Source organism: Stenotrophomonas sp. GbtcB23 (genome assembly GCF_019091045.1).
Classification (GTDB): Bacteria; Pseudomonadota; Gammaproteobacteria; order Xanthomonadales; family Xanthomonadaceae; genus Stenotrophomonas; species Stenotrophomonas rhizophila_A.
Map to the genome: position 1 here is coordinate 57,672 of NZ_JAGXKC010000005.1, position 56,974 is coordinate 114,645.

General features: G+C 67.7%; 47 protein-coding genes and 1 riboswitch (2 of these 48 only partly in view). Of the genes, 31 read left to right on the forward strand and 16 right to left on the reverse strand.

Annotation, left to right across the window (positions count from 1 at the left end; all coding sequences use genetic code 11):
- The 12 genes from KVS69_RS03575 to lpxC form a co-directional block, all read left to right on the forward strand.
- Window positions 1-787, forward strand: partial view of a penicillin-binding transpeptidase domain-containing protein gene (locus KVS69_RS03575; protein WP_068849223.1) — the final stretch only. It extends 1,061 nt beyond the left edge of the window; only the last 787 of its 1,848 coding nucleotides appear in the window; the start codon falls outside the window, past its left edge; it ends in the stop codon at window positions 785-787.
- On the forward strand, window positions 784-2,262 hold the full coding sequence (locus KVS69_RS03580) for a UDP-N-acetylmuramoyl-L-alanyl-D-glutamate--2,6-diaminopimelate ligase (RefSeq protein WP_093536093.1): 1,479 nt from the start codon (window positions 784-786) through the stop codon (window positions 2,260-2,262). Before KVS69_RS03575 ends, KVS69_RS03580 begins: the two co-directional genes overlap by 4 nt.
- Complete coding sequence (murF, locus tag KVS69_RS03585; protein WP_217536976.1) at window positions 2,259-3,653, forward strand: UDP-N-acetylmuramoyl-tripeptide--D-alanyl-D-alanine ligase; 1,395 nt, start codon at window positions 2,259-2,261, stop codon at window positions 3,651-3,653. The genes KVS69_RS03580 and murF overlap by 4 nt, the downstream gene beginning before the upstream one ends.
- Window positions 3,643-4,728 (forward strand): phospho-N-acetylmuramoyl-pentapeptide-transferase, encoded by a 1,086-nt coding sequence (gene mraY, locus KVS69_RS03590; RefSeq protein WP_068849228.1) that lies wholly within the window; start codon window positions 3,643-3,645, stop codon window positions 4,726-4,728. The genes murF and mraY overlap by 11 nt, the downstream gene beginning before the upstream one ends.
- Window positions 4,728-6,053 carry a putative lipid II flippase FtsW gene (ftsW, locus tag KVS69_RS03595; RefSeq protein WP_068849230.1) on the forward strand — a complete coding sequence of 442 codons (1,326 nt, stop codon included), beginning with the start codon at window positions 4,728-4,730 and terminating at the stop codon, window positions 6,051-6,053. Before mraY ends, ftsW begins: the two co-directional genes overlap by 1 nt.
- Window positions 6,050-7,135, forward strand: a complete 1,086-nt coding sequence (gene murG / locus KVS69_RS03600; RefSeq protein WP_217536979.1) for an undecaprenyldiphospho-muramoylpentapeptide beta-N-acetylglucosaminyltransferase — start codon at window positions 6,050-6,052, stop codon at window positions 7,133-7,135. Before ftsW ends, murG begins: the two co-directional genes overlap by 4 nt.
- A gap of 22 nt (window positions 7,136-7,157) precedes the next feature.
- Complete coding sequence (gene murC, locus KVS69_RS03605) at window positions 7,158-8,594, forward strand: UDP-N-acetylmuramate--L-alanine ligase (RefSeq protein ID WP_093536085.1); 1,437 nt, start codon at window positions 7,158-7,160, stop codon at window positions 8,592-8,594.
- On the forward strand, window positions 8,591-9,574 hold the full coding sequence (locus KVS69_RS03610; protein WP_217536981.1) for a D-alanine--D-alanine ligase: 984 nt from the start codon (window positions 8,591-8,593) through the stop codon (window positions 9,572-9,574). The genes murC and KVS69_RS03610 overlap by 4 nt, the downstream gene beginning before the upstream one ends.
- Window positions 9,571-10,317 carry a cell division protein FtsQ/DivIB gene (locus KVS69_RS03615; protein WP_068849238.1) on the forward strand — a complete coding sequence of 249 codons (747 nt, stop codon included), beginning with the start codon at window positions 9,571-9,573 and terminating at the stop codon, window positions 10,315-10,317. The genes KVS69_RS03610 and KVS69_RS03615 overlap by 4 nt, the downstream gene beginning before the upstream one ends.
- Window positions 10,314-11,549: a cell division protein FtsA gene (ftsA, locus tag KVS69_RS03620; protein ID WP_068849240.1), complete on the forward strand. Its 1,236-nt coding sequence runs from the start codon at window positions 10,314-10,316 to the stop codon at window positions 11,547-11,549. Before KVS69_RS03615 ends, ftsA begins: the two co-directional genes overlap by 4 nt.
- A gap of 161 nt (window positions 11,550-11,710) precedes the next feature.
- The gene (ftsZ, locus tag KVS69_RS03625; protein ID WP_068849242.1) at window positions 11,711-12,937 is read left to right on the forward strand and encodes a cell division protein FtsZ; all 1,227 of its coding nucleotides are present in this window, start codon (window positions 11,711-11,713) and stop codon (window positions 12,935-12,937) included.
- 173 nt (window positions 12,938-13,110) lie between these two features.
- Window positions 13,111-14,022 carry a UDP-3-O-acyl-N-acetylglucosamine deacetylase gene (gene lpxC, locus KVS69_RS03630; RefSeq protein ID WP_217536983.1) on the forward strand — a complete coding sequence of 304 codons (912 nt, stop codon included), beginning with the start codon at window positions 13,111-13,113 and terminating at the stop codon, window positions 14,020-14,022.
- Window positions 14,023-14,289: 267 nt separating this feature from the next.
- Here lpxC and KVS69_RS03635 read toward each other — a convergent pair whose 3' ends face one another.
- Complete coding sequence (locus KVS69_RS03635; protein WP_083214065.1) at window positions 14,290-14,730, reverse strand: DUF721 domain-containing protein; 441 nt, start codon at window positions 14,728-14,730, stop codon at window positions 14,290-14,292.
- 12 nt (window positions 14,731-14,742) lie between these two features.
- Between KVS69_RS03635 and KVS69_RS03640 the strand changes: the two genes are divergently transcribed.
- The 4 genes from KVS69_RS03640 (at window position 14,743) to KVS69_RS03655 (ending at window position 23,606) form a co-directional block, all read left to right on the forward strand.
- The gene (locus KVS69_RS03640; protein WP_068849249.1) at window positions 14,743-15,693 is read left to right on the forward strand and encodes a M23 family metallopeptidase; all 951 of its coding nucleotides are present in this window, start codon (window positions 14,743-14,745) and stop codon (window positions 15,691-15,693) included.
- 164 nt (window positions 15,694-15,857) lie between these two features.
- A complete protein-coding gene (gene secA, locus KVS69_RS03645; RefSeq protein WP_217536986.1) occupies window positions 15,858-18,593 on the forward strand; it encodes a preprotein translocase subunit SecA in 2,736 nt (911 codons plus the stop codon).
- Between the two features lie 300 nt (window positions 18,594-18,893).
- Window positions 18,894-22,553, forward strand: coding sequence for an autotransporter domain-containing protein (locus tag KVS69_RS21260; protein ID WP_217536989.1), 3,660 nt, complete (start codon window positions 18,894-18,896; stop codon window positions 22,551-22,553).
- 96 nt (window positions 22,554-22,649) lie between these two features.
- The gene (locus KVS69_RS03655; RefSeq protein WP_217536992.1) at window positions 22,650-23,606 is read left to right on the forward strand and encodes a Nudix family hydrolase; all 957 of its coding nucleotides are present in this window, start codon (window positions 22,650-22,652) and stop codon (window positions 23,604-23,606) included.
- Here KVS69_RS03655 and KVS69_RS03660 read toward each other — a convergent pair.
- Window positions 23,596-24,183, reverse strand: a complete 588-nt coding sequence (locus KVS69_RS03660) for a DUF4124 domain-containing protein (RefSeq protein WP_217536995.1) — start codon at window positions 24,181-24,183, stop codon at window positions 23,596-23,598. The two genes, KVS69_RS03655 and KVS69_RS03660, sit on opposite strands and share 11 nt — an antisense overlap.
- A gap of 53 nt (window positions 24,184-24,236) precedes the next feature.
- A complete protein-coding gene (gene metF, locus KVS69_RS03665) occupies window positions 24,237-25,064 on the reverse strand; it encodes a methylenetetrahydrofolate reductase [NAD(P)H] (protein ID WP_217537088.1) in 828 nt (275 codons plus the stop codon).
- 121 nt (window positions 25,065-25,185) lie between these two features.
- On the opposite strand from metF, the gene KVS69_RS03670 reads away from it, so the two are divergent.
- Together KVS69_RS03670 and KVS69_RS03675 are read left to right on the forward strand one after the other, a co-directional pair.
- Window positions 25,186-26,064: a TIGR01777 family oxidoreductase gene (locus KVS69_RS03670; RefSeq protein WP_217536998.1), complete on the forward strand. Its 879-nt coding sequence runs from the start codon at window positions 25,186-25,188 to the stop codon at window positions 26,062-26,064.
- Between the two features lie 40 nt (window positions 26,065-26,104).
- Window positions 26,105-26,662, forward strand: a complete 558-nt coding sequence (locus KVS69_RS03675; RefSeq protein WP_068849262.1) for a DUF3228 family protein — start codon at window positions 26,105-26,107, stop codon at window positions 26,660-26,662.
- A gap of 2 nt (window positions 26,663-26,664) precedes the next feature.
- Here KVS69_RS03675 and ybaK read toward each other — a convergent pair whose 3' ends face one another.
- The 3 genes from ybaK to ahcY all read right to left on the reverse strand — a co-directional run bounded on the left by ybaK (window position 26,665) and on the right by ahcY (window position 29,424).
- The gene (ybaK, locus tag KVS69_RS03680; protein WP_217537091.1) at window positions 26,665-27,135 is read right to left on the reverse strand and encodes a Cys-tRNA(Pro) deacylase; all 471 of its coding nucleotides are present in this window, start codon (window positions 27,133-27,135) and stop codon (window positions 26,665-26,667) included.
- A 140-nt stretch (window positions 27,136-27,275) separates the two neighbouring features.
- Window positions 27,276-27,803: a hypothetical protein gene (locus KVS69_RS03685; protein WP_217537000.1), complete on the reverse strand. Its 528-nt coding sequence runs from the start codon at window positions 27,801-27,803 to the stop codon at window positions 27,276-27,278.
- 175 nt (window positions 27,804-27,978) lie between these two features.
- Window positions 27,979-29,424, reverse strand: coding sequence for an adenosylhomocysteinase (ahcY, locus tag KVS69_RS03690; protein ID WP_068849268.1), 1,446 nt, complete (start codon window positions 29,422-29,424; stop codon window positions 27,979-27,981).
- 32 nt (window positions 29,425-29,456) lie between these two features.
- Window positions 29,457-29,544, reverse strand: a riboswitch (S-adenosyl-L-homocysteine riboswitch).
- Window positions 29,545-29,670: 126 nt separating this feature from the next.
- Here ahcY and KVS69_RS03695 point away from each other — a divergent pair.
- Together KVS69_RS03695 and ppc are read left to right on the forward strand one after the other, a co-directional pair.
- On the forward strand, window positions 29,671-32,193 hold the full coding sequence (locus KVS69_RS03695) for a prolyl oligopeptidase family serine peptidase (protein WP_217537003.1): 2,523 nt from the start codon (window positions 29,671-29,673) through the stop codon (window positions 32,191-32,193).
- 124 nt (window positions 32,194-32,317) lie between these two features.
- The gene (gene ppc, locus KVS69_RS03700; protein WP_217537006.1) at window positions 32,318-35,026 is read left to right on the forward strand and encodes a phosphoenolpyruvate carboxylase; all 2,709 of its coding nucleotides are present in this window, start codon (window positions 32,318-32,320) and stop codon (window positions 35,024-35,026) included.
- A 28-nt stretch (window positions 35,027-35,054) separates the two neighbouring features.
- Here the strand turns inward: ppc and KVS69_RS03705 are convergent, their stop codons facing one another.
- Together KVS69_RS03705 and metK are read right to left on the reverse strand one after the other, a co-directional pair.
- Complete coding sequence (locus tag KVS69_RS03705; protein WP_217537009.1) at window positions 35,055-35,558, reverse strand: acyl-CoA thioesterase; 504 nt, start codon at window positions 35,556-35,558, stop codon at window positions 35,055-35,057.
- 71 nt (window positions 35,559-35,629) lie between these two features.
- Window positions 35,630-36,841 carry a methionine adenosyltransferase gene (gene metK, locus KVS69_RS03710; protein WP_068849283.1) on the reverse strand — a complete coding sequence of 404 codons (1,212 nt, stop codon included), beginning with the start codon at window positions 36,839-36,841 and terminating at the stop codon, window positions 35,630-35,632.
- A 257-nt stretch (window positions 36,842-37,098) separates the two neighbouring features.
- On the opposite strand from metK, the gene KVS69_RS03715 reads away from it, so the two are divergent.
- The gene (locus KVS69_RS03715; protein WP_217537011.1) at window positions 37,099-38,142 is read left to right on the forward strand and encodes a metal-dependent hydrolase; all 1,044 of its coding nucleotides are present in this window, start codon (window positions 37,099-37,101) and stop codon (window positions 38,140-38,142) included.
- Window positions 38,143-38,243: 101 nt separating this feature from the next.
- On the opposite strand, the gene KVS69_RS03720 is transcribed toward KVS69_RS03715, so the two are convergent.
- The 4 genes from KVS69_RS03720 to KVS69_RS03735 form a co-directional block, all read right to left on the reverse strand.
- A complete protein-coding gene (locus tag KVS69_RS03720) occupies window positions 38,244-39,068 on the reverse strand; it encodes a methyltransferase domain-containing protein (RefSeq protein ID WP_068849287.1) in 825 nt (274 codons plus the stop codon).
- Window positions 39,069-39,108: 40 nt separating this feature from the next.
- Complete coding sequence (dusB, locus tag KVS69_RS03725; protein ID WP_093536202.1) at window positions 39,109-40,101, reverse strand: tRNA dihydrouridine synthase DusB; 993 nt, start codon at window positions 40,099-40,101, stop codon at window positions 39,109-39,111.
- 434 nt (window positions 40,102-40,535) lie between these two features.
- On the reverse strand, window positions 40,536-41,492 hold the full coding sequence (locus KVS69_RS03730; protein WP_068849289.1) for a ribokinase: 957 nt from the start codon (window positions 41,490-41,492) through the stop codon (window positions 40,536-40,538).
- 25 nt (window positions 41,493-41,517) lie between these two features.
- The gene (locus KVS69_RS03735; RefSeq protein ID WP_068849291.1) at window positions 41,518-42,816 is read right to left on the reverse strand and encodes a nucleoside transporter C-terminal domain-containing protein; all 1,299 of its coding nucleotides are present in this window, start codon (window positions 42,814-42,816) and stop codon (window positions 41,518-41,520) included.
- Window positions 42,817-43,019: 203 nt separating this feature from the next.
- Here KVS69_RS03735 and KVS69_RS03740 point away from each other — a divergent pair, with 203 nt between their 5' ends.
- From KVS69_RS03740 to KVS69_RS03760, 5 genes are all read left to right on the forward strand, one after another.
- On the forward strand, window positions 43,020-43,994 hold the full coding sequence (locus KVS69_RS03740; RefSeq protein WP_217537013.1) for an aldo/keto reductase: 975 nt from the start codon (window positions 43,020-43,022) through the stop codon (window positions 43,992-43,994).
- Between the two features lie 163 nt (window positions 43,995-44,157).
- The gene (locus tag KVS69_RS03745) at window positions 44,158-44,355 is read left to right on the forward strand and encodes a hemin uptake protein HemP (protein ID WP_068849295.1); all 198 of its coding nucleotides are present in this window, start codon (window positions 44,158-44,160) and stop codon (window positions 44,353-44,355) included.
- 161 nt (window positions 44,356-44,516) lie between these two features.
- Entirely contained in the window at window positions 44,517-46,718 is a 2,202-nt protein-coding gene (locus KVS69_RS03750; RefSeq protein WP_302675359.1) for a TonB-dependent hemoglobin/transferrin/lactoferrin family receptor, read from the forward strand.
- Window positions 46,719-46,723: 5 nt separating this feature from the next.
- The gene (locus tag KVS69_RS03755) at window positions 46,724-47,281 is read left to right on the forward strand and encodes a Hemin transport protein (RefSeq protein WP_217537016.1); all 558 of its coding nucleotides are present in this window, start codon (window positions 46,724-46,726) and stop codon (window positions 47,279-47,281) included.
- Window positions 47,282-47,406: 125 nt separating this feature from the next.
- Window positions 47,407-48,306 carry a DUF6607 family protein gene (locus KVS69_RS03760; protein WP_254622011.1) on the forward strand — a complete coding sequence of 300 codons (900 nt, stop codon included), beginning with the start codon at window positions 47,407-47,409 and terminating at the stop codon, window positions 48,304-48,306.
- 3 nt (window positions 48,307-48,309) lie between these two features.
- On the opposite strand, the gene KVS69_RS03765 is transcribed toward KVS69_RS03760, so the two are convergent.
- The 3 genes from KVS69_RS03765 to KVS69_RS03775 form a co-directional block, all read right to left on the reverse strand.
- Window positions 48,310-48,663, reverse strand: coding sequence for a DMT family protein (locus tag KVS69_RS03765; protein WP_068849300.1), 354 nt, complete (start codon window positions 48,661-48,663; stop codon window positions 48,310-48,312).
- 71 nt (window positions 48,664-48,734) lie between these two features.
- Window positions 48,735-51,218 carry an FtsX-like permease family protein gene (locus tag KVS69_RS03770; RefSeq protein WP_217537021.1) on the reverse strand — a complete coding sequence of 828 codons (2,484 nt, stop codon included), beginning with the start codon at window positions 51,216-51,218 and terminating at the stop codon, window positions 48,735-48,737.
- Window positions 51,215-51,814 carry an ATP-binding cassette domain-containing protein gene (locus tag KVS69_RS03775; protein WP_093536045.1) on the reverse strand — a complete coding sequence of 200 codons (600 nt, stop codon included), beginning with the start codon at window positions 51,812-51,814 and terminating at the stop codon, window positions 51,215-51,217. The genes KVS69_RS03770 and KVS69_RS03775 overlap by 4 nt, the downstream gene beginning before the upstream one ends.
- Window positions 51,815-51,934: 120 nt before the next feature.
- Between KVS69_RS03775 and KVS69_RS03780 the strand changes: the two genes are divergently transcribed.
- The 3 genes from KVS69_RS03780 to KVS69_RS03790 all read left to right on the forward strand — a co-directional run bounded on the left by KVS69_RS03780 (window position 51,935) and on the right by KVS69_RS03790 (window position 54,807).
- On the forward strand, window positions 51,935-52,600 hold the full coding sequence (locus tag KVS69_RS03780) for an arylesterase (protein WP_217537024.1): 666 nt from the start codon (window positions 51,935-51,937) through the stop codon (window positions 52,598-52,600).
- A gap of 73 nt (window positions 52,601-52,673) precedes the next feature.
- The gene (locus tag KVS69_RS03785) at window positions 52,674-53,387 is read left to right on the forward strand and encodes a response regulator transcription factor (RefSeq protein ID WP_019182442.1); all 714 of its coding nucleotides are present in this window, start codon (window positions 52,674-52,676) and stop codon (window positions 53,385-53,387) included.
- Window positions 53,388-53,535: 148 nt separating this feature from the next.
- Complete coding sequence (locus KVS69_RS03790) at window positions 53,536-54,807, forward strand: HAMP domain-containing sensor histidine kinase (protein ID WP_217537026.1); 1,272 nt, start codon at window positions 53,536-53,538, stop codon at window positions 54,805-54,807.
- 249 nt (window positions 54,808-55,056) lie between these two features.
- Here KVS69_RS03790 and KVS69_RS03795 read toward each other — a convergent pair whose 3' ends face one another.
- Window positions 55,057-55,785, reverse strand: a complete 729-nt coding sequence (locus KVS69_RS03795; RefSeq protein WP_217537029.1) for an SGNH/GDSL hydrolase family protein — start codon at window positions 55,783-55,785, stop codon at window positions 55,057-55,059.
- Window positions 55,786-55,974: 189 nt separating this feature from the next.
- On the opposite strand from KVS69_RS03795, the gene KVS69_RS03800 reads away from it, so the two are divergent.
- Entirely contained in the window at window positions 55,975-56,355 is a 381-nt protein-coding gene (locus KVS69_RS03800) for a diacylglycerol kinase (RefSeq protein WP_093532940.1), read from the forward strand.
- 40 nt (window positions 56,356-56,395) lie between these two features.
- Window positions 56,396-56,974, forward strand: partial view of a TerC family protein gene (locus KVS69_RS03805; protein ID WP_093532939.1) — the 5' portion only. It continues 171 nt past the right edge of the window; the window shows 579 of its 750 coding nt (coding positions 1-579); the start codon lies at window positions 56,396-56,398; its stop codon lies off the right edge, out of view.

Genomic DNA, 56,974 nt, shown 5'->3' on the forward strand with positions numbered 1-56,974 from the left:
CATCGGCGCGGCCAAGATCGCGGCCAAGATGCCCGACCAGGTGTTCTACGACCACGTCCACAGCTTCGGCTATGGCAGCGCTCCGCACAGCGGTTTCCCCGGCGAATCGGCGGGCGTGCTGCCGCGCCCGGCGCGCTGGAGCGGTTCGTCCAAGACCACCATGTCCTACGGCTATGGCCTGAATGTCACCCCGCTGCAGATCGCCACGGCGTACTCGGCGCTGGGCAATGGCGGCAAGCTGATCGCGCCGACCTTCGTCAAGGGCCAGCGCAACGAAGGCAAGCAGATCATCGACGAGAACATCGCCAAAGAGGTCGTGGCGATGATGGAAACGGTGGTCACCCAGGGCGGCGCCAAGCAGGCGGCGGTGCTGGGTTACCACGTGGCCGGCAAGACCGGTACCGCACGCAAGGCCGGCCCGGGCGGCTACGAGCGTGGCCACTACAACGCGCTGTTCGCCGGCGTGGTGCCGGCCAGCAACCCGCGCTTTGCCACGGTGATCGTCATCAACGACCCGCAGGCCGGCAAGTACTACGGCGGCCTGGTGTCCGCGCCGGTGTTCCACAACGTCATGGAAGGCGCGCTGCGCCTGATGGACGTGCCGCCGGACGACATCGATTCCTGGCTGGCGGCCCAGCAGTCCGGAAAGATGGGCCACGCCGCCTCCTCGCTGCCGACCCCGCCGCCGGCCGAGGCGGTGGTTGCGCCCGACGCCGCCGCTGAATTCGATGCCGCGCTGCCCAGCGCGCACGCCACGTTGCCGCCCGCGCAGGGAGGCACGCAATGAGCCAGATGATGTTGCTTTCGCAGTTGCTTCCCGATGTGGTGCTGAGCCACGACCCGTCCATCACCGGCCTGGTGCTGGACAGCCGCGCGGTGCGCCCCGGCAATGCCTTTGTCGCCATTGCCGGCTTCGGCGCGCACGGGCTGGGCTTTGTCGACCAGGCCCGCGCCGCCGGTGCGGCCGCGATCCTGTTCGAACCGCCGGCGCCGGCGGAGCTGCCGGCACCGGCCGATGCCATTGCCGTGCCGGGCCTGCGCACGCGCATGGGCGCCATGGCCGACCAGTTCCATGGCCAGCCCTCGCGCGCGATGACCATGGTCGGCGTGACCGGCACCAACGGAAAAACCTCCACCGTGCAGCTGCTGGCCCAGGCCTGGCACCTGCTCGGCACCGCCAGTGGCAGCATCGGCACCTTGGGCGTGGGTCTGTACGGCGATGTCGTGCCGACCGGCTTCACCACGCCGCTGGTGCTGCAGATGCATGAAGTGCTGGCGCAGCTGCGTGACCAGGGCGCCAGGGCGGTGGCCATGGAAGTGAGCTCGCATGCGCTCGACCAGGGCCGCGTGGATGCCGTGCACTACGACGTGGCGGTGTTCACCAACCTCACCCGCGACCATCTCGATTACCACGGCGACATGGCCCAGTACGGCGCGGCCAAGGCCAAGCTGTTCCACCGCGCCGGCCTGAAGGCCGCGGTGGTGAACCTGGATGACAGCTTCGGCAGCGAACTGCTGCGCACGGTCGATGCCGGCGTCGCCCGGATCGGGGTCAGCTCGCGCGGTGCGCAGCAGGCCACTTTGCGCGCCGACTCGCTCAAGCTCGATGGCCGTGGCATTGCCTTCGATCTGGTGGTCGACGGTGCACGTCACCCGGTGCAGTCGCCGCTGCTGGGCCGCTTCAACGTGGACAACCTGCTGGCCGTGGCCGGCGTGCTGCACGCGCTGGGCCATGCCCCCGAGGCGATCGCCGCGCTGGTGTCGCAGCTGCAGCCGATCGCCGGGCGCATGAACCGCCTCGGCGGCGAACGCGGCCTGCCGACCGTGGTGGTCGATTACGCGCATACCCCCGATGCATTGGAGCAGGCCCTGCAGAGCCTGCAGGGCCACCTGCAGGGCAGGCTGTTCTGCGTGTTCGGCTGCGGCGGCGAACGCGACGCGGGCAAGCGCCCGCAGATGGCGGCCATCGCCGAACGCCTGGCCCAGCAGGTGATCGTCACCGACGACAACCCGCGCGGCGAGGATGGCGACGCCATCGTGGCCGACATCCTGGCTGGTTTCACTGCCCCCGACGCGGTCACCGTGCAGCGCAACCGCGCGCGCGCGATCGGCCTGGCGGTGAAGCTGGCCGGCCCTGGCGACATCGTGCTGCTGGCCGGCAAGGGGCATGAGCCCTATCAGGAAGTGCGCGGGGTCAAGCACGACTTCGACGACACCCTGGTGGCCGCTGCCGCGCTCAGCGCCAAGGAGGCCATCCTGTGAAGCGCACGCCGCTCTCGCTGATCGCCCATTGGGCCGGGGGTGACATCCATGGCGATGACACCGCCATCGACGCCATCAGCAACGACACCCGCACGTTGGCGCCGGGCAGCCTGTACGTGGCACTGCGTGGCGAGCGCTTCGACGGCCATGATTTCGCTGCCGACGCAGTGGCCCGTGGCGCCAGCGCGATGCTGGTCGAACGCCTGCTCGACGTGGCCGTGCCGCAGATCGTGGTCGGCGACAGCGAGCATGCGCTTGGCCGGATCGCGGCAGGCATGCAGCGTGATCGCGCCGCACGCGTGTTCGCCATCACCGGCAGCAACGGCAAGACCAGCGTCAAGAGCCTGCTGCTGGCGATCCTGGAGCAGGTCGCGCGCGAGCAGCGCGCGGTGGTGTACGCCAACCCCGGCAACCGCAACAACGAGATCGGCCTGCCGCTGGCGGTGATCGATGCGCCGGAAGATGCCGATTACGCCATCTACGAGATGGGCGCCGGCAAGCCGGGTGACATCGCCTACCTCACCGACATCGCGCGCCCGCAGTACGCGCTGGTCAACAACATCGCCCCGGCCCACCTGGAGCGGATGGGCAGCCTGCAGGGCGTGGCCAGCACCAAGGGCGCCATCTACGCCGCACTGCCGGCCGATGGCGTAGCGGTGATCAATGCCGATGACGCCTTCGGCATCTGGTTTGAACAGCACATCGTCGGCCAGCCGCCGCGCAGCCGCGTGCTGCGTTATGGCCTGGACCACAGCGCCGATGTGACCGCGCAGCAGATCCGCGCGACCGCAGACGGCAGCCGGTTCCTGCTGGTCAGCCCGGCCGGCAGCGTGGATATCGCCTTGGCGCTGCCGGGCCGCCACAACGTCAGCAACGCCCTGGCCGCCGCATCGCTGGCGCTGGCGGCGGGCATCGGCCTGGATTCGATTGCCGCCGGCCTGGCCCGTGCCGAACCGGTACCCGGCCGCCAGATCGCGCACCGGCTGCCCAATGGCGTCGTGCTGATCGATGACAGCTACAACGCCAACCCCGGTTCGCTGGCCGCTGCCATCGATGCGCTGGCCGCGTCGAAGGACGAGGCCTGGCTGGTGCTGGGTGACATGCGCGAACTCGGCCCGGATGGCGAGGCACTGCATGCGCAGGCCGGGCGCCGTGCCCGCGATGCCGGCCTGAAGCGGCTGTACACGCTGGGCACGCTGAGCGCGGCGGCATCCCAGGCGTTCGGCGACGGTGGCCGTCATTTCCAGAGCCACGACGCGCTGGCTGCCGCGCTGGCCGACGAACTGCATGCTGGCGTGCGCTGCCTGGTCAAGGGCTCGCGCGGCAGCGCCATGGACAAGATTGTAAAAGCGCTGCTGGCGCGAGGAGAGGAAACCCCCCATGTTGCTTGAACTGGCCCGATGGTTGCAGCAGTTGGAGAGCCTGTTCGGGCTGTTCGGCTACCTGACTCTGCGAGGCATCCTGGCCGCGCTTACCGCGCTGTTCCTGTCGCTGTGGCTGGGCCCGGCGATGATCCGCAAGCTGGCCCAGTTCAAGGGCGGCCAGCCGATCCGTACCGACGGCCCGCAGACCCACTTCTCCAAGGCCGGCACGCCGACCATGGGCGGTTCGCTGATCCTGCTCACCATCACCCTGTCGGTGCTGCTGTGGGCCGACCTGCGCAACCGCTACGTGTGGGTGGTGCTTGCGGTGATGCTGTGCTTCGGCGCCATCGGCTGGTACGACGACTGGATCAAGATCGTACGCCGCGACCCGAACGGCCTGAAGTCGCGCTGGAAGTACCTGCTGCAGTCGATCTTCGGCCTGGCCGCCGGCCTGTTCCTGTTCTACACCGCCGACGTGCCGGCCGCGCTGACCTTCTACATCCCGATGTTCAAGTCGGTGGCGCTGCCGCTGGCGGGCATCAGCTTCGTGGCCATCGCCTACTTCTGGATCGTCGGCTTCTCCAACGCGGTCAACCTGACTGACGGCCTGGATGGGTTGGCGATCATGCCGACGGTGCTGGTGGCCTGCGCGCTGGGCGTGTTCGCCTATGCCTCGGGCAACGTGGTGTTCTCCAACTACCTGCAGATCCCGCAGATCCCCGGTGCTGGCGAACTGGTGATCATCTGCGCGGCGATCGCCGGTGCGGGCCTGGGCTTCCTGTGGTTCAACACCTACCCGGCGATGGTGTTCATGGGCGACATCGGCGCGCTGGCGCTGGGCGCGGTGCTGGGCACCATCGCGGTGATCACCCGCCAGGAACTGGTGCTGGTGATCATGGGCGGCGTGTTCGTGATTGAAACGCTGTCGGTGATGATCCAGGTCGCCTCGTTCAAGCTGACCGGCAAGCGCGTGTTCCGCATGGCGCCGATCCACCACCACTTCGAACTCAAGGGCTGGCCGGAGCCGCGCGTGATCGTGCGCTTCTGGATCATCTCGGTGGTGCTGGTGCTGATCGGCCTGGCCACGTTGAAGGTCCGCTGATGAACGACCTGTCGCGCCAGGCAACCCGCCTTGAAGCCATCGGAGGCCACTTCGACAAGTGGCTGCTGGGCGCGATCATCACGCTCACCGGGCTGGGCGTGGTGATGGTCGCGTCGAGCTCGATCGCCCTGATGAGCAGCCCGTTCTACTACCTCAACCGCCATCTGATCTTCCTGGCGGTGGGCATCGTGCTGGCCGGGCTGGCCATGCGCACCGAGCTCAAGAGCATCGAGCAGTACAACCAGATGCTGCTGCTGGGCTGCTTCGCGCTGCTGGTGGTGGTGTTCATTCCCGGCCTGGGCAGCAGCGTCAACGGCGCCCGGCGCTGGATCAATCTGGGTTTCTCCAAGTTCCAGACCGTCGAAGCAGTGAAGGTGCTCTACATCGTGTGGCTGTCCAGCTACCTGGTGCGCTTCCGCGACGAGGTCAACGCGACCTGGCCGGCGATGCTCAAGCCGCTGGGCGTGGCCGGCGCGCTGGTGGTGCTACTGCTGCTTCAGCCCGACTTCGGTTCCTCCACCCTGCTGCTGGCGATCACCGCCGGCATGCTGGTGCTGGGCGGGGTGAACCTGCCGCGCATGTCGATGCCGATCGTGTTTGGCCTGGTGGCGATGAGCGCGCTGGCGATCATCGAACCCTACCGCATGCGCCGCATCACCTCGTTCTGGGACCCGTGGGCCGACCAGCAGGGCGACGGCTACCAGCTGTCCAACGCGCTGATGGCGGTGGGCCGTGGCGAGTGGACCGGCGTGGGCCTGGGCAATTCGGTGCAGAAGCTGTACTACCTGCCCGAAGCACACACCGACTTCATCTTCTCGGTCACCGCCGAAGAACTGGGGTTCGTCGGCACCTGCCTGATCGTGGCGCTGTACGCGCTGCTGGCCGGCCGCGCGTTCTGGATCGGCATGCGCTGCGTGGAAATGAAGCGGCACTTCTCCGGCTACATCGCCTTCGGCATCGGCCTGTGGGTGAGCATGCAGAGTTTCGTCTCGATCGGCGTGAACCTGGGCATCCTGCCGACCAAGGGCCTGACCCTGCCACTGATTTCGTCTGGCGGTTCGAGCATCCTGATGACCTGCGTGGCGATGGGCCTGCTGCTGCGCGTGTCCTACGAACTGGACCGTGCCGAGCGCCGCCAGGCCGTGCGCATGGGCGCGGCAGAACTGGATGATGCCGCGCCGGTCGATGCGCCGGCCCGTGCCAGCGCCGTGGCCGCTGCCATGCAGGAAAGCAACGCACGTGCCTCCGCGCAGCGCGACAGCGCCCCGCGTGGGACCAGCCGCATGCAGCAGCGGATCGAGCCGACCCTGGGGAGGATGGGATGAACGCCCAGCATTCCCCGCGTCCGGTGATGATCATGGCCGGCGGTACCGGTGGCCACATCTTCCCCGGCCTGGCCGTGGCCAAGGTGCTGCGCGAACGCGGCATTCCAGTGACCTGGCTGGGCAGCATCGGCGGCATGGAAACGCGCCTGGTGCCGCAGCACGACATTCATATCGACACGCTGGCGATCAGCGGCCTGCGTGGCAAGGGCAAGCTGGCGCTGCTGACCGCGCCTGGCCGCCTGCTGCGCGCCGTGCGCTCGGCCGGCTTCCTGATCCGCGACCGCCAGCCGCGCGCGGTGATCGCCTTCGGCGGCTTCGCCTCCGGTCCCGGGGGGCTGGCCGCACGCCTGCACGGCCTGCCGTTGCTGGTGCACGAACAGAACCGCGCGCCGGGCCTGACCAACCGCGTGCTCTCGCGTTTCGCACGCCGCGTGCTGACCGGGTTCCCGGGCAGCTTCGCCCAGCGCGAAGAAGCGGTCGGTAACCCGGTGCGGGCCGAGATTGCCGCCATTGCCGGACCCGAACAGCGCCTGGCCGGTCGCGAAGGCCCGCTGCGGGTGCTGGTGCTCGGTGGCAGCCAGGGTGCGCGTGCCCTCAACAACGCCGTGCCGCAGGCACTCGCCGCACTGGCCGGTCGCATCGCGGTCGACGTGCGCCACCAGAGCGGTGAAAAGCTGCACACCGAAGCGCTGCAGGCGTACCAGGATGCCGGTGTCACTGCGCGCGTCGAGCCGTTCATCGCCGACATGGCCGAAGCGTTCGCCTGGGCCGACCTGGTGGTCTGCCGCTCCGGCGCGTCCACCCTGGCCGAGCTGTGCGCGGTCGGCGTGGGCAGTGTGCTGGTGCCGTTCGCGGCGGCCGTCGACGATCACCAGACCCGCAACGCGGAGTACCTGGTCGAACGTGGTGCGGCCGTGTTGCTGAAGCAGGACGAAACGCTGGCCACGCGCCTGCAGGACGTACTGCGCGATCTGTCCGAAAATTCCGCCCGCCGCATGCAGATGGCAACCGCCGCGCGTGCCCTGGCCAAGGTCGATGCCGCCGAGCGCATCGCCGACATCATTCTCGAGGAATCCAAATGAACACCGTTACGCGAGGCCGCGCATGATCCGCCGCCTGCACGACACCAATGATCTGGTGCGCGCCTTCCCGCGCGTGCACTTCGTCGGCATCGGTGGCACCGGCATGAGCGGCATCGCCGAAGTGATGCTGACGCTGGGGTATGAGGTGTCCGGTTCGGACAATGCCGACAACGCCGCCACCCGTCGCCTGGCAGGGCTGGGCGCGCGCGTGATGCGCGGCCATTCGGCCGCCAATGTGCTGGGCACCGACTGCGTGGTGGTGTCCAGCGCGATCCGCGAGGACAACCCCGAACTGATGGAAGCGCGCAGCCAGCGCATTCCGATCATGCCGCGCGCGGCCATGCTGGCCGAGCTGATGCGCTTCCGCCGCGGCATCGCCGTGGCCGGCACGCACGGGAAGACCACCACCACCAGCCTGACCGCGGCGGTGCTGAGCGAAGGCGGGCTGGACCCGACGTTCGTGATCGGTGGCCAGCTGTTGGCCGCCGGTGCCAACGCCAAGCTTGGCAGTGGCCAGTGGCTGGTGGCCGAAGCCGACGAAAGCGATGGCAGCTTCCTGCGCCTGAATCCGCTGGTGTCGGTGATCACCAACATTGATGCGGACCACCTGGAGAACTACGGCAACGACTTCTCCCGCGTGCAGGCCGCCTTTGCCGAATTCCTGCAGCGCCTGCCGTTCTATGGGCTGGCGGTGCTGTGCATCGACGACCCGGAAGTGGCCGCGCTGGCCGCACAGACCCCGCGCCATGTCATGAGCTACGGCATGAGCAGCAATGCGGACGTGCGTGCCGAAGACGTGGTCCAGGATGGGCCGCGCATGCGCTTCACCCTGCGTCTGCCCGAAGGCAGCAGCTACCCGGTGACCCTGGCGCTGCCGGGCGCGCACAACGTGCTCAACGCGCTGGCCGCCGCTGCGGTGGGCTGGCAGCTGGGCGTGGCCCCGGATGCGATCGCCCGCGCGCTGGAAAGCTTCGCCGGCATCGGTCGCCGCTTCAACGACCTGGGCATCGTCACCACCCGCACCGGTGCCAAGGTGCGCGTGATCGACGACTACGGCCATCACCCTCGTGAGCTGGCTGCGGTGTTCGCCGCCGCGCGTGGCGGCTGGCCGTCGCAGCGCCTGGTGGTGGCGTTCCAGCCGCACCGCTACAGCCGTACCCGTGACCAGTTCGACGCGTTCGCCGCGGTGCTGTCCGAAGTGGACGCCCTGGTGCTGAGCGAGGTCTACCCGGCCGGCGAAGCGCCGATTCCCGGTGCCGATTCGCGCTCGCTGGCCCGCGCCATCCGCGCGCGCGGCCGCAGCGAACCGGTCGTGGTCGGCCAGGCGGCCGAACTGCAGCACGTGCTGCCTGACGTGCTGCAGGACGGCGACCTGCTGCTGATGATGGGCGCGGGCGACATCGGCCACGTTGCCCACCTGGTCGCCACCGATGGCTTCAACGAGGCACCCGCCGCATGAGCACGCTGACCTTCCCGCCGCTGCGCACCACCGACCCGGCCGTGTTCGGCCGCGTTGCCGTGCTGCTGGGCGGCACCTCCAGCGAACGCGAAGTGTCGCTGGATTCTGGCCGCAACGTGATCGAGGCGCTGCGCGCGCGCGGTGTCAACGCCATCGCGGTGGACGGCATTCCGGCCCTGGCCCTGGCGCTGGTGGAAAAGCGCTTCGACCGCGTCTTCAACATCCTGCACGGCCACAACGGCGGCGGTGAGGACGGCATCGTGCAGGGGCTGATGGAAGCCTTCGGCGTGCCGTACACCGGTTCGGGCGTGCTCGGTTCGGCGTTGGGCATGGACAAGATCCGCACCAAGCAGGTGTGGCTGTCGCTGGGCCTGCCCACCCCGCAGTACCGGAAGGTGGACAGCACCAATGTCCATGCGCTGGCGGCCGAACTCGGCCTGCCGGTGGTGGTCAAGCCGGCCAACGAAGGCTCCAGCGTCGGCATCAGCCGGGTCACCGACGAGGCTGGTCTGGATGAGGCGGTCGCACTGGCGGCCCGCTACGACGGCCAGCTGCTGATGGAGCAGATGGTGGTCGGCGACGAACTCACTGTGGGCATCCTCGGCGACCAGGCGCTGCCGTCGATCCGCATCGTGCCCAAGGGCCAGTGGTACGACTACAACGCCAAGTACATTGCGGAAGACACCCAGTACCTGTGCCCGGGCCTGGAAGGCGACGACGAAGCGGAGATCCGCCGGATCGCGCTGGCTGCGTTCCGCGCCGCCGGCTGCCGTGGCTGGGGTCGCGTTGACGTGATGCGCGACCGCAACAGCGGCGCGTTCTACCTGCTCGAAGTGAACACGGCGCCGGGCATGACCAGCCATTCGCTGGTGCCCAAGGCGGCTGGTCAGGCCGGCATCGGGTTTGAAGAGCTGGTCTGGCGCGTGCTGGAACAGACGTTGCCGCAAGGCTTCGGCACCTCGGAGGCCGCCTACGCATGAACGCGGTGCTGCGCATCTTCGTCTGGTTGCTGGCCCTGTCGCTGGTAGCGCTGCCCGTGGTGGCGGTGCTCAACGGCTGGGTCGGTGCCGAACGCTGGCCGTTGGCCAAGCTGCGCGTGCACGGTGAATTCAAGCGAGTGCCCGCCGAGCAGCTGCAGCAGGTGGTGCTGCCGTATGCGAAGTCCGGCTTCTTCGCGGTAAAGCTGCAGGACGCGCAGGACGCCATCGAAAAGCTGCCATGGGTGGAAAGCGCGCAGGTGCGCAAGCAGTGGCCCGACGTGCTGGAAATCACCCTGGTCGAGCACAAGCCGTTCGCGCGCTGGGGCAAGGACCGGCTGCTGTCCGAGCAGGGCAAGCTGTTCGCCACCCCGCAGAAGCTGCAGGACCTGGCATTGCCGGACCTGGATGGCCCGGACACGCAGACCGAAGAAGTGGTGGCGCTGTACAACGACGCACGCGCGCTGTTCGCGCCGGCCGGGGTGGATGTCACCCGGGTCAGCATGGATGCGCGCGGCAGCTGGTCGCTGCAGCTGAGCAACGGCACCGAAGTGGTGGTCGGCCGCGATGACGCGCGCTCGCGCCTGCAGCGCTTCGTGCGCGTGCTGCCGCAGCTGGCCAACCAGCAGGCGCCGATCGAACGCGCCGACCTCCGTTATACCAATGGTTTCACGCTGAGCTGGGGTACTCCCCCGGCCCCGGCCGCGCCGGCCAATGTGGCGCAACGCACGCAGGACAGGACATGAATCGCAAGGGTGACAAATCGCTGATCGTCGGGCTCGATATCGGCACCTCCAAGGTGGTGGCGCTGGTCGGCGAGTACTCGCCGGGCAATCCCATCGAGGTGATCGGCATCGGTTCGCATGAGTCGCGCGGCCTCAAGCGCGGCGTGGTGGTGGACATCGAATCGACCGTGCAGTCGATCCAGCGCGCGGTGGAAGAAGCCGAGCTGATGGCCGGCTGCGAGATCCGCTCGGTGTATGCCTCCATCTCCGGCAACCATGTGCAGTGCAAGAACTCGCCGGGGATCGTGCCGATCCGCGACGGTGAGGTGACCTGGGGCGACCTGGACCGCGTGCTGGATGCGGCCAAGGCCGTGGCGATCCCGGCCGACCAGAAGATCCTGCACGCGATCCCGCGCGAATACGTGCTGGACGATTCGCAGGAAGGCATCCGCAACCCGGTCGGCATGACCGGCGTGCGCCTGGAGGTGCATGCGCACCTGGTGGTATGCGCGCAGTCGGCCGCGGCCAACATCAGCAAGTGCGTGCAGCGCTGCGGCCTGCAGGTGGATGACCTGGTCCTGTCCTCGCTGGCCTCCAGCGTGGCCGTGCTGACCGCCGACGAGCGCGAACTGGGCGTGGTGCTGGTCGACATGGGCGCCGGCACCACCGACCTGGCCGTGTTCGTGCAGGGCGCGATCTGCCACACCGCCTCGCTGCCGATCGCCGGCGACCACGTCACCAACGACATCGCGCACATGCTGCGCACGCCGACCCCGGAAGCCGAGCAGATCAAGGTGCGCTACGCGTGCGCGCTGGCCCAGCTGGCCACCGCCGAGGAAAGCATCCAGGTGCCCAGCGTGGGCGACCGTCCGCCGCGCCGCATGCCGCGCCACGCGCTGGCGCAGGCAGTGCAGGGCCGTTACGAGGAAATCTTCGAGATGGTGCAGGCCGAACTGCGCCGTTCCGGCTTCGAGGAACTGGTGCGCGCCGGCATGGTGCTCACCGGCGGTGCCTCGAAGATGGAAGGCGTGGTCGAACTGGCCGAGGAAATGCTGCAGATGCCGGTACGCGTAGGCATTCCGCAGCACGTCACGGGGCTGGGCGAAGTGGTCGGCAACCCGGTGCACGCCACCGGCGTGGGCCTGCTGCTGATGGGCAGCCAGATCGAACACCCGCGCCGCCCGTCGCTGCCCACCGGGCGCGCAGGCAGCATGTTCAACAAATTGAAAACCTGGTTCCGCGGCGAGTTCTGACGCGGCACCTCAACGCGGCGACGCGTGTTTCAAACCGGCCCCCGCCGGCGCAACAGAAAAGCAACACACAACCCACACAGCCGCAACGGCAACATGCAGCGCGAAGGCAGGACGCCAACACGCCCATGCCAACCACAAGCGGATACAACGAGGACACGGACATGGCGCATTTCGAACTGATTGAGAAGATGGCACCCAATGCGGTGATCAAGGTGATCGGCGTGGGCGGCGGCGGCGGCAACGCCGTGGCGCACATGGTCAGCACCAGCGTGGACGGCGTGGAATTCATCACCGCCAACACCGACTCGCAGGCCATCAAGAATTGCGGTGCCAAGCTGCAGCTGCAGCTGGGTACCAACGTCACCAAGGGCCTGGGCGCAGGCGCGAATCCGGAAGTAGGCCGTCAGGCCGCGCTGGAAGACCGCGAGCGCATCATGGACGCCCTGCAGGGTGCGGACATGGTGTTCATCACCGCCGGCATGGGCGGTGGCACCGGCACCGGCGCTGCACCGGTGGTGGCACAGCTGGCCAAGGAGATGGGCATCCTGACCGTCGCCGTGGTCACCAAGCCGTTCCCGTTCGAAGGCCGCCGCCGCATGCAGGTCGCGCTGAAGGGCATCGAGGAACTGAGCCAGCACTGCGACTCGCTGATCACCATCCCGAACGAAAAGCTGATCACCGTGCTGGGCCGCAACGCCACCATGATCCAGGCCTTCCGTGCCGCCAACGACGTCCTCCAGGGCGCCGTGCAGGGCATCGCCGACCTGATCGTGCGCCCGGGCCTGATCAACGTCGACTTCGCCGACGTGCGCACCGTCATGTCCGAAATGGGCCTGGCGATGATGGGTACCGGCACCGCCCGTGGCGATGACCGCGCCCAGGCCGCCGCCGAAGCCGCCATCCAGAACCCGCTGCTGGACGATGTGAACCTGGCCGGTGCCAACGGCATCCTGGTCAACATCACCGCCGGCGCCGACTTCACCATGGCCGAGTTCGACGAGATCGGCCGTACCATCGATGGCTTCGCCTCCGAAGACGCCACCGTGGTGGTGGGTACCGTGCTGGATCCGGACATGCAGGACGAAGTCCGCGTGACCGTGGTTGCGACCGGCCTGAACCGTGCCGTGGCCGCCAAGTCCCAGCGTCCGGGCGAGCGCGCGCCGATCAAGCTGGTCCGCAACGCCACCACCGGCCAGCCGGAGTTCGGCGATTTCGACAACGGCGGCGATGCCGTGTCCAAGGCCGTCGGCGGCATGGGCCTGGGCCTGCGCCGTCCGAGCGCCGACACCGTGGCCCCGTCCGCACCGTCGGCCTCGGGTCCGGCCGCGGCTGAGCTGCCCAACGATTACCTGGACATCCCGGCGTTCCTGCGCCGCCAGGCGGACTGAGGAACGCGGCCGGGGTCTTGTCCTCCCCGGTAAGCGCCTCCATGTCCCTTGCTGCCGGGCCAGGATAGGCCCGGCAGTCTGCCGCCCCCGGTTCAGAAAGGAGCGGTGGTAGTGCGTGTTATTCTTGTTTGTCACTGTCGCGTTGACTGCGCGCTTTCCCCCGGCTGGCCCCCATGATTCCGCAACGCACCCTCAAGAACACGATCCGCGCCACCGGCGTTGGCCTGCACAGCGGTGACAAGGTCTACATGACCCTGCGCCCGGCACCGGTCAACCATGGCATCGTGTTCCGGCGCGTGGACCTGGACCCGGTGGTGGAAGTGCCGGCCCGTGCCGACCTGGTCACCGAAGTAACCCTGTGCACCGGGCTGACCTGCAACGACGCCAAGATCCAGACCGTCGAACACCTGATGTCGGCCCTGGCCGGCCTGGGTGTGGACAACATCATCGTGGAGCTGTCCTCGGCCGAGCTGCCGATCATGGACGGTTCCTCGGGCCCGTTCGTGTTCCTGCTGCAGTCGGCGGGCATCGCCGAACAGGACGCGCCCAAGCGTTTCATCCGCATTCTCAAGACCGTGGAAGTCACCGAAGGCGACAAGGTCGCCCGCTTCGAGCCGTATGAAGGCTACAAGCTCGGTTTCACGATCCAGTTCGACCACCCGATGATCCCGGCCAAGCAGTCCCGCGCCGAGATCGAGTTCTCCACCGCCGCCTACACCAAGGAAATCTCCCGCGCGCGCACCTTCGGGTTCATGCGTGACCTGGAGTACATGCGCGAGCGCAACCTGGGCCTGGGCGGTTCGATGGACAACGCCATCGTGCTCGACGAATTCCGCGTGCTCAACGACGACGGCCTGCGTTACGCCGACGAATTCGTGCGCCACAAGATCCTCGATGCGATCGGTGACCTGTACCTGGCCGGCGGCCAGGTGCTGGGCGCCTACGAGGGCTTCAAGTCCGGCCACGCGCTCAACAACAAGCTGGTGCGGGCCCTGCTGGCCGATGCCACCGCCTGGGAGTGGGTGAGCTATGACGCACCCAGCAGCGCAGTGCCGGTGGTCTACGGCGTCCCCGCATACGCATAACTAGTTGAAATGATTGGAAAAGAACGGCGCCTTGGGCGCCGTTCGTCGTTTTCGACGGTATGCGAGGCGTGACGTTGACGTCAATGAACCGTGTACGTACCTGGGTCACGTTTTTGTGAACCCGATCCGCTTTCGAGCTGAATTTAACGAACTTTTAATAAAAGACTAACGACTGGACGACCCAGCACGGCTACGATGGCCGCCGGCTCCCAACCAGATTCACGTGATCGTGACGACGGTAGGGAAGGGCGGGATGCCCCGATGGCTTCAGGACCTGGTCGAATCCACGTCCTTTAGACAGGCCAACGCGTCGCGTAGCCCTTTGTGCGTGGCGGCTGAAACTGCGTGGGGGCCATTCCTGTTATCGATCGCTGGGGAGCGTGGAGGAGCGGCAGCCGCGGTTTTGACGGTCACCTTGGTGACCTTCAGCCCGATGGACCGGGCCGCGTCGATCAACTGAGCCTCGGCAAGCCGCACTTTGGCGTGCCAGACAGGGGATTCGACGAGAAAAACGAGGTGTTCGCCGTTCACATTCGCCAACCGGCAACGGGTGGCCAGGGTGGGCGGCAAATGGGGGCGCAACTGACGGTCCAGCGCATCGAGCCACAGGGCACGACGCAGCGGATTGCCAGCTTTGTCACCCATGACTGCATCCAGCGCCGGCTTCGGCGTTGACGCAGGACGGGCACTGGATTTCGGCTCAGACATGAAAACTCACTGATGGCATTCAAAAAGATCGTAATCAAAACGCGTGAAGGACAGGCCAAGACGCCGCTGGCGCGTTTGCGTTTCTACTTCGAGGACAGGCCCCGCGCCCTGCTGGGCAGCGTACTCGGGCTGGGCTGCCTGATCGGCTTCGGTGCCGGTCTGGGTGGCAGCATGTTCAACGATTCCCGGCTCCACGCCAAGGTCGCCCAGCAGGAACGCGACCTGGCGCAGGCCCGCAAGGATGCCCAGACCCAGGTCAACGCCCTGGCCGCCCGCATGGGCGAGCTGCAGGCGCAGGCGACCCGGCTCAATGCGCTGGGCGAACGCCTCACCCAGATGGGCAAGCTGGAAGACGGCGAGTTCGACTTCAACGAGACCCCCGGCCTCGGTGAAGGCGAGCCTGGCCCGACCCAGGACATCCCGGTCAGCGCGGTCAACGCCGACTTACAGGTGCTGGAGCAGCGCTTCGCTGCTTCAGGCCGCCAGTTGTCGGTGATGGAATCGCTGATGTTCGACCACCAGCTGGAGCAGGACGCCGTGCCGGGTCGCATGCCGATCCGCAACAGCTACATCACCTCCAGCTTTGGTGGTCGCAACGACCCGTTCGGTCGCGGTCGCGGCAACCACAAGGGCATCGACTTCCATGCCAAGGTCGGTGACCCGGTCATGGCCGTGGCCGATGGCGTGGTCAGCTTCGCCGGCGTGAAGGGCGGCTACGGCAACGTGGTCGACGTGGACCACGGCAACGGCTACGTGACCCGCTATGCGCACAATTCGCGCCTGGTGGTGAAGCCGGGCGACCTGGTGCGGGCCGGCCAGGAAGTGGCCAAGGCCGGTTCCACGGGCCGTTCCACCGGTGCCCACGTGCACTTCGAGGTCTGGGAACGCGGCCAGGTGGTCAACCCGCGCAAGTTCCTGGGCGATGGCGGCAACACCCCGGTCGGGCGGGTTTCCCGCGGCTGAGGGCGCCATCTGGCGGATCGCGGGCGCTTGAAACCAAGTGCCCTCGTCCCAAGCTACAATGGGTGTTGCCATAGACAGGGCGCGATGCGCCCTGTTTCGTTTGCGGCGGGCGGCTCCCGAGGGAGCGTCGCCGTTGGGGCGTCTCATTCCAACCGGTTCCTTCAATGATCAACAGCCTGCTTACCCGCGTCTTTGGCAGTCGTAACGAACGCCAGCTGCGCCAGCTCAACCGCATCGTCGCCAAGATCAATGCGTTGGAGCCGGACATCGAAAAGCTCTCCGACGAGCAGCTCAAGGCCAAGACCCCGGAGTTCAAGCAGCGCATCGCCGACGGTGAAGCCCTGGACAAGGTGCTCCCGGAAGCCTTCGCGGTCTGCCGTGAAGCCAGCCGCCGCGTGCTCGGCATGCGCCACTACGACGTCCAGCTGATCGGCGGCATGGTCCTGCACCTGGGCAAGATCGCCGAAATGCGCACCGGTGAAGGCAAGACCCTGGTGGCGACGCTGCCGGTGTACCTGAACGCGCTGGAAGGCAAGGGCGTCCACGTGGTCACCGTGAACGACTACCTGGCCCGCCGCGACTCGGCGCAGATGGGCAAGCTTTACAACTGGCTGGGCATGAGCGTCGGCGTGGTCTACCCGGGCATGCCGCACAGCGACAAGCGCGAAGCCTACGCCAGCGACATCACCTACGGCACCAACAACGAATTCGGCTTCGACTACCTGCGCGACAACATGGCGCTGTCGCGGGCCGACCGTTACCAGCGTGGCCTGCACTACGCCATCGTCGACGAAGTCGACTCGATCCTGATCGACGAAGCGCGTACCCCGCTGATCATCTCCGGCCCGGCCGACGACTCCCCGGAGCTGTACATCCGCGTCAACCGCGTGGTGCCCAGCCTGATCCGCCAGGAAGCCGAAGAAGGCGAGGGCGATTTCTGGGTCGATGAGAAGGGCAAGCAGGTGCACCTGTCCGAAGCGGGCATGGAGCACGCCGAACAGCTGCTGGTCGAAGCCGGCATCCTCAGCGCCGAAACCGAAGGCCTGTACGCGGCGCAGAACCTCACCGTGGTCCACCACCTCAATGCCGCCCTGCGCGCGCATGCCATCTACCAGCGCGACGTGGATTACATCGTGCGCGATGGCGAAGTGGTGATCGTGGACGAATTCACCGGCCGTACCCTGGCCGGCCGCCGCTGGTCCGATGGCCTGCACCAGGCGGTGGAAGCGAAGGAAGGCGTGCCGGTCCAGCGCGAGAACCAGACGCTGGCGAGCATCACCTTCCAGAACCTGTTCCGCATGTACAAGAAGCTGTCCGGCATGACCGGTACGGCCGACACCGAAGCCTACGAATTCCAGAGCATCTACGGCCTGGAAGTGGTGGTCATCCCGACCAACCGCCCGACCATCCGCAAGGACTCGCCGGACCAGGTGTTCCTCAACCGCAACGGCAAGTTCAACGCCGTGCTGGCCGACATCCAGGAATGCAACAAGCGCGGCCAGCCCGTGCTGGTGGGCACCACCTCGATCGAAACCTCGGAGATGCTGTCCGAGCACCTGCGCAAGGCCGGCGTGCACCACGAAGTGCTCAACGCCAAGCAGCATGACCGCGAAGCGACCATCATCGCCAACGCCGGCATGCCCGGTGCGGTGACCATCGCCACCAACATGGCCGGCCGTGGTACCGACATCGTGCTGGGCGGTTCGCACGAGGCGGAGCTGCACGCGCTGGGCGAAGATGCCACCGCCGAGCAGCGCGCCAAGGTCAAGGCCGACTGGCAGGTCCGCCACGACCAGGTCAAGGCCGCCGGCGGCCTGCACATCGTGGGCACCGAGCGCCACGAATCGCGCCGTATCGACAACCAGCTGCGTGGCCGTTCCGGCCGCCAGGGTGACCCGGGTTCGTCCCGCTTCTACCTGTCGCTGGAAGACAACCTGATGCGCATCTTCGCCTCGGACTGGGTCCAGAAGGCGATGCGCATGATGGGCATGAAGGAAGACGACGTCATCGAAGACCGCCTGGTCAGCCGCCAGATCGAAAAGGCGCAGCGCAAGGTCGAAGCGCACAACTTCGACATCCGCAAGAACCTGCTGGACTTCGACGACGTCAACAACGACCAGCGCAAGGTGATCTACGCCCAGCGCGATGAGCTGCTGGACGCCGAGTCGGTGAAGGACAACGTCGACGGCATCCGTGGCGATGTGATCTACGACATCGTGGCCCGCTTCGTGCCGCCGAACTCGATCGACGAACAGTGGGACCTGCCGGGCCTGGAAGCCACCCTGGCCTCCGACCTGGGCGTGCAGATGGATGTCACCGGCCTGGTCAAGCAACACGAAGAACTCGACGCCGAAGCCATCGCCAACAAGGTGCAGGCCCGCGTGGACGAGCACTTCGAGCAGAAGGAAGCCGGCGTCGGCGAAGAGACCATGCGCGCGCTGGAGAAGCACGTCATGCTCACCGTGCTTGACCAGAGCTGGAAGGAGCACCTGGCCCGCATGGATTACCTGCGCCAGGGCATCTACCTGCGCGGTTACGCACAGAAGCAGCCCAAGCAGGAATACAAGAAGGAAGCCTTCGAGCTGTTCTCGGAAATGCTGGAGAACGTCAAGCGCGAAGTGGTGACCCTGCTGGCGCGCGTGCGCATCCGCAGCGAGGAAGAAGTGGCGGCGCTGGAAGCAGCCGAACGCCAGCAGGCCGAAGCGCGCCTGCTGCAGTCTCAGTTCCAGCACCAGAACGTGGGCGGCTACGGCGCCGACGAAGAGGCGGCGGACGTGGAAGCCCAGCGCAGCGGCGTCGTCGGCCAGGTGACCCGCGAAGAGCCCAAGGTCGGCCGCAACGATCCATGCCCCTGCGGCAGTGGCAAGAAGTACAAGCACTGCCACGGCCAGTTGAGCTGATCAGAAAAAACCCCGCGAAAGCGGGGTTTTTTTTGATCTTTGTTTGCACGGCGCGAATGCTTGTGGGCATCGTTCTGTGACCGATGTCGCCAATACGGACCTTTCAGAAAAACCTGACACTGATGCGTGGCGCATCCCCACGCGAGTGTCAGATGCGACCCACGTGTGGATATACGACAGAGGGTTAACGTGTTCAGCGCTGTCGCGAATGCATTGCATTCGGGGCAGGCTCGACGCGCATTGCGCTCCGCAGGCTGCGGCAGCGTCGCGTTTCCCCTGAGTCGCCATCCATGGAGTTTCATGAACAGGATTTATCGCCTGGTGTTCAATCGCACCACCGGCCTGATGCAGGTCGCGTCCGAACTCGCCACGTCCCCCTCTTCCTCCTCTCCCGCGACCGACAGCCGCCGCCGGCGTTCGCCGCTGAGCGCTGCCATGCTGGTTGCGCTCGGCCTGTCGGCCGCCTCGCTGCCTGCCGCCTTCGCGGCGGTGTATGACTTCGATGCGAGCGAGACCGTCACCGATCCGCGCGCTTATGTCGATGGTTTCCGCGTCGGCCCGAACGGCGCGGTGGAAGTCCAGCTACGCAACGGCGGCACGTTCACCTCCAACGGCCTGGTCTCGCTGGGTACGCTTGCCGGCAGCAATGGCGAACTGCAGATCTTCGGGCCGACCTCGTCGCTGACCGTCAACAGCGCCGTCGTGCGCGTGGGTGAAGCAGGCACCGGCGCGTTGCGTCTTTACGATGGCGCAAAGGCCACCCTGGGCTCGACGCTGTCGTTCGGCTATGCAGCCGGTTCCAGCGGCATCGGCCAGGTCGATGGCACCGACGCACTGCTTACCGCCCGCCAGATTCTGGTCGGTCGCGAAGGCACTGGCATGCTCACCATCCGCAATGGTGCCCGCGTGGAGACCACGCTGCAGGCACCGCCTATCGGCGATTCGTTTGGCATGAGCGTGGGTACCGAGGTCGGCAGCACGGGCACCATCAACGTCACCAGTGGCGGCCAGCTGCTGGTCACCGGCAATGACCTGCGCGTCGGTGAGGGCGGTACCGGCGCGCTGTTCATCAACAATGGTGGCGTGACCGCCGGGCGCGACGTGCTCATCGGTGCTGCCGCCAGTGGCAAGGGCGAAGTCATTGTCCGCAACAGCGGCACCTTGGCGTCGCAGCTGGTCAGCATCGGTGAAGCACAGGAGGCCAGCGGCTCGCTTCTGGTGAGCGGCGCAGGTTCGACGGTCACCACCGATACCCTGCGGGTGTCGGGCAACGGCGACGGCCTGCTGCGCATCGAAGATGGCGCGCTGGTGGCCGTGACCGGCAACGTGACCGCCGAAGACAACCAGGGCCTGCCAAGCACCGCCGCACGCACCGGCCGCATTGAAGTGACCGGCGCCGGTTCGGTGCTGAGCGGCGACCGGATCATTGCCAGCACCCAGCTGCTGGTGGAGAACGGCGGCCAGATCCAGTCCAACACCGCGCGCATCCGCGACTCGCTCAGCGCTACCGGTACCGCCACCCTCACCGGTGCCGGCAGCCGCTGGACCAACCAGGGCGAGCTGGACATCCGCACCGGCGTGGACGTGCTGGACGGTGCGGTGATCGGTACCGACACGCTGCTGGTGTCCGGCGGCGCCAACACCATGACCTTCAAGATCGGCGCGGTCGATGAGCAGGTCCGCGTCAGCGGCGCGGGTTCGGCCATTGAGGCCACCGGCGACGTCACGGTGGGCAGCCACCTGGTCGGCGAACCGTTCGGCATCCTCAACGTGGCCAATGGCGGCCGTGTTGCCGCCGGCGGGGACCTCAAGCTGGGCACCCTGGGCTTTGTCGTGGTGGGCGGCGGCCTGGAAACCTGGTCGGTCGCCGATGGCGCCCCGACCTGGGCGGCGGCCGAAGCGGCCGGCGAACTGGGCGCGGCCGATATCGTCATGGACGGTGCGCTCAGCGCGCTGGTGTTCAACCACACCGGCGACATCAGCCTGGCCAACACCGTCAGCAGTACCAATGGCACCACCGGCGGCGTGACCAGCGTGGCCGGCACCACCACCTTGACCGGCGACCTGGCCGACTTCGGGGGCAAGGTCACGGTCAACGGCGGCACGCTGCGTATCGATGGCGACATGTACACCGGGCGCAGCTATACCGGTACCAGCCAGGCTGCTGCACAGCAGATCGAGGTCACCGGCGGCACCCTGGTGCTCAACGGCAACTCCGGCTTCGACCAGACCATCAACTACGGCAGCAGTACCGGCGTGGTGCGCAGCTCGAACGTGATGGTGCGCAATGGCGGCATGCTCGCCGGCAATGCGACCGTGGGCACCACCCAGGTCTTCAATGGCGGCGTGCTGTCGCCGGGTGATGCCGGCATCGGCACGCTCACCATCAACGGTGACCTGTACATCAATGCCGCGGGCGCGGTGCCCGAAAGCGTGGCCGACAAGGCCTTCTACGACGTGGACCTGCTTGGCAACGGCCAGTCCGACCGGGTTGCCGTCACCGGCAAGGCCTACATCGGCCATGGCGTCGGCATCGCCGGCACCACCGGTGCCACCGGCGTGCGCGTGACCGGGCTGGACCCGAATGCCAGCTACCAGAACGGCCAGACCTACGCGATCCTCGACGTGGCCGGCGGCATCAATGGCGGCTTCGACGATGTGATCTCGCGCTCGGCCTTCATCACCCCCACCCTGACCCAGACCGGCAACCAGGTCGTGCTGACCATCGCGGTCAACACGCCGGTGACCCCGGTGGATCCGGTCGACCCGGGTACCCCGGTCGATCCGGGCACGCCCGTCGATCCGGGCACCCCGGTCGATCCCGGCACGCCGGTGGATCCGGGCTTCCCGGGCACCCCGGGCGTTACCCCGCCGATCGTGTTCGGCGCCGTCGCCGTCACCGGCAACCAGCGCGCCACGGCCGCGGCGCTGGATTCGCTGCAGCAGTCCGGCGACGCGCTGGCGCTGTACAACGGCCTGCTGATGCTCGATGAGGCCGGTGCGCTGGTTGCCTTCGATGACCTCGGCGGCGAACTGCACGCCAGCAACCGTGCGCTGCTGCTGGACGACCGCTTCCTGCGTGAAGGCATCTCCCAGCACCTGCGCCCGGCGCCGGACACCAAGCTCAACGGCTCCTCTGTGTGGGTGGCCGGCAGCGGCGCCTCCAAGCGCCAGGACAGCGATGGCACCGCCTCGCGCACCCAGGACACCCGCCAGGGCCTGATGGTGGGCTACGACTGGACCTTCGGCGACCGCTGGACCGTCGGCGTGGCCGGTGGCCCGGAGTCGCTGCGCCAGCAGATCCGCGACCGCAACGCGATCACCGAGGTCGACGCGGTGCACGGTGGCCTGTACGCCGGCTTCCGGGGTGAGCAGGCCTGGATCAACGGCGGCGCCAGCTACGCCGACTACGAGGTGGATACCCGCCGTGAACTGGGTGCCGGCACGTCCTGGGAACAGAGCCTGGGCAGCCAGCATGACGCTCATTCGGTACAGGCCTTTGCGGAAGGCGGTTGGGACATCCAGCTCAGTGCGCTGACCCTGAGCCCTTACCTGGCCGTGGCCTACACCCGCCTGTCGAGCGAGGCCATCACGGAAACCGGCGGCACCGCAGCCCTGTCGGTGGCATCCAGCAAGGATGAGGTCTGGACCACCACGGCCGGCATTCGCGCCGGGTGGGACATCAGCGGTGGCCAGACCGACGGCGCCCGCCTGGAGGCCGGCCTGGCCTGGCAGAACGCGGCCGGCGAACTGCGTGCCGACTCGCGCAACCGCTTCGTGGCCGGCAGCGACAGCTTCACTGTCAGCGGCCTGCCGCTGGCGCGCAACGTGGGCATCGCCGAACTGGGCGTGTCGTTGAACACGTCGGACAACAGCCGCCTGTCGATGTTCGCGCAGGGCCGTGCCGGCGATGGCCAGCGTGAAGTGGGCGCCCAGCTGAACTGGAACGTGGTGTTCTGATCGAACCCACGGCCTGAGCCACCCGAAGGGCCCCGCATGGGGCCCTTCGTCTGTCCGGCATTGCGCATGCCCGGGCCGATTGGGCATTCTGGTCGCATGCCATCCCCCAAACGATCGATCCACGTCGTGGCCGGCGTCATCACCGACGCCCGCGGCCGCATCCTGCTCAACCGCCGTACCGAGAACAGCGACATGGCCGGCCTCTGGGAATTCCCCGGCGGCAAGCGCGAAGAGGGAGAGACCTCCGAACAGGCGCTGGTGCGTGAGCTGCGCGAGGAGCTGGGGATCGAGGCCGAGGTCGGCGACTGGATCATGGACGTCCCGCAGGAATATCCGGACAAGCACCTGCGCCTGGAAGTGCGGCACATCCGCAGCTGGAAGGGCTCACCGCGCGGCCGCGAAGGCCAGGCCATCACCTGGGTGGCGCCGGACAAGCTGTCGCGCTATTCGATGCCGCCGGCCGACCTGCCGGTGGTGGCCGCGCTGCGCCACCCGGACCGCTACCTGATCACCCCCGAACCGGACACCGACGAGGATGCCGCGCACCAGGACTGGTACGCACGGCTGGCGCGTGCGCTGGAGGCGGGCGTGCGCCGCGTGCAGCTGCGAACGCCGAACAGCGCGGCCCGCATCGCCTTGGCCGAACAGGCCGTGGCCCGGCACCGCGGCGGAGTGCAGTGGCTGCTCAACCGCGATATCGAATTGGCCCGCCGGCTTGGCGTCGGCGTGCACCTGGGCGGCGAGCAGTTGCTGCAGCTGGAGGCGCGGCCGTTGCCGGCCGACCAGCTGGTGGCCGCGTCCTGCCACGACCTGGCCCAGCTGCAGGCCGCGCAACGACTGGGCTGTGACTTCGCCGTGCTCGGCCCGGTCCAGGCCACCGACAGCCACCCCGGCAGCGTGCCGATGGGCTGGGACGCCTTTGAAACCCTGCGCGCACAGGTCTCGCTGCCGTTGTACGCGCTGGGCGGCCTGCACCCGGACGACATCACCCAGGCGCGCCGCCACGGCGCGCAGGGCATCGCCGCCATCCGCGCGTTGTGGCCTACAGGGTGATCCAGAAACAGCCGTACTGACGGCGCAGTCCAAACACCGTCCGCGCCGGCGTGGCCGTCGTACCGAGTGTCTGCTCCAGCCGCAGCCCGATCGGCCGCGGCCGGCTGGCCTGCGGCGCGGCCGCTTCCACTGCCTCGACCAGGGTCGCGTTCGGGTCGACCGGCAGCGGCGTCGGCGCGGCGACCTCCGGGTATACCGGGGCGATATCCAGCAGAGGCCGCTGCACCACCGATTCCAGTCGCCCGATGATCTGGTTGGCGGAGGCATTGGAGACGTTGCCCCACAGGTAGATCGACGACAGCCGGTTGACGTCCTGCAGGCTCACCGCATCGCGGATCTGCCCGGTCAGCTCGCTCAACCGGCGCGCGCAGCCGGCGCGGTAGATGCCGGTATTGCCCACCGAATCACCACGCGGCGGCATCCGCGCCGTCGCGCCCAGCGCATCGCAGCTGCGGTCGGTGAACACCGTTTCGCCCTGTGCAGTGGTGCAACGGTTCACGCGCTGCGCCTGTGCCTGCGCCCACGGGGCCAAGCACAGCATGCACAGCGACAGCAGCAACGGAACGACCGGTCTCATCGCAGCAGGGTAGCGGGACGCGCGTTATCTGCAAGCAATGGCGTGCGCGATGTTCAGCGGCCCAGCAGCTTCAATACCTGGGTGGTGGGCTTGGCCAGGTTGAGGGTGTAGAAATGCAGGCCCGGTGCGCCACCGGCCACCAGCCGCTCGCACAGCTGGGCGACCACTTCGGCACCGAAGGCGCGCACCGCATCGGCGTCATCGCCGTAGGCCTGCATGCGCTTGCCGATCCAGCGCGGGATCTCGGCACCGCACTGTTCGGAAAAGCGGCGCAGCTGGCTGAAGTTGGAGATGGGCATGATGCCCGGCACGATCGGCACCTGCACGCCCAGCTTGCGCACCGCGTCGACGAAGTGGAAGTAGGCGTCGGCATTGAAGAAGTACTGGGTGATGGCCGCATCGGCACCGGCGTCGATCTTGGCCTTGAAGTACCTCAGGTCGCGCAGCGCGTCGTCGGATTGCGGGTGCGTTTCCGGGTAGGCGCCGACCTCGATGTGGAACGCGTCGCCGTGCTCGGCGCGGATGAAGGCGATCAGTTCCGACGCGTAGCGCAGGTCGCCGGGATGGCCCATGCCGGAGGGCAGGTCGCCGCGCAGCGCCACGATCCGCCTGCAGCCGATGGCCCGGTACAGCTTGAGCAGTTCGCGGATCTCCTCGCGGCTGCCGCCCACGCAGGACAGGTGCGGCGCGGCGTCGAAGCCGTGGTGCTGCTTGAGGTGTCGCACCGTTTCGGAGGTATAGCTCAGGGTCGAGCCGCCGGCGCCGAACGTGCAGGACACGTATTCCGGCGCGTACGCCTTGAGCTTGGCCGCGGTACGGTCGAGCTGGGCGCGCTGGTCGTCGGTCTTGGGTGGGTAGAACTCGAAGCTGAGGGCGGTCATGGGCGGCGGCGGCAGCGGGTGTGGTTCCATCATATCGCTTCATCGCGATGAATGTAAAAGATGGCGGGCGGGGCGTTTACACCCGGGCGGGTAAAGTGGCCTTCCCCCAAGGAGAGCACGCATGGACATCCTGATCACCGGCGGCACCGGCTTCATCGGCCAGCGCCTGTGCCAGCGGCTGCTGGCGGCCGGGCACCGGGTCACGGCGCTGACCCGCAGCCCGGGCCGGCCCGGCCAGGCCGGGGTGCAGTACGTCGGTGCACTGGGCGATGTGGGCCCGGTGCACGCGGTGGTGAACCTGGCGGGCGAACCGCTGGTGGAAGGCCGCTGGAACGCGGCGCGCAAGCAGGCCATGCTCGAGTCACGCATCGGCACCACCCGGGCCCTGCTGGACTGGATGCGCGGGTTGCCGACCCGCCCGCAGGTGCTGGTGTCCGGCTCGGCGATCGGCTACTACGGGCCGCGTGATGCCACCCCGCTGGATGAAGCGGCCTCGCCGGGGCATGACTTCGCCGCCATGCTGTGCCGGCGGTGGGAGGCCGAGGCACTGAAGGCCGAAGACCTGGGCGTGCGCACCTGCCTGCTGCGCACCGGCATTGTGCTCGACCGCGAGGGCGGTGCGCTGGCGCGCATGCTGCCGCCGTTCCGGATCGGCGCGGGTGGGCCGATGGGCGATGGCATGCAGTGGATGAGCTGGATCCATCGCGACGACCTGGTGGGGCTGATCCTGTGGCTGCTGGCCGATCCCGAAACACGTGGCGCCTGCAACGGCACCGCGCCGGCGGCGGTCACCAATGCGGAATTCGCCCGCACCCTGGCGCATGTGCTGAAGCGGCCAGCGTGGGTGCGGACGCCGGCATTCGCATTGAAACTGGCCTTCGGCGAGATGGCGGGCCTGCTGCTGACCGGGCAGAACGTGGTGCCGGCGCGCGCGCTGCAGGAAGGCTACCGGTTCCGGTACCCGACACTGGAAGCGGCCCTGCGCGCGATCCTCGGCTGAGGCCGGTTACCCTGTGCACCTGTTTCCAGCTGCGTACGCCATGTCGATTGTCCTCACCGAATTCGCCCGCCCCCGTCTGTTCCCGCGCGTGCCGCGTGGCAACACCATCCAGGACTGCACCGCCGAGCAGTTCCAGGCGCACCTCAATGCGCACGCGCCGTTCAAGGTGCTCGATGGCTACGCGCCGTTCTGCAAGCTGTTCGTGTATGAAAACTGGACGTCCACGCGCTGCCTGACCGTGCCGGTCACCGATGCCAACCGCCACCAGCTGCGCAGCGCCTATGAGGCGCGCAACCGCGACGAACTGCCGGTGCTGGTGCGCTGGTTCGAGGGCGTGCAGTCGCCGCGCGCCAATTACCTGGTGGTGATCCTGTACAGCGCCGAACAACTGGCGAAAGAAGGCTCGCCGATCGAAGCGGACTGGGGCATCGTCGGCTGCATCTACACCGCCGAACCGGAAGAAGTGCCGATGGCGCCGATCACCATGATGCGCAATGCGCTGGGGGTGGAAGAGGGCGGCTCCGGTGTGCCGCTGGATCGTGAGGCTTACAAGCGCGCCGTGGCGTACTGGGAAAGCCACGCGAACTGGCGGCCGTAAGGTTACGGCCGACCGATACCCGCCATTTCTGCTTCGGTCAGCGCGACCAGATCGGCCGGCGCCAACGCCACCTCGAGCCCGCGTCGGCCGGCGCTGACGTGCATCACCGGCAGCGCCTGCGCGCTGGCATCGATGAAGGTGCGGTGCTTCTTCTTCTGGCCCAGCGGACTGATTCCGCCGACCAGGTAGCCGGTGGCGCGCTGTGCCGCGTCCACCGCCGCCATCTCGCACTTTCTACAGCCCGCCGCCTCGGCCAGCGCCTTGAGGTCCAGCGTGCCGCTGACCGGCACGATCGCCACCAGCAGCTCGTGCTTTTCGGTACTGGTCAGCAGGGTCTTGAACACCACTGCGGGGTCCAGCCCCAGCTGCTCCGCCGCTTCGCCGCCATAGGAGGCGGCGTTGGCATCATGGTGGTAGGCAAGCACGCGGTGGGCGATACCGTGCTTCTTGAGCAGATTGATGGCCGGGGTCATGGTCATGCAGCTGGCGTGGTCGCACTACCTTAGCGTGGGCGCGACCGCAGAATCTTGACCCGGACTATCGGGGGCGGTTCCAGGTAGGGGGCTATCCCGCTGCTGCCGGCACTGGGGCCGCCAGCAGCAGGAATGCAACCTCAACCCATGGGCGCGCAATCGACATGGTCGACTTTCCCGGCCCCGTACTTCGCTTCCGCCTTGGCTTTTGCCAAGCCATCGGCCACGTCACCGTTGCTGGCAGCGACCTGGAAGTAACCCTCCGCCTCGCCCTTGAGCACATTGCCGTCCGCATCGTGCACGGCACACCGGTAGTCCTTGGTTGCACCTGTCGCTGGGGCAGATGGAGCCGTTGGCGTCGGATCGGTTGTCGTGGTCGGTGCCGACGTTGTCGTGCTCGATGCCCCTGCCACCGCATCGCATTGGGCCTTGGTCAGCGTGACGCTGTTCTTCTTGTAGCGCGTGGCGGCAGCCAGGGCACCGGCCTCCGCTGCTTTCAGGTCGGCCGCCTTGATGGCGTATTTCCCGTCCGCGTTGGAGCTCGCTTCCGGTGTTTTGCCATCTGCACCGGAAAACACCATGCACCGATAGTCGGCGGCGTGGACGGGGGACATGCAAGCGGCACCGCACAGCACCAGCAGTGCGGGAACCAGGAACTTGATATTCATGGAAATCTCCGGAATGCACCCAGATATTCCCCCGCGCGCTGATGATCCCGGCGCGGATGTGAAGCTCGCATGACGAAAACGGGCGCCCGAAGGCGCCCGTGGTATCCGGTAGTGCCGACTGTCAGTCGGCAACCGTCCGACCGGTAGTGCCGACTGTCAGTCGGCAACCGTCCGATCAGTAGCGGTAATGCTCCGGCTTGAACGGACCTTCCACCGGCACGCCGATGTAATCGGCCTGTTCCTTGGTGAGGGTGGTCAGCTTCACGCCGATCTTTTCCAGGTGCAGGCGCGCCACTTCCTCGTCCAGCTTCTTCGGCAGCAGGTACACCTTCTTCTCGTAGCTGTCCTTGTTCGCCCACAGGTCGATCTGCGCGAGCGTCTGGTTGGCGAACGAGTTGGACATCACGAAGCTCGGGTGGCCGGTGGCGCAGCCCAGGTTCACCAGGCGGCCTTCGGCCAGCAGGAAGATCGCGTTGCCGTTCGGGAACACGTACTTGTCCACCTGCGGCTTGATGTTGATGTGCTGCACGCCCGGGAAGCCGACCAGCGCATCGACCTGGATTTCGTTGTCGAAGTGGCCGATGTTGCAGACGATGGCCTGGTCCTTCATCGCGCTCAGGTGCTCGATGCGGATGATGTCCTTGTTGCCGGTGGTGGTGACGTACAGGTCGGCACGGCCCAGGGTGGATTCGATGGTGTTGACCTCGAAGCCTTCCATCGCCGCCTGCAGGGCGCAGATCGGATCGATTTCGGTCACCACCACGCGCGCGCCGTAGGCACGCAGCGACGCGGCGCAGCCCTTGCCCACGTCACCGTAGCCGCAGACCACGGCGACCTTGCCGGCCAGCATCACGTCCATCGCGCGCTTGAGGCCATCGGCCAGCGACTCGCGGCAGCCGTACAGGTTGTCGAACTTGGACTTGGTGACCGAGTCGTTGACGTTGATCGCCGGGATCAGCAGGGTGCCGGCCTGGGCCAGCTGGTACAGGCGGTGCACGCCGGTGGTGGTTTCTTCCGAAACACCCTTCCAGTCCTTGACCACGCGGGCCCAGTAGCCCGGGCGTTCCTTGGCCACGCGCTTGAGCAGGTCCTTGATGACCTGTTCTTCGTGCGAGGCCGCTTTTTCGTCGACCCAGGTGCTGCCGTTCTCGAGCTCATAGCCCTTGTGGATCAGCAGGGTGACATCGCCACCGTCATCGACCACCAGTTCGGGGCCGGTCAGGGTGCCGTCGGGCAGGGTGAAGGTCAGCGCATCCAGGGTGCAGTCCCAGTACTCTTCCAGCGACTCGCCCTTCCAGGCGAACACCGGGGTGCCCGACGCGGCGATCGCCGCAGCGGCATGGTCCTGGGTGGAGAAGATGTTGCACGAGGCCCAGCGCACGTCGGCGCCGATGTCCTTCAGCGTTTCGATCAGCACGGCGGTCTGGATGGTCATGTGCAGCGAGCCGGTCACGCGCACGCCCTTCAGCGGCAGGGTGGCGGCGTGCTTGCGGCGGATCGACATCAGGCCCGGCATTTCGTGCTCGGCGATATCCAGTTCCTTGCGGCCCCAGTCGGCCAGCGAGATATCGGCAATCTTGTAATCACCTTCGGTGGAGAAGGTCTTGGCAACAGCGTTCATGCAAAAGCTCCGGTAATGGACGAATGGCTCGTCTTCGCCGGGCGCCGTTGGAACCAGCCCTGCCACCGAGCCTGGCCGTGCGGAACAGGTCCGGCAGCGGTCGCAGCGCCCCTCGGTGGAGGGGATGCCCATTATATCCCGGCGGACCGCCCGGGCATGAATCGGCGCACGCCCCCAACCATCGGCAGGGGGGCAAATCGCGCCCCGCTGTTAAGGTCCAAGGTTTGCACAGGATGGGGTGGGAAGATGACAGGCACTGACCGTATGCGCCGCGCGCGCTGGAGCAGCCGGCTGATGGTGGGCATGGCCCTGCTGGCGGTGGCGCCACTGGCGCTGGCGGCAACGCCCACGGCCGGCAACAAGGCGCTCCAGACCGCTGCGGCCCCGGCCGGGCAAGGTTACCAGCTGCCGTCGGCGGCGCTGCAGGCGGTGGCCAACGCCCCGCGCGCGCCCACCCTCAGCCTGTCGCCGCGCCGCGATATCGCCGCCCTGCTGCAGACCCCGCCGCTGCCTTCGATCAACGAGGTGGCCCAGCCCGAGCTGAAGCTGGCCGGCGTGCGGATCAACCCGGCCACGTATTCGGCCAGCACCTTCACCTTCGCCGACAAGCTGTGGCTGATGAACATCGCCGACGGCAAGGAGCGCCAGATCACCGGCCTGCCGCAGCCGCTGTCGGTGGCCTCGCTGGCGTGGTCGCCGGACCAGCAGTACCTGGCCTTCAACCAGGTGCATGCGGCCAGCGGTGCCAATGAGCTGTGGATCATCGACGTGGCCGGCGGCACCGCGCGCCGCCTGTTGGCCGACCTCAACACCGTGTTCGGCAGAGGCTACGACTGGCTGCCCGACAGCCGCGGGCTGGTGGTCACCCAGCAGGTCAAGGGCCAGGGCCCGGCGCCCGCCGCCGGCGGCATCCCGACCGGCCCGGCGATCCAGCAGACCCAGGCCGACGCCGGCGTGCGTGCGATCCGCACCTACCAGGACCTGCTCAGTAACGAAGCCGATGCGCGCCTGTTCGATCATTACGCCAGCTCGCAGCCGGTACGCGTGGCGCTCAATGGCGTGACCGCGCCGCTGTCCACCGCTGGCGTCTACCTGGACGTCAGCATCTCGCCCGACGGCCAGCATGTGCTGGCCCAGCGCGTGCAGCGTCCGTATTCCTACCTGGTGCCGGCCGATGATTTCCCGCGCCGCATCGAAGTGCTGTCCGCCGCTGATGGCCGGCTGCAGCACACCGTGGCCACCCTGCCGCTGGTGGAGGGCCTGCCCACCGGCAACGACGCGGTGCCGACCGGCGTGCGCGAGGTGAGCTGGCGCGCCGATGCGCCGGCTACGCTGGTCTGGGCCGAAGCGCAGGACGGCGGCGATCCGGCCCGCGATTCCAAGGTGCGCGATGCGGTGCTGATGCAGGCCGCGCCGTTCGAGGCGCCGCCGGTGACGCTGGCGCAGCTGGGCAGCCGCTATGCCGGTATCCAGTGGGGCCGGGGCGACCTGGCGCTGCTCAACGAGTCGTGGTGGAAATCGCGCGTGGTCAAGCAGTGGCGAATCGCGCCGGACCAGCTCGACCAGGCCCCGCAGCTGCTGTCCGAGCGCTCATCGCAGGATCGCTACAACGATCCCGGCAAGCCGGCGCTGGTGCGCGATGTGAACGGGCGTTCGCGCCTGCAGATCACCGCCGATGGGCGCAGCATCTTCCTGATCGGCCAGGGTGCTTCGCCGGAAGGCGACCGACCGTTCGTGGACCGCTTCGACCTCGAGAGCCGCACCGCCACCCGTCTGTTCCATTCGCAGGCGCCTACCTATTCGCTGCCGCAGGCACTGCTCGACCAGGAAGGCACCTCGGTGCTGCTCACCCGCGAGTCGCCCGATACGCCGGCCAACTACTTCGTACAGTCGCTGGCCGATGCCACCGCGGCGCCGCGCGCGCTCACCCGCTTCGAGCATCCGCTGCCGCAGCTGCGCGGGGTGAGCAAGGAACAGATCCGCTACAAGCGCAACGACGGTGTCGACCTGACCGCGACGCTGATGCTGCCGCCGGGCTACAACGCCAGGAAGGACGGCCCGTTGCCGATGCTGATGTGGGCCTACCCGGGTGAGTTCAAGACCGCTGCGGCAGCCAGCCAGGTGACCGATTCGCCCTACCGTTTCAACGCCATCGGTTACTGGGGTCCGCAGGCGTTCCTGGCCAAGGGTTATGCGGTGCTGGTGAGTCCGTCGATGCCGATCATCGGCGAAGGCGACAAGGAACCCAACGACACCTACCTGCCCCAGCTGGTGGCCAACGCCGAAGCGGCGGTGGATGAAGTGGTGCGGCGAGGGGTGACCGACCGCGATCACATCGCCATTGGCGGGCATTCGTACGGGGCGTTCATGACCGCGAACCTGCTGGCGCATACGCGGCTGTTCAAGGCCGGTATCGCGCGCAGCGGTGCGTACAACCGCACGCTCACCCCGTTCGGGTTCCAGGCCGAGGAGCGCAACTTCTGGCAGGCGCAGGACGTGTACCTGAAGATGTCGCCGTTCAACTTCGCCGACAGGATCAAGGATCCGATCCTCTTCATCCACGGCGGGGACGACAACAACTCCGGTACGTTCCCGATCCAGAGCGAGCGGATGTTCGCGGCGGTGAAGGGGCTGGGCGGTACGGCGCGGCTGGTGATGCTGCCCAACGAGTCGCACCATTACCGCGCGCGTGAGTCGCTGATGACCATGCTGGCGGAAAGCGAGCGGTGGTTGGAGCAGACCATCGGGCCGGGCATGAAGATCAAATGATGCCGCGCCGGGCGTTGCCCGGCGGATGCAACACATGCAATTGAAACCATTTGCGCGGCAGGGATTGCCGCGCAATCTGGGTTAGGCTTGATGCGATTCCGTTCCCGAGGCCAGTGCGTCGCAGATGAACGAGTACCGCAGCAGCATCGTCTTTGCCACCCCCGACATTCCCCTGCGTGACGACGTGCGCCGACTCGGCGCACTGGTCGGCGACCTGCTTGCCGAGCAGGTCTCCACGCAGTTCTTCGATGATGTGGAACAGGTGCGTACCCGCGCCATCGCGCGCCGTGAAAGCGAGGCGCCGCTGTCCGATCTCAACGATGCATTGACCGGGCTGCCGCCCGAACGCGCCGAAGCGATGGTGCGTGCGTTCAGCACCTACTTCCAGGTGGTCAACATCGCCGAGCGGGTGCACCGCATCCGTCGCCGTCGCGATTACCAGCGTGCAGGCACCGCGCCGCAGCCCGATGGCCTGCAGGATGCACTCCAGCAGCTCAAGGCGCAGGGCGTCACCCTGGAGGAGCTGGCCAGCTGGCTGCCACGCATCGACATCGAGCCGGTGTTCACCGCGCACCCGACCGAAGCGGTGCGCCGCGCACTGCTGGAAAAAGAACAGCTGATGGTGGCCAGCCTGGTCGACAACCTCGACGGCCAGCGCACCCCAGGCGAAGCCGCGGCCGATGCGGCGCGCTTCCGCATGGCACTCACCGCGTCCTGGCAGACCACCGATTCCTCACCGGTGCGCCCCACCGTGGACGACGAGCGCGAACACGTCGGCTTCTACCTGGTGCAGGTGCTGTACCGGGTAATCCCGGTGCTGTACGAATCGCTGCAGCAGGCACTGCTGGATACCTATGGCGACAGCGTACCGCTGCCCCGGCTGCTGCGCTTCGGCACCTGGGTGGGCGGCGACATGGACGGCAACCCGAACGTGGATGCCGGCACCATCCGCAACACCCTCGATGCGCAGCGCCAGGCCGTGCTGGGCCGTTACCAGAAGGACCTGCTGCAGCTGGCCAGCCTGCTCAGCCAGTCCACCGAGCGGGTGGCGGTCAGTGACGCGCTGCAGGCCCGGGTGGCGCACTACCAGCAGCTGCTGCCGAAGGTGGTCTCGCGCCCGCGGCATGCCGACATGCCCTACCGCCTGCTCAACGACCGCATGCGCGCGCGGGTGCAGGCCACGCTGGAAGATACCGACGGCGCTTACGCCTCGCCGCAGGAACTGGAGGAGGACATCACCCTCATCCTCGAAAGCCTGCATGCCAACAAGGGAGACCACGCCGGTGGCTTCGCGGTGCGCCGGCTGTTGTGGCGGGTACGCACCTTCGGTTTCCACCTGGCGCGGCTGGACGTGCGCCAGGAGTCGAGCGTGCATGGGCGCGCGCTGGCCAGCGTGCTGGATGGCCAGGACGCCTGGGACGCGGCCGACGCGATCGCGCGCGCGCAGCGGTTGGCGCCTTTCGCCAGCGGCGACCAGGCACTGCCCGCCAGCACCGAAGAGGGCGGTCAACGGCTGGATGCGGTGTTCGCCGCACTGGCCGATGCCCGCCGCCGTCACGGCGCCGATGCGTTGGGCAGCTACATCATTTCCATGGCGCATGACCGCAGCGATGTACTGGCCGTACTGGCGCTGGCGCGACGTGGCGGACTGGTGGACGACGCCGGTGCGGTGCCGCTGGACATCGCGCCGCTGTTCGAAACCGTGGACGACCTGCAGCGTGGCACGGACACGCTGCGCGACCTGCTGGCAGATCCGGTGTACCGTGCGCACCTGGCCGCGCGCGACGACGTGCAGATGGTGATGCTGGGCTATTCGGACAGCGGCAAGGATGGCGGCATCGCCGCCTCGCGCTGGGGCCTGCAGCGGGCCCAGGTGGAGCTGCTGGAGGTGGCCGCGGAGAGCGGTATCCGGCTGACCTTCTTCCATGGCCGTGGCGGCTCGATCAGCCGCGGCGGTGGCAAGACCACCGATGCGGTGGATGCATCACCGCGTGGCAGCATCGATGGCCGCCTGCGCGTGACCGAACAGGGCGAAGTGATCCACCGCAAGTACGGCATCCGCGCGCTGGCGCTGCGCTCGCTGGAGCAGTCCACCGGTGCGGTGCTGCGCTCCAGCCTGCGCCCGCGTGCACCCGAACCGCGCGAGGCGCAGTGGCGCCCGGTGATGGACCTAGTCGCGCGGAAAAGCGCGGAGGCCTATCGGGCATTCGTCGGCCAGCCCGATTTCATGCAGTACTTCCGCCAGGCCACCCCGATCGACGTGATCGAGCGGATGACGCTGGGCTCCCGGCCGTCGCGGCGGCTCGGCCAGGACGCGGCGCTGACCAACCTGCGCGCGATTCCGTGGGTGTTCGCCTGGAGCCAGGCGCGCGCGGTGATTCCGGGCTGGTATGGCGTGGGCAGCGGACTGCAGGCGGCGATCGATGCCGGGCATGCGGATACGCTACGGGAGATGGCGCGCGACTGGCCGTTCTTCAGCACCTTCCTGGACGATATCGCGATGGTGCTGTCCAAGGGCGACATCACCATCGCCGAGCAGTTCTCGCAGCTGGCCGGACCGCTGCACGACCGGTTCTTCCCGCAGATCCAGCACGAACTGGCGCTCACCGGCAGGCAGATCCTGGCCATCACCGGGCAGGACGAACTGCTGCAGCACGACCAGCGCCTGGCGCTGTCGATCCGCCTGCGCAATCCCTACATCGACCCGATCAGCGTGCTGCAGGTGGACCTGCTGCGGCGCTGGCGGGAGAGCGGCGGCGAGGATGACGAAGTGCTGCGCGCGCTGGTGGCGTGCGTCAACGGCGTCTCCCAGGGCGTCCAGAACACGGGATGAGGCAGGTCACGACCGTTGGTCGTGACGCTTATTCGGGCGACGGCGGATTGGACGCCAGCAACTCACGCTGGCGCTGCTCCATCTCCGCCCGCAGCTGCCGGCGCAGCAGTGCGGCGGCATGGCGGCGGCGCTGGTCGCTCGTTTCCAGCTGCAACGGCGGTACCGGGGTCGGCTTGCCGTCGTCATCGACGGCCACCATGGTGAAGAAGCAGCTGTTGGCGTGGCGCACGCTGCGCTTGAGGATATCCTCGGCCACCACTTTCACTCCGACTTCCATCGACGAAGTGCCGGTGTAATTCACCGAGGCCAGGAAGGTGACCAGTTCGCCCACCGCGATCGGTTCGCGGAACGTCACCTGGTCCACCGACAGGGTGACCACGTAGCGACCGGCATAGCGGCTGGCACAGGCATAGGCGACCTGGTCGAGCAGGCGCAGGATCGCCCCGCCATGGACCTTGCCGGAGAAGTTGGCCATTTCCGGCGACATCAGCACGGTCATGGTCAGCTGGTGGGATTTGATGTCGGTAGGCATGAAGGGATTGTAACGACGACGGCCCGCTTTCGCGGGCCGTCGGTTTCACATGCTGCGCGGGCGGGTGGCCCTTATTTCAGCTTCGCATCGGCGCGCAGGGCGGCGGCGCGGTCGGTCTTCTCCCAGGAGAAGGCCGTTGCGTTGACCGTTTCACCGGCAGCGTTGAGGTAGCTGAAGTCCTTCGGCTTGCGGCCGAAGTGACCGTAGGCCGCCGTCTGCTGGTACATCGGGTGGATCAGGTCCAGCATCTTGATGATGCCGTACGGGCGCAGGTCGAAGTGCTTGCGGATCAGCTTTTCGATCTTGTCATCGCTGATCTTGCCGGTGCCGAAGGTGGTGACCGAAATCGAGGTCGGCTCGGCCACGCCGATGGCGTAGGAGACCTGCACTTCGCAACGGTCGGCCAGGCCGGCGGCCACGACGTTCTTGGCCACGTAACGGGCCGCGTAAGCCGCCGAACGGTCGACCTTGGACGGATCCTTGCCCGAGAACGCGCCACCACCGTGACGGGCCCAGCCGCCGTAGGTGTCGACGATGATCTTTCGGCCGGTCAGGCCGCAGTCGCCCACCGGGCCGCCGATCTCGAACTTGCCGGTCGGGTTGATGTGGAACTTGGTGCCCTTGTGCAGCCACTTGGCCGGCAGCACCGGCTTGATGATCTCTTCGCGGACGGCCTCGATCAGGTCCTTCTGCTTGATGCCCGGGGCGTGCTGGGTCGACAGCACGACGGCGTCGATGGCGGACACTTCGCCGTTTTCATAGCGCAGGGTGACCTGGCTCTTGGCGTCCGGGCGCAGCCACGACAGCGGCGAGTTCTTCTTCTTGCGGATCTTGGCCTGCTGCTCGACCAGGCGGTGCGACAGGTGGATCGCGGCCGGCATGTAGCTGTCGGTCTCGTTGGTGGCATAGCCGAACATCAGGCCCTGGTCGCCAGCGCCCATTTCTTCGGGCTTCTTGCGGTCCACGCCCTGGGCGATGTGCGGCGACTGCTTGCCGATCAGGTTCAGCACGCCACAGGTGGCGCCGTCGAAGCCGACGTCGGAGCTGTCATAGCCGATGTCCAGGATCACCTTGCGGGTCACCGCTTCCAGGTCGATCCAGGCGGAGGTGGTGATTTCACCGGCCACGATCGCCACGCCGGTCTTGACCATGGTTTCGCAGGCCACGCGGGCGCGCTGGTCCTGGGCAAGGATCGCGTCCAGCACCGCATCGGAGATCTGGTCGGCAATCTTGTCCGGATGGCCTTCGGAGACCGATTCGGAGGTGAACAGGTAGCTGGACATCAGGCGTAATATCCTTTGATTCGGATGGAAAGATGGGCGCGAATGATACACGGCAAGTCGCGCCATTGCATTGTGGCCCAGCGGGGGTTGCCCGTGGTTAAGCCGGCGTGCCCACCGTGAAAGGCCGCCGTAGCGCGATTGACCCCCAGCCTCGGGGCCCAGTGTTCCACCAGCGTGACAACGCCGCCCAACCCGCGCGCCATGCCCCTGCGCCCGGCTGAACCCGTAAACCCGCTGCCGTCCCGTACCATCGCCGGATGGATTCCCTAAGCCAGATCGTTCTGGGCGGCGCCGTCGCCGCCGCCATCGCCCCTGCCGGCCACCGCCGCGCCGCGCTGCTTGCCGGCGCCGCACTGGGCACCCTGCCGGACCTGGATGCCCTCTTGCTGGCCTTCACCGCCACCGACCCGGTGGCGCTGATGACCGAGCACCGCAGCTACAGCCACTCGCTGCTGGTGCTGCCCTGGGTGGCGCTGTTGATCTGGTGGGGTTTCAAACGCTTTGGTCACGGCCGCGTGGCGCAGGCACCCGCGCGCTGGTTCTGGGCGATCCTGCTGGCGCTGATCACCCATCCCCTCCTCGATGCGTTCACGGTGTACGGCACCCAGCTGTGGTGGCCGTTCACCCCGCCGCCGACGATGTGGTCCAGCGTCTTCATCATCGACCCGCTGTACACGGTGTGGTTGCTGCTGGGCTGCGCGGTGGCATGGTTTGCGCGCAGCCGCCCCTTGGCGCAGAAGGCGCTGCTGGCGGGGCTGGTGCTGAGCACCGGTTACCTGGGCTGGTCGCTGCTGGCCAAGCACCAGGTCGACCGCGAAGCCGACCGTGCGCTGGCGGCGATGGGGCTGGGCGATGCGCCCCGGTTCTCGGTCGCCACGCCGTTCAACACGCTGCTGTGGCAGGTGGTGGCGATGACGACCAGCGGCTATGTGATCGGCGAGCGCTCGCTGGTGGCCGACAGGGGCCCGATGACGTTCCGCGGCTTCCCCTCGAACGTGCAGGCGCTGCGCCAGGCCGCGCACATTCCCGCCGTTGCCCGGTTGAACTGGTTCAACCGGGGCTTCATGCGCGCGCAGGTGGTCGATGGCCAGCTGCAGCTGAGTGACCTGCGCATGGGGCTGGAACCGGATTACACCTTCACCTTCGCGGTGGCACGTGCGGAGGGCGAGCGTTGGGTGGCGATCCCGCCCGAGCAGCTGCGCCCGGCGTACGACGGCGAGCAGGGCCGGGCCCGCGCCAAGCGCCGCCTCGGGGCGATGTGGCAACGCATCTGGCACGCCCCGCAGACGCAGGGCCGGTAAGCCAACGGGTAGAGCCGACTGTCAGTCGGCTGCGCGCAGCGCGCCGGCGGGCAGCCGACTGACAGTCGGCTCTACCACCGTCAGCAGCAGCCGCCATTCTTTCAGTAAACCGTCGCGCGGGCCTGCACGAACGAGAAGAAGAACACGGCGTTCGGGTCGTTCTGCACCAGGCTGAACTCGCGGCGCATGCCGTCCACGGTTTCCTGGTCCACCAGGCCGGCTTCCAGCAGCGGGTCGGCGGCCGACAGCAGCAGCTGTTCCCAGAAGGCGATCATGGTCTTGCGCCGGGCCGGTTCGCGGTTGTCCAGGTGGATGGTCTTGATCTCGGTGTGGACATCACGGAAGCCGCCGGCCAGCAGCAGGTTGCCGAGCTTGGCGCCGACGAACGGGTCGCCGCCGTGGTCGTACTGGAAGTCGTTGAAGGCCATCCAGTAGCGCCAGATGTGCGGCGAGTACGGGTCGAGCAGGAACGAGGCGTTCATCACTTCGGTGACGTAGACGGGCGAGCCGGGCACCAGCACGCGGCGCACTTCGTTGAGCACGCGGGCGGGCGAGGGCACGTGTTCGAGCACCCAGCACAGGAAGGCTGAATCGAACTCGCGCGCGCCGAACGGCAGGTTGCCGGCGTCGGCCTGCAGCAGGGTGTAGCGCTCGCTGCACCACGGGGTTTTCTCGAGGTTCTGGCGGGCGGTGGCCAGCTGGGTTTCGCTGAGGTCCACGCCGGTGACGTGCAGTTCGGGGAAGCGGCGCAGCAGGATCTCGGTCTGCGCGCCAACGCCACTGCCGACTTCAAGCAGGCGCTGGGCGCCGCTGTAGTCGATGTTGTTGAAGATGGACGATTCCAGCAGGCGTGCCTGGGTGACCAGGCGATGCTGTTCGGTGCTGGAGAAGCCGTGCAGGTAGGTGGGGGCGGCAATCGGGGTCATGGCGGTCACGTGGCGCGGGGCAGGCCCGGCGATGGGGGGATCAGGCGGCGGAGGACAGCGGTTCGCCGGCGGCCAGTGCGGTGAAGTAGTCGGTGGTCAGGGCGATCTGGCCTGCGGCGTCTTCGGCGCGGTTGACGACGGCGCGGAAGGCGGCATTCTCGGGGCGGTCCTTGGCGTACCAGCCAAGGTGCTTGCGGGCGATGCGCACGCCCTGGGGTTCGCCGTAGAAGTCGTGCAGGGCATGCAGGTGGCCGAGCAGGATGTCGCGCACTTCGTGCAGGCTGGGCGGCGGCAGCAGGGTGCCGGTGGCGAGGTAGTGGGCGACTTCGCGGAAAATCCAGGGGCGGCCCTGTGCGGCGCGGCCGATCATGACGGCGTCGACGCCGGTCTGGGCGAGCACGTGGGCGGCTTTCTGCGGGGAGTCGATGTCGCCGTTGGCGATCACGGGGATGCGCAGGGCGGCCTTGATGGCGGCGATGGTCTCGTATTCGGCGCTGCCGGTGTAATGCTGGTCGCGGGTGCGGCCATGCACGGCGAGTGCGGCGATGCCGCTGTCTTCGGCGATGTGGGCGATGCGGGGGCCGTTGCGGTGGTCGCAGTCCCAGCCGGTGCGGATCTTGAGGGTAACGGGGACATCGACGGCGCCGACGACGGCGCTGAGGATGCGGGCGACGAGGTCTTCGTCGCGCATCAGGGCGGAGCCGGCCCAGGCGTTGCAGACTTTCTTGGCGGGGCAGCCCATGTTGATGTCGATGATCTGGGCGCCGTGGTCGACGTTGTAGCGGGCGGCGTCAGCGAGCTGCTGGGGTTCGGTGCCGGCGATCTGGACGCTGATGGGGTCGGGTTCGCCGGCATGGTCCATGCGGTGGATGGATTTGCGGGTGGTCCAGAAGCGCGGATCGGAGATGGTCATTTCCGAAGCAGCCAGACCCGCGCCCAAGCGCTTGCACAGCAGCCGGAACGGTTTGTCGGTGACGCCGGCCATGGGGGCGAGCACCACGTTGGGCTGGATGTTGTAGGGACCAATCTGCATGCGGGCATTGTAGTGCCGGCCCATGGCCGGCAACCAAGCAGACCCCTGCGATCCGGCCCCACATTCAGGCCGATCCGGAAGGCCCTGATGCCGTACGGGCATGAGCAGATGCTTGACGGTTGCTTCCCGCGCCCTCATGGCTGCGGGATGGTTGGGGGTTAGCTGCGGCAAAAAGCAAGATCAACGTCAACGTCAACGGCGTCGGCTCTGCCGGGTCTCACGGCTTGGCAGGTCGGTGTGGGTTTGCGGGGGACGCCGTAAACCCATCCATGGGGGCTTGGTCGCGGCATCCATGCCGCTCACACCCCCGCAAACCCACCCCGACCTGCCTTTGAGACATTGTCGGTGACGGTACGAACGTCAAATGCAGAGGCCAAAAAAACCGGCGCTTTCGCGCCGGTTTTTGGTAGAGCACGACCGTTGGTCGTGCTGTCTTACACGTCCGCGGGCGTGTAATGCGGCATGGCTACGGCGGCGCCTTCCTTTTCGGTGGAGCGGCCGGCGAACTGGTTGGCGAAGCGGACGTGGCGGGCGAAGGCGGCGTCCGGGTCCTGGGCCAGGGAGGCGACGAGGGCGCCGTTGAAGGCGTCGCCGGCGCCGGTGGTGTCGAGCACCTGGACCTGTTCGGCGCCTACGCGGTAGTAAGGCTGGGTGTCGCCGCGCAGGTTCTCTTCGGCGTGCGAGACGAACACGCCGACGGCGCCGAGGGTGACCACGACGGTACCGTTGCCGACCAGCTTGCGGCACAGGGCGTGCAGGCTGGCGCCGTCGAGGGCGGCCACGTCGTCGGCGTCGACGCGTTCGCCGACATGACGGCCGAGCAGGGCGGCGAATTCGGTTTCGTTGGGGGTCAGCACGTCGGCAAGCTTGAGCAGGCCGATGCTGGAGGGCGCGTCGGCCGGGGCGGCGTTGAGGACGGTGGTGGCACCGGCTTCGCGGGCGATGGCCAGGGCCGCTTCGATGGTTTCAACCGGGGATTCGAGCTGGGCCAGCACGACCTTGGCCCCGGCCAGCAGCGCGCGCTGCTGGTCGATGTAGGCGGTGCTGAGCGCGGCATTGGCGCCGGGGCCGATCACGATGGTGTTGCGGCCGCGGCTGTCGACGTAGATGCCGCCGGTGCCGGTGGGCTCGGTGCTGGCTTCGGCGCTCAGGGCGAAGCCGTCCTGTTCGGCCAGGCCACGGGCCATGGCGCCGCCGGCGTCATCGCCGAGGGCGCACAGGAACGTGGTCGGGGCGCCGGCACGGCGGGCGGCCACGGCCTGGTTGAAACCCTTGCCGCCGGGGCCGGTGCTGTAGCGGCCGGCGATGGTCGCACCCGGGGCCGGGAGCGATTCGCAACGCCACACATGATCCACGTTGAAGGAACCGACTACGACGACACTGCTACTCATAAAGACTGTTTCTCGGGAACGGATATCAGCTGAAATGCGTCAGCACGCCGGCGATGGTCGCCGTCATGAAGGTGGCAATGGTACCGCCCAGCACGGCCCGCAGGCCGAACTTGGCCAGGTCGTGGCGGCGTTCCGGTGCCAGCCCACCAATACCACCGATCTGGATGGCGATCGAGCTGAAATTGGCGAAACCGCACAGGGCGTAGGTGGCGATCAGGCGGCCTTCAGCCGACAGCGACACGCCGGGGACCTGGCCGTTGACGATTTCGGAGAGCTTGGAATAGGCGACGAACTCGTTGATGACCACCTTCTGGCCGATCAGCGAGCCGACGGTGGTGGCATCGGCCCACGGGGTGCCGATCACCCAGGCGATCGGGGCCAGCAGGTAGCCGAAGATGGTCGACAGGTCGGTCGGGCGGCCGATCATGGCCTGCAGGCCGGTGATTTCGCCGAACCAGGTCAGCGGGGCGTTGAGCAGGGCGATCAGGGCGATGAAGGCAAGCAGCATGGCGCCGATGTTCAGGGCCAGCTTGAGGCCGTCGCCGGCGCCTGCCGCGGCGGCGTCGATGATGTTGCTGGAAGTCTTCTCCACTTCCATCTTGACGGTGCCGCGGGTCAGCGGGGTGCCGGTTTCGGGCACCAGCAGCTTGGCCACCACCAGGGTGGCCGGGGCGGCCATGATGCTGGCGGCCAGCAGGTGCTTGGCGTAGAAGGCCTGCTGCACCGGGTCGTTGCCCCCCAGCATGCCCACGTAGGCGGCCAGCACGCCGCCGGCGATGTGCGCCATGCCGCCGATCATCATGGTGATCAGCTCGGACTGGGTCATCTTGGCGATGTACGGGCGCACGGTCAGCGGCGCTTCGGTCTGGCCGATGAACACGCTGGCGCAGACGCTGGTGGTTTCGGCGCCGGACACGCGCATCACCTTGGTGATCGCCCAGGCCATGCCGCGCACGATCAGCTGCATCACGTTGAGGTGGTACATGACCCCCATCAGCGCAGAGAAGAAGATGATCGTCGGCAGCACCTGGAAGGCGAAGATGAAGCCGAACTGGTTGGTGTCCATCAGGCTGCCGAAGATGAAGCGCGAGCCTTCGTTGACGAAGCTGAGCACCTTGACGAAGCCGTCGCCGAGCAGCGAGAACGCTTCGCGCCCACCGGGCATCAGCAGCACCACCGCGGCGAAGGCGATCTGCAGGGTGATACCGGTGATCACCAGCCGCCAGTCGACGGAACGCTTGTTGTTCGAGAACAGCCAGGCGATGCCGATCAGCACTGCCAACCCGAACAGGCCGAAGCCAATCCTGCCCAAACCTTCGACCATCAGACTTCCCCTAGGGCGCCGCGAAAAACGGGAAGCCTAGAGCAGCGGCAGGGGCGGGGCAAGGAAAAGCAGCGTGCGGGGGCCGATCGGCCGCGATCGGGCAAGTATCCACAGGGGTTCGGGCCCGCCGGGCGATACACTGATGCGACTCATTCCGGCCGCGCCCCGGTGTCCTGGCGCAGCCATCCAGCAGGAGAAAACGCATGCACTACCGCCGCCTGGGCTCGTCCGGGCTGAAGCTGTCGGCCTTGTCCTTCGGGGCCTGGGTCACCTTCGGCGACCAGATCAGCCGTGACGAGGCCCGCAACCTGGTTGCCTGTGCCTGGGACCACGGGATCAACTTCTTCGACAACGCCGAGGGCTATGCGCGCGGCCGCGCCGAGCAGGTGATGGGCGATGTGATCGCCGACCTGCGCCTGCCCCGCGATGGGGTGTGCGTGTCCAGCAAGGTGTTCTTCGGCGCGGTGGACGAGCCCCGGCCGACCCAGCACGGCCTCTCGCGCAAGCACGTGACCGATGCCTGCCACGCCGCGCTCAAGCGCCTGCGGGTGGACTACCTGGACCTGTATTACTGCCACCGGCCGGATCCGGACACCCCGATCGCCGAGACCGTGCTGGCCATGGACACGCTGATCCGGCAGGGCAAGGTGCTGTACTGGGGTACGTCGGAGTGGTCGGCCGCGCAGATCCAGGAAGCGGTGGACGTGGCGCGCCACCACCACCTGCACCTGCCGACGATGGAGCAGCCGCAGTACAACCTGCTGCACCGCGAACGGGTGGAGCGCGAGTACGCGCCGCTGTACGCCGACCCGGGGCTGGGCACCACGATCTTCTCGCCGCTGGCCTCGGGGCTGCTGAGCGGCAAGTACAACAGCGGGTTCGATCCGGATTCGCGGCTGGGCCAGGCCCAGATGGGCTGGCTCCGCGAGCTGGTGCTGGGCGATTCGGCCGAGGCCCGGCTGGACAAGGTGCGCGCCTACAGCGCGCTGGCTGCCGAGCTGGGCCAGTCGCCGGCGCAGCTGGCCATCGCCTGGTGCCTGCGCAACCCGAACGTCTCCAGCGTGATCCTCGGCGCCAGCCGGGTCAGCCAGCTGGAGCAGAACCTGGGCGCCCTCGAGGTGCTGGAGCAGGTGGCCGAAGCGGACTGGAGCAGGGTGGAGGCGGTCTTCGCGCCGTGACCTGACGGCCGGTAGAGCCACGCCCTGGGTGGCTCTACCGATAGGCGGCATCAATCGATTTCCAAAAATCGATCATTAATTTCATCAATCAACATGAGAATGGTTGTTGATTGTGAACTGAGAATCATTATCATCTAACTCGTCCCTCGCACGAGTCCAGACAATGAACACTCAAGCCGCTGTACTGCTGCGCCCCGAAACGCTGACCCTGCGCGACCGCCCGGTCCGCGCCGTTCCGGCCGAAGAAGTGATCGACAGCGAGGCCCTGCTGAAGGGTCGCCGCGAAATCCTGATCCAGCACGGCGACCGCTTCTATCGTCTGCGCCACACCAGCAACGACAAGCTGATCCTCACCAAGTAACGGCCCGCCTCCCCCACGGGGTGCATTCGCGCGGCCGCGATGCGCTCCCCAGGCCTGCCGCCTTCACTGCTCTCTCCCCCTCGGCACGTCGCCTGCGACCGCTTGGTCCCTGGCGTCTGTCGGGGGTCTCCTTCCGCGTCCAGCCGACCCTGCACACCCACATGACCCGTCCTACCGCCCTGAGCCTTGCCTTGTGGCTGGCGCTGCCCATGGCCGCGGCCCACGCGGCTGCCCCTGCCACCCCCGATGCCGGTGCCGACGCGCGCGACTTCGACCGCGTGCAGGTCACCGCTACCCGCACCGAACGTGCGCTCAGCGACGTGGCCGCCACCGTTGATGTGATCGACCGCGAGCAGCTGGATGACCACCTTGTGCGCAGCATCAAGGACCTGGTCCGCTACGAGCCGGGCATCTCGGTGACCAGCAGCCCGGCCCGCTTCGGCCTGGGCGGGTTCCGCATCCGCGGGCTGGATGGCAACCGCGTACTGATCCAGACCGACGGCATCGCCATGCCCAAGGCCTTCAGCATCGGCAGCTTCTCCGACGCCAACCGCAACTTCACCGACCTGGAAACGCTCAAGCGGGTCGAGATCGTGCGCGGCCCGGCCAGCGCGCTGTATGGCTCCGATGCACTGGGCGGAGTGGTGGCCTTCGTCACCAAGGACCCGGCCGATTACCTCAAGGACGGTAAAAACAGCTACGTCGGCCTGAAATTCGGCTATGACGGCGAATGGAACGGCCTGCTGGGCAGCGCCACCACCGCCTTTGGCGGCGACCATTGGAGCGGCATGGTGAACGTCAACCATCGCCAGGGCCAGGAAACCGAAAGCATGGGCGATGTGCGCAGCAGCGACCGCACCCGCACCGCCGCCAACCCGCAGGACCGCGATGGCCGCAGCGTGCTCGGCAAGCTGGTCTATGCGCCGAGCGAAGACCAGCGCTTCCGGCTGACGGTGGAAGGCAACGAAGACAGCGTGGACACCGACGTGCTGTCGGCCATCGACCACGCCACCACCACCGGCATGCAGGCGCGCGACCACCAGACCCGCGCGCGGGTGTCGTTCGCGCACGAGATGGACAACCTGGCCGCCGGCTTCGCCGACAGCCTGTCCTGGCAGCTGTACCGCCAGGACAGCGAAACCACCCAGCGTACCGATGAGCAGCGTGCCAACCGCAGCACGCGCCACCGTGAATTCAACTTCGACCAGCGCGTGTACGGTCTGCAGGCGGTCTTCCACAAGGCGCTGCAGACCGGCGCGGTAGAGCACGCGCTGACCTATGGTTTCGATGGCACCTGGACCGAAACGCGGCAGAAGCGCGACGGCTACCAGGTCCTGGCCAACGGCCAGACCAGCACCACGATCCTGCCCGATGCGTTCCCCGTGCGCGATTTCCCCATCAGCAGAACCACCGAACTCGGCCTGTACGTGCAGGACGAAATGCGCTTTGCCGATGGCCGCTTCTCGCTGGTGCCGGGCGTGCGCGTGGACCACTACGAACTGCGCCCGGACGTGGACCCGATCTTCGCCGCCGACAACCCGGGCATGCCGGTATCGGACCTGACCAAGACCAGCGTGTCGCCGAAGCTGGGCATGGTGTGGCGCTTCGCCGATGACTGGTCGCTGTTCGCCGGCTACTCGCACGGCTTCCGCTCGCCGCCGTACAAAGACGTCAACCTGGGCTTCACCAACGTGATGTTCGGTTACACCGCCATTCCCAACCCCGACCTCAAGCCTGAAACCAGTGATGGCCTGGAACTGGGCCTGCGCTATGTCAGCAAGGCCGCGTACGTCAGCCTGAGCGGCTACTACAACGACTACAAGGACTTCATCGAGTCGCAGCGCCAGGTCGGCATCAACCCGCAGGGGCTGATCGTGTTCCAGTCGCAGAACATCGCCGACGCGGAAATCTACGGTGCTGAACTGAAGGCCGGGGTCGAGTTCGGCGAACTCAGCACCGCGCTGGCCGGCTGGTCGTTGAACGGCGCGGTAGCGTGGTCGCGCGGGGAGGACAAGACCGAAGACGTGCCGCTGGACTCGATCGATCCGCTGCGCGGCACGCTCGGCGTCGCCTTCGACCGAGATGCGTGGGGCGTGGAGCTGCTGGGCACGTTCGCCAGGCGCAAGGACCGCATGGCCAGCGCTACCGCGTTCCGCCCGGCCGGCTATGGGGTGCTGGACCTGGTGGCGCACTGGGACTTCGCCCCCGGCGCCAGGATCAATGTCGGCGTGTTCAACCTCGGCGACCGCACCTACATCGATTACTCCGCGATCACCTCCGCGCTGGCCTCCAGCAGCACGGTGATCGACCGTTACACCAACCCTGGCCGGAACGTCTCGGCCAGCCTTGCCGTGAGCTGGTAGCCATCATGAGCCGAGCCCTTTCCGCACTGCGAACCCCAGACCGGTACCTGCGCCCTGGCCAGCTGCCATCCCCGGAACAGCTGGCGGCACTGGGCACGGTGCTGTGTCTGTACCGCCCCGAAAGCAGCGAGCTGGGCGGGTGGAAACATGCCGTTTCGGCCCATGCCTGCCAGGGCATGGACAGCGAAGGCATCCGCGAGAGCCTGTGTTTCTCCGATGCGCGCGGACGCTGTTGCTGGCGGCTGTACCTGCTGCCGGACAGCGATTTCCTGGCCTGGGACCGCCTGGTATCGGCGTTCCCGGCGCGCCCGGAGCCGGCCAATGAGGGCGGCGTGGCCGAGCGCCTGTGGCGCCGGCTGGCCACGCGCCTGGGCGGCGAGCCCTGGCGCATGTGCGCGCTGCGCCTGCACGCGCGCAACGGCCAGGCACTGGCCGCCAGCGTCGCCTCCCTTTCCGCGCCGGGCGCCACCGCCGCGCGCCGGATCGCGCGGGTCGAGGGTGCCGACGGCGAACTGTGGGTCGACGACGCCAACGTGGCCCCGCTCTTCCACCTTTCCTCCTGAAGGCAGCACCATCGATGAACCTGAACCCCGTAGCGACACGCCATGCGTGTCCCACGCAAGCGCCAGGCACCACGCAGGACACGCATGGCGTGTCGCTACGCGCCTGCGCAGGCGTTGCGTGTGCGCTGCTTGCCGCCAGCGGCATCGCCCACGCCCAGCCCTCCCACCTGCAACGCGACCACGCCAGCATCCTGGCCATGAAGGGCGAGTACATCGTCGATTTCGCCTTCGATGAAACCGTGCTGCTCCAGCCCGGTTATGAGCGCGCACCGGCCGTGCGCAGCGGCGGCAACGAAGTGGTGATCGTGGTCGAGGACAGCCCGAAGCGGATCGTGCTCCAGCACCTGCTGGTGGACGGCAAGAGCGGCCACGTGACCAAGCATTGGCGGCAGGACTGGGTGTACGAGGCGCCGAACCGGTTCGAGTTCAGCGCCGACCAGACCTGGCAGGTGCGTGCGATCGATCCGGCGGTGAACGCCGGCGCGTGGACCCAGTGCGTGTATGAAGTCAGCGATGCCCCGCGCTACTGCGGCACCGGCCGGTGGGACTACCGCAACGGCGTGGCCACCTGGACCAGCGACCTCAGCTGGCGGCCACTGCCGCGCCGCGAATACACCCGCCGCAGCGATTACAACGCGCTGGCGGTAATCAACCGGCACACGCTCACCTCCAACGGCTGGACCCACGAACAGTTCAACACCAAGATCCTGCGCGGCGCCGGCGGCAGCCAGCAGGAGATCGCGCGTGAGTTCGGCTTCAACGATTACAACCGCACCACCGAGGTCGATTTCAAACCGGCCTACGACTACTGGGCCGCAACGGCGGACTACTGGGCCAAGGTGCGCGCACGCTGGGACGGTTTCCTCGGCCAGGCGCCGGGCGTACACCTGAAGACCAAGCTGGATGGCATGGCGATGATCATTCCGCTGTTCACCCAGGCGCAGGACCTGCAGGACGGCAAGCAGGTCAAGGACGCGCAGATCGACGCGGTGTTCAGGCAGTGGGTGGAAAAAGCGCCCGAATGACGCTCACTCTTTGAACATCAGGAACGCGGCCACCACGATCAACCCGAACGCGGCGTAATGGTTCCACTTCAACGGCTGGTCCAGGTAGAACGCGGAGAACACCGCGAACACCACCAGCGTGATCACTTCCTGCATGCCCTTCAGCTGAGGGGCCGAGTACACCGCGCTGCCCAGCCGGTTGCCGGGCACCTGCAGGCAGTACTCGAAGAAGGCGATGCCCCAGCTGACCAGGATCACCATCATCAGTGGCGCGCTCTTGTACTTGAGGTGGCCGTACCAGGCGAAGGTCATGAAGATGTTGCTGCCCAGCAGCAGCAACACGGGGTAGAGGTAAGCGGTGAACGACGTGCCGGGCATCGCGGGCATTCTCAGGGGCAGGGGCGGGCAGCATACCTAGGGCCGACCCCTGCCGGTGTCATCAATCGCGTTCATGCCTCGCGAAGGGCCAGCGCCGGCGGGGTGTGCAGGATCCGCCGCGTGCCCCACCAGCCGGCCAGCATGCTCAGCGCCACGCCCAGTGCGCCGCCGACCAGCGGCGGGCCCCACGGCGGGCTGAGCTGCAGTTCGAATACCTGGCGGGCCACGACGCTGCCCAGCAGTGCCGCCGTGCCCACCGCCAGCAGCGAAGACAACAGCCCCAGCGCGCCGAATTCCACCAGCACCGCGCCGCGCAGCTGGGTGCGGGTGGCGCCCAGCGTGCGCAGCACCGCGCTGTCGTAACGGCGTTCACCGGCGGTGGCCTGCAACGCGGCCAGCAATACCAGCACTCCGGCCAGCAGGCTGAAGCCCATCACCAGCTGCACGGCCTGGCTGACCCGGTCCACCACCTCGCGCACCCGTTGCAGGATGCTGTCGATATCCAGCAGTGAGATGTTCGGGTACTGGCGGGTCAGCCCGGCCAGGGCCGGGGCCTGTTCGCGCGGCAGGTGGAAGGCGGTGATCAGGTTGTACGGCGCATCGCCCACCGCCCCTTCATTGAGCAGCAGGAAGAAATTGACCCGGAACGAGTCCCAGTCGGCCTTGCGGATGCTGGTCACGGTGAAGCGCCGTTCCTGCTCGCCCATCTGCAGGGTGACCGTGTCGCCCAGCTTCATCCCGTAGCGTTCAGCCCAGCCCTGTTCGATCGAAGCTTCGGCAGCGGTGCTGCCTGCGGCCCAATACCGGCCGCTCAACAGGGTATTGGCCGGCGGGAAATCATGCCGCCAGGAGAAGTTGACCGGGCGGTTGGCATCGTCATCGTCGTTGCTGTTGTCCTCGCGTTCCTGACGCTGCGGTGGCCTGTCGTTGACGGCCAGCAGCCGGCCGGTGCTGAACGGCTCGATCCCGGGCGAATCCACGCCCAGGCCATCCAGCGCGGCCAGCACCGCCTGGCGCTGTTCGGGCTGGATGTTCATCAGGAAATAGTTCGGGGTATCGCTGGGCAGGCGGTCGCGCCACTGCGCCAACAGCCCCGGGCCGATCACCGACAGCAGCAACAGGGCGCACAGCGACAGCGAGAGTCCCACCAGCTGCATCACCGCCAGCCCGCGGCGGCGGGTCAGGGCGGCGAGGCCCAGCTTCCAGCGCCCGCGCAGGCGCGGCTGCAGCCCGCGCAGCAGCCACAGCAGGGTGGCCCCGGCCGCACCTGCCAGCAGCGCCAGCGCCGCCAGCCCGCCCAGCACCCAGGCGGCCAGCCGCACATCGCCGGTGGCCTGCACGGTGAGCGCCACGGTGGCCGCCAGCGCGGCGGCATACACCAGCAGGGAACTGGGCGGCAGGCTGGCGAAGCTGCGGTTGAGCACGCGCATCGGCGGCACCTTGCGCAGCCGCAACAGCGGCGGCAGGCCGAAACCCAGCAGCAGCACCAGCCCGATCCCCGCCCCACTCAGCGCCGGCGTGGCCTGCGGCAACGGCAGCCGGCCCGGAATCAACCCGCCCAGCGCCTGCACCAGCCCGGCCTGCGCGGCCATGCCCAGCCCGATCCCGACCAGGCAGGCCGGGATGGCCAGCAGCACCAGCTGCAGCGCCATGGCGGTGAGGATGTCGCGATTGCGCGCGCCCAGGCAGCGCAGCACCGCCACCTGGTCGATCCGGCGCAGCGCGAAGCGGTTGGCGGCCAGCGCGGTGGCCACGCCCGCCAGCAGCACCGCCAGCAGCGCGGCCAGCGACAGGAAGCGGCCGGCCAGGTCGAACGCGCCGCGCACGCCACGCTGGGCATCGGCAATGCCGACGATGCGCAGGCCCTTGGCGCGCGGCTGCAGCCAGCCGCGGAAATCGGCAATGGCCCCGGCGCTGCCGGCAAACATCATCCGGTACGAGGCGCGGCTGCCCGGGCCGAGCAGGCCGGCACGGTCGACGTCGATGCGGTTGACCAGCAGCGGCGGCGACAGCTGCATCAACTCGCCGGAGGTATCCGGCTCGGCCTGCAGCACGCGGGTCACGGTGAGCGTGCCGGCGCCGAATTCGAGGGCGTCGCCCACCTTCAGCCCCAGCGCCTGCATCAGGCGCGGGTCGGCATAGGCCTCGCCTGCCGCCGGGGTGCCGGCCACTTCGCCGACGCCGCCCGGGGCGCGGCTGACCCGCAGTTCGCCGCGCAGCGGATAACCGTCGCTGACCGCCTTGATGTTGGCCATCTGGCTTTCATCGCCATGGAACAGCACGCTGGGGAAGCTGACCATGCGGGTGCTGGCCAGCCCACGCGCGCGCGCCTCGTCGGCGAAGGCCTGTGGCACGTCTTCGCGGCCGCCCAGGCCGAGGTCGCCACCGAGCATTTCCGCCGCGCTGCTGGTCAGCGCCAACGTGACCCGGTTGACCAGCGTGCCCACCGCCGTCATCACCGCCACGCCCAGCACCAGCGCGGCGAACACGGTCAGCAGGTCGCCGGCGAGGAATTCCCGGCGCAGCGCACGCCCGGCATGGCGTAGTACGTTCATGCGGTGATTCCGGCGGCATCGACCAGGCGGCCGCCGTCGAGCCGGTAGATGCGCTCGCAGCGCTGGGCCAGGCGCAGGTCATGGGTCACCAGCACCAGCGTGGTATCGCTGGTGGCGTTGAGCGCGAACAGCAGGTCGCTGATCTGCTGCCCGGTGGCCTGGTCCAGGCTGCCGGTGGGCTCATCGGCAAACAGGATGCGCGGCCGTGCCACGAACGCACGCGCCAGCGCCACGCGCTGCTGCTCGCCGCCGGACAGTTGGCGCGGGTAATGGCGGGCGCGGTGGGTCAGCCCGACCTGCGCCAGCACCTCGCGCACCCGCGCCGCATCCTCGCGCCCGGCCAGTTCCAGCGGCAACGCGATGTTTTCTTCAGCGGTCAGCGCCGGCAGCAGGTGGAAGCTCTGGAACACGAAGCCGACCTCGCGCGCGCGCAGCTGCGCACGGGCTTCCTCATCCAGCGCGCCGAGCGTGGCCCCGGCCAGGGCGATGTCGCCGCGGCTGGGCAGGTCGAGTCCGGCCAGCAGCCCGAGCAGGGTGGTCTTGCCCGAACCGGACGCGCCGACGATGGCGACGCTCTCGCCTTCATGGACGGTCATGTCAATGTTGTCCAGTATGTGGACTTCACCCTCCGGGCCACGTGCGGACTTGCCCACGTTGTGGGCGGCGATGGCGACGGGCGCGCTGCGGGGGGACAGGCTGTCGATGAGGATTCTCCAATGTACCGAGCAAAATGGGCGGGCCGGGCGGCCCAGGTGTTCTTGCTGCTGGCAGGGTTGCTGCTGCTGCCTGCGCTGGCATGTGCCAAAGGTGCCAATACCCGGCACGCGGTGCTGGTGGTCGGCGACAGCCTCAGTGCCGCCCACAATATCCCGGCCGCATCGGGCTGGGTGAACCTGCTTCAGCAGCGGGTTAGCCAGCAGATCACGCCGCCGCCGACGATCATCAATGCCAGCATCAGCGGCGAAACCACGGCCGGCGCACTGAGCCGGCTGCCGGCGCTGCTGGAGAAGCATCGGCCGTCGGTCGTGGTGATCGAACTGGGCGGCAATGACGCGCTGCGCGGGCTGAGCCCGGCGCAGCTGCGCGGCAACCTGGAAAAGATGATCGTGGCCAGCCAGAAGGCCGGCGCCAAAGTGCTGCTGCTGGGCATCGATGTCCCGCCCAACTACGGCCCGGCCTATCGCGACCGCCTGCGCCAGGTGTATGCGGGCCTGGCCAGCCAGTACAAGGTGGCGCTGCTGCCGTTCCTGCTGGAGGGCGTGGCCCTGCAGCCCGGGCTGATGCAGGGCGACGGACTGCACCCCACCGCCAAGGCCCAGCCGAAGGTGCTGGACAACGTCTGGCCGCTGCTCAAACCCCTGTTGAACGCCCCGCCGAACTGATCCGTGAGCGGCTTCACATCGCCTCCACCGACGATCCGGCATGTTTCACAAAGCTGAAGAAAGAGGGACTCCCATGCGTCAGACAAAGGAAACCTCCGGCCTGGTGCTGGTGGTCGAAGACAACCGCAATATCTCCGAGATGATCGGGGAATACCTGGAAGGCCGCGGGTTCGAAGTGGACTACGCCCAGGACGGGCTGGACGGTTATCGTCTGGCGGCTGAAAACAGTTACGACGTGGTGGTGCTGGACCTGATGCTGCCGCGTCTGGACGGCATCGAAGTCTGCCGCCGGCTGCGCAACGATGCGCGCAAGTCGACGCCGGTGCTGATGTTGACCGCGCGCGATACGCTCGACGACAAGCTCACCGGCCTGGGCTTCGGCGCCGACGATTACCTGACCAAGCCGTTTGCGATCCAGGAGCTGGAAGCCCGCCTGCGCGCGCTGATCCGGCGCGAACGCCGCCAGGTGGGATCGGAAGTGCTCAAGGTCGCCGACCTGGTGCTGGACCCGGTCAGCATGCGCGCCACGCGTGCGGGCACCGAGCTGCAGCTGTCGCCCATCGGCCTGCGCCTGCTCACCATCCTGATGCGCGAATCGCCGCGCGTGGTGACCCGCCAGGAAATCGAGCGCGAGATCTGGGGCAACGGGCTGCCGGATTCGGACACGCTGCGCAGCCATCTGTACAACCTGCGCAAGATCATCGACAAGCCGTTCGACCGTCCGCTGCTGCACACCGTGCAGAGCGCCGGCTACCGTATTGCCGATATCGCCCAGCCGATGAGCTGATGCGCCACAGCGCAGGGCGCACGATGGTGGGGGCTTGCGGCCCCGATGTACACGATGCCCCGGCACTTGCCGGGGCATCGCCGTTGCTTGCACGATGGAATAACGGCGCGCTTTCCTATAATCGCGGCGACTCGACCTGGACTTCGTAATGCCGCACGGTCTGCCGCGCAAGATCCGCATTGTCTTCATCCTGCAGGCCGTACTGGCCAGCCTGGGCATCCTGCTGGGCGCGTGGCTGGTCTCGCTGGTGATCAAGCACAGCCTGGTCAGCAGCGCGCTGCAGGAAGAAGCGACATATTTCTGGGACCTGCACGCGGCCTCGCCCGCGCAGCCGCCGCCGAACACGCGCAACATCCGCGGTTACCTGCTGGAGGCCGGGCAATCGACGCTGAGCCTGCCGCCCAACCTGCGCACGCTGGCGCCGGGCTTCCACGAGTTGAAGGCCGACGACCAGCTGGTGCTGGTCGATGCGCGCCCGGAAGGGCAGCTGTACCTGGTGTTCCTGCGTTCGCGCGCGGAGATGCTGGCGTTCTGGTTCGGCATCGTGCCGGTGCTGTTGACGCTGCTGGCGGTGTATGGCGCGTCGTGGATCACCTACCGGGCGTCGAAGCGACTGGTCTCGCCGGTGAACTGGCTGGCGCGACGGGTGTCGCGCTGGAACCCCGGCCATCCGGAGGCGTCGGACCTGGCACCGGACAAGCTGCCGGCGGACATGCAGGGCGAAACGCGGCAGCTGGCGGCGGCCCTGCATTCGCTGGCCACGCGGGTTACCGCGCACGTGGCACGCGAACGCAACTTCACCCGCGATGCGAGCCATGAACTGCGCACGCCGCTGACCGTGATCCGGGTGGCCAGCGACATGGCGCTGGGCGACCAGGACATGACGCCGCGGCTGCGCCGCGGCCTGCACCGCATCCAGCGGGCGGGGCGCGATATGGAGGCGGTGATCGATGCGTTCCTGATCCTGGCACGCGAGGCGGACGTGGAGCCGCAGATCGAACTGTTCGACGTCAACGAGATCGTGCGCTACGAAGTGGACAACGCGCGCGAGCTGATCGCGGGCCGGCCGGTGGAGATCCACCTGCACAGCGAGGCACCGGTGCACCTGCACGCGCCACCGCGGGTACTGCAGGTGGTGGTCAGCAACCTGCTGCGCAACGCGTGCAGCTACACCGACGAAGGCCGTATCGACGTGGACGTGCTGGACGACCGGGTGGTGGTGCGCGACACCGGCATCGGCATGTCGGCCGAAGCGCTGTCGCGCGCGTTCGAGCCGTTCTACCGCGCCGAACCCAGCCGCCCGCAGGGTACCGGCCTGGGCCTGTCGATCGTGCGCCGCCTGTGCGACCGCTTCGGCTGGAAGATCGCCCTGACCAGCGAACCCGGGGTCGGCACCCAGGCCACGATCATCTATCGCTGACGCGTAAAAGCGCAGAGCAACGGCGTTTCCATTGCCCGCGTGCAGGTGAGCGGCGGGGGTGGGCCCGCGGGGGGCGCCGTGAACCCATCCTTGGGGGCTTGGTCGCCGCATCCATGCGGCTCACACCCCCGCAAACCCACCCCCGCCACTCCCCTCGATGGTGTGCGAGCGCGGTAGGGTCGGTTCCCAAACGACTGCCGACTCTGCTGATCGGCCCTTTAACGCATGACCTCAAAACAACGTGCGCTGTTACCGCTTTACCGTTGCACCACACTGCACCTTGCTTGCCAATGCCTTCCGCCAGATCGCATACCCCTCCGGCTTCATATGCAGCATGTCTTCGCGGAACAACGCGGCACGCGGCTGCCCACCCTTGCCCAGCATCGGGGTGTAGATGTCGGTGTAACCGGTGTTGGGCACCTTCGCCAGCGCCTGCTGGATCAATCCATTGGCTTCCTGCACCGCCGGCAGCAGCTGCGCGCGCGACGGGCTGGGCTTGATCGAGATGACCTCCACGGTGGTCTTCGGCAGGTCGCGGTGCACGCGCTGCACGAACGCCACCACGTCGTCGCGGACCTGGGCCGGCGTGCGGCCGCTGTTGAGGTCGTTGTCGCCGGCGTAGAAGAACACTTTGCAGGGCGCGTACGGAATCACGATCTGGTCGGCGTACCAGGTGCTGTCGCGCACTTCGGAGCCGCCGAAGCCGCGGTTGAAGACCTTCTGGCCGGGGAAGTCGGCCGCCAGGCTGTCCCACATCCGGATCGAGGAACTGCCGATGAACTCGATGCCGCCGTGTGGGGGCGGACTGGCGGCGTCGGCCTCGGCGAAGGCGGCCATGTCGCCGGCCCAGGCCACGTTGGAGACCTGTTCGGGGACCTGCGGCGGGGCCGGCACCGGGGCGGGCTTGAGGGCCAGGGCGGGCAGGCTGGCGGTCAGCGCCAGGGCGAGCAGCAGGGGGCGGGCGAAACGCTGGGACATGAACGACTCCTTTGATGCGTGGGGTCATTCTAGGCCGGGTGGGCCGGCCAACGCCCGGCACGGCCGGGTGGCGCCGCCACCCTTGTGGCAAAATGGCGGATTGTCCACCGCTTCGCGCGCTGCCCATGATCCCTTGTCGTGCCCCGCACCTGCCGTCCAGCCTTGTTTCCCGCCGTGGGGTGTCCCTGCGTGGCTGATGAAACCGGGCACATGCCGCGCGGCCCCAGGCGCATCTTCAAGGCGGCGGTGTGGTCCTGGCAGGGCCTGCGGGCGGCCTGGCTGCACGAGTCGTCGTTCCGGCTGGAGGTCTACCTGCTGGTGGTGCTGGCACCGCTGGCGCTGTGGCTGGGGCAGACCCCGGTCGAGCGCGCGCTGATGATCGGTTCGATGCTGCTGGTACTGGCCATGGAGCTGGCCAATTCGGCGATTGAAGCGGTGATCGAGCGTTACGGCGCCGAATTCCATGAGCTGGCCGGCCGCGCCAAGGACATGGGCTCGGCGGCGGTGTTCGTGCTGATGATGAATGTTCTGCTGTGCTGGGGCCTGGTCCTGGCGCCGCGCGTGCTCTGACGCGCCCCCCCGTTCTTCCCCTTAGTAAGGATCCAGGTCCATGTTGCTTGAACTGCTGTCCGACCCGAACGTCTGGTTAACCCTGCTGACCCTGAGCGCGCTGGAAATCGTGCTCGGCATCGACAACCTGGTGTTCATCTCCATCGCCGTGAGCAAGCTGCCGGAAGCGCGCCGTCCGTTCGCGCGCAAGCTGGGCATCGCGGTGGCGTGCATCACCCGCATCCTGCTGCTGGTGTCGCTGGCCTACCTGGCGCACATGCAGGCCAATCTGTTCACCGTGGCCGGGATGGGCATCTCCATCCGCGACCTGGTGCTGATCCTGGGCGGCCTGTTCCTGATCATCAAGGGCGGCATGGAAATCCGCGAGCTGATCACCGGCGGCGAAGACGAAGATCCCACCACCACCAAGGCCTCGGCCGTGTTCGGCATGGTGATCGCGCAGATCGCCATCATCGACATCGTGTTCTCGCTGGATTCGGTGATCACCGCGGTCGGCATCGCCGACCACGTGCCGGTGATGGTCGCGGCGATCCTGCTGTCGGTGGCGGTCATGCTGCTGGCGGCCAACCCGCTGGGCCGCTTCATCGACGCCAACCCGACCGTGAAGATGCTGGCCCTG

Bases quoted from the DNA above. Each gene is read 5' to 3' on its own strand.
- KVS69_RS03675 (WP_068849262.1), top strand. From the start codon at position 26,105: ATGTCGATTGTCCTCACCGAATTCGCCCGCCCCCGTCTGTTCCCGCGC.
- KVS69_RS03655 (WP_217536992.1), top strand. From the start codon at position 22,650: ATGCCATCCCCCAAACGATCGATCCACGTCGTGGCCGGCGTCATCACC.
- KVS69_RS03660 (WP_217536995.1), bottom strand. From the start codon at position 24,183: ATGAGACCGGTCGTTCCGTTGCTGCTGTCGCTGTGCATGCTGTGCTTG.
- KVS69_RS03670 (WP_217536998.1), top strand. From the start codon at position 25,186: ATGGACATCCTGATCACCGGCGGCACCGGCTTCATCGGCCAGCGCCTG.
- ppc (WP_217537006.1), top strand. From the start codon at position 32,318: ATGAACGAGTACCGCAGCAGCATCGTCTTTGCCACCCCCGACATTCCC.
- ahcY (WP_068849268.1), bottom strand. From the start codon at position 29,424: ATGAACGCTGTTGCCAAGACCTTCTCCACCGAAGGTGATTACAAGATT.
- KVS69_RS03610 (WP_217536981.1), top strand. From the start codon at position 8,591: ATGAGCACGCTGACCTTCCCGCCGCTGCGCACCACCGACCCGGCCGTG.
- KVS69_RS03740 (WP_217537013.1), top strand. From the start codon at position 43,020: ATGCACTACCGCCGCCTGGGCTCGTCCGGGCTGAAGCTGTCGGCCTTG.
- KVS69_RS03580 (WP_093536093.1), top strand. From the start codon at position 784: ATGAGCCAGATGATGTTGCTTTCGCAGTTGCTTCCCGATGTGGTGCTG.
- KVS69_RS03685 (WP_217537000.1), bottom strand. From the start codon at position 27,803: ATGAATATCAAGTTCCTGGTTCCCGCACTGCTGGTGCTGTGCGGTGCC.
- lpxC (WP_217536983.1), top strand. From the start codon at position 13,111: ATGATTCCGCAACGCACCCTCAAGAACACGATCCGCGCCACCGGCGTT.
- KVS69_RS03765 (WP_068849300.1), bottom strand. From the start codon at position 48,663: ATGCCCGGCACGTCGTTCACCGCTTACCTCTACCCCGTGTTGCTGCTG.
- secA (WP_217536986.1), top strand. From the start codon at position 15,858: ATGATCAACAGCCTGCTTACCCGCGTCTTTGGCAGTCGTAACGAACGC.
- KVS69_RS03615 (WP_068849238.1), top strand. From the start codon at position 9,571: ATGAACGCGGTGCTGCGCATCTTCGTCTGGTTGCTGGCCCTGTCGCTG.
- ftsZ (WP_068849242.1), top strand. From the start codon at position 11,711: ATGGCGCATTTCGAACTGATTGAGAAGATGGCACCCAATGCGGTGATC.
- KVS69_RS03795 (WP_217537029.1), bottom strand. From the start codon at position 55,785: ATGTCCCAGCGTTTCGCCCGCCCCCTGCTGCTCGCCCTGGCGCTGACC.
- metK (WP_068849283.1), bottom strand. From the start codon at position 36,841: ATGTCCAGCTACCTGTTCACCTCCGAATCGGTCTCCGAAGGCCATCCG.
- KVS69_RS03635 (WP_083214065.1), bottom strand. From the start codon at position 14,730: ATGTCTGAGCCGAAATCCAGTGCCCGTCCTGCGTCAACGCCGAAGCCG.
- metF (WP_217537088.1), bottom strand. From the start codon at position 25,064: ATGACCGCCCTCAGCTTCGAGTTCTACCCACCCAAGACCGACGACCAG.
- KVS69_RS03790 (WP_217537026.1), top strand. From the start codon at position 53,536: ATGCCGCACGGTCTGCCGCGCAAGATCCGCATTGTCTTCATCCTGCAG.
- KVS69_RS03745 (WP_068849295.1), top strand. From the start codon at position 44,158: ATGAACACTCAAGCCGCTGTACTGCTGCGCCCCGAAACGCTGACCCTG.
- mraY (WP_068849228.1), top strand. From the start codon at position 3,643: ATGTTGCTTGAACTGGCCCGATGGTTGCAGCAGTTGGAGAGCCTGTTC.
- KVS69_RS03780 (WP_217537024.1), top strand. From the start codon at position 51,935: ATGTACCGAGCAAAATGGGCGGGCCGGGCGGCCCAGGTGTTCTTGCTG.
- KVS69_RS03775 (WP_093536045.1), bottom strand. From the start codon at position 51,814: ATGACCGTCCATGAAGGCGAGAGCGTCGCCATCGTCGGCGCGTCCGGT.
- ftsA (WP_068849240.1), top strand. From the start codon at position 10,314: ATGAATCGCAAGGGTGACAAATCGCTGATCGTCGGGCTCGATATCGGC.
- ybaK (WP_217537091.1), bottom strand. From the start codon at position 27,135: ATGACCCCGGCCATCAATCTGCTCAAGAAGCACGGTATCGCCCACCGC.
- KVS69_RS03755 (WP_217537016.1), top strand. From the start codon at position 46,724: ATGAGCCGAGCCCTTTCCGCACTGCGAACCCCAGACCGGTACCTGCGC.
- KVS69_RS03785 (WP_019182442.1), top strand. From the start codon at position 52,674: ATGCGTCAGACAAAGGAAACCTCCGGCCTGGTGCTGGTGGTCGAAGAC.
- KVS69_RS03730 (WP_068849289.1), bottom strand. From the start codon at position 41,492: ATGAGTAGCAGTGTCGTCGTAGTCGGTTCCTTCAACGTGGATCATGTG.
- murG (WP_217536979.1), top strand. From the start codon at position 6,050: ATGAACGCCCAGCATTCCCCGCGTCCGGTGATGATCATGGCCGGCGGT.
- KVS69_RS03640 (WP_068849249.1), top strand. From the start codon at position 14,743: ATGGCATTCAAAAAGATCGTAATCAAAACGCGTGAAGGACAGGCCAAG.
- KVS69_RS03770 (WP_217537021.1), bottom strand. From the start codon at position 51,218: ATGAACGTACTACGCCATGCCGGGCGTGCGCTGCGCCGGGAATTCCTC.
- murC (WP_093536085.1), top strand. From the start codon at position 7,158: ATGATCCGCCGCCTGCACGACACCAATGATCTGGTGCGCGCCTTCCCG.
- KVS69_RS03720 (WP_068849287.1), bottom strand. From the start codon at position 39,068: ATGACCCCGATTGCCGCCCCCACCTACCTGCACGGCTTCTCCAGCACC.
- dusB (WP_093536202.1), bottom strand. From the start codon at position 40,101: ATGCAGATTGGTCCCTACAACATCCAGCCCAACGTGGTGCTCGCCCCC.
- KVS69_RS03705 (WP_217537009.1), bottom strand. From the start codon at position 35,558: ATGCCTACCGACATCAAATCCCACCAGCTGACCATGACCGTGCTGATG.
- KVS69_RS21260 (WP_217536989.1), top strand. From the start codon at position 18,894: ATGAACAGGATTTATCGCCTGGTGTTCAATCGCACCACCGGCCTGATG.
- KVS69_RS03750 (WP_302675359.1), top strand. From the start codon at position 44,517: ATGACCCGTCCTACCGCCCTGAGCCTTGCCTTGTGGCTGGCGCTGCCC.
- KVS69_RS03695 (WP_217537003.1), top strand. From the start codon at position 29,671: ATGACAGGCACTGACCGTATGCGCCGCGCGCGCTGGAGCAGCCGGCTG.
- KVS69_RS03735 (WP_068849291.1), bottom strand. From the start codon at position 42,816: ATGGTCGAAGGTTTGGGCAGGATTGGCTTCGGCCTGTTCGGGTTGGCA.
- KVS69_RS03715 (WP_217537011.1), top strand. From the start codon at position 37,099: ATGGATTCCCTAAGCCAGATCGTTCTGGGCGGCGCCGTCGCCGCCGCC.
- ftsW (WP_068849230.1), top strand. From the start codon at position 4,728: ATGAACGACCTGTCGCGCCAGGCAACCCGCCTTGAAGCCATCGGAGGC.